This window comes from Parapedobacter brassicae, from assembly GCF_051400755.1.
In the GTDB taxonomy this organism is placed as follows: Bacteria; Bacteroidota; Bacteroidia; order Sphingobacteriales; family Sphingobacteriaceae; genus Parapedobacter.
Genome location: NZ_JBLFFL010000001.1, coordinates 57,672 through 115,342 on the forward strand (window position 1 = coordinate 57,672; position 57,671 = coordinate 115,342).

The 57,671-nt window shown below is 46.1% G+C and carries 51 protein-coding genes and 3 tRNA genes (2 of these 54 cut by a window edge); 14 read left to right on the top strand and 40 right to left on the bottom strand.

Annotation, left to right across the window (positions count from 1 at the left end; translation table 11 throughout):
- Window positions 1–200, bottom strand: partial view of a CDP-diacylglycerol--serine O-phosphatidyltransferase gene (pssA, locus tag ACMGDE_RS00275; RefSeq protein WP_436830739.1) — the 5' portion only. It extends 514 nt beyond the left edge of the window; 200 of the gene's 714 nt are visible here — the first part of the coding sequence; the start codon lies at window positions 198–200; its stop codon lies off the left edge, out of view.
- Window positions 201–206: 6 nt separating this feature from the next.
- Window positions 207–1,715, bottom strand: coding sequence for a transcription termination factor Rho (gene rho / locus ACMGDE_RS00280; protein WP_436830740.1), 1,509 nt, complete (start codon window positions 1,713–1,715; stop codon window positions 207–209).
- Window positions 1,716–2,249: 534 nt separating this feature from the next.
- Here rho and ACMGDE_RS00285 point away from each other — a divergent pair.
- On the top strand, window positions 2,250–3,104 hold the full coding sequence (locus tag ACMGDE_RS00285; protein ID WP_436830741.1) for an N-acetylglucosamine kinase: 855 nt from the start codon (window positions 2,250–2,252) through the stop codon (window positions 3,102–3,104).
- A gap of 44 nt (window positions 3,105–3,148) precedes the next feature.
- On the opposite strand, the gene ACMGDE_RS00290 is transcribed toward ACMGDE_RS00285, so the two are convergent.
- From ACMGDE_RS00290 to ACMGDE_RS00340, 11 genes are all read right to left on the bottom strand, one after another.
- Window positions 3,149–3,832, bottom strand: coding sequence for a metal-dependent hydrolase (locus tag ACMGDE_RS00290; RefSeq protein ID WP_436830742.1), 684 nt, complete (start codon window positions 3,830–3,832; stop codon window positions 3,149–3,151).
- A 27-nt stretch (window positions 3,833–3,859) separates the two neighbouring features.
- Complete coding sequence (locus ACMGDE_RS00295) at window positions 3,860–4,168, bottom strand: YbaB/EbfC family nucleoid-associated protein (RefSeq protein WP_436830743.1); 309 nt, start codon at window positions 4,166–4,168, stop codon at window positions 3,860–3,862.
- A 72-nt stretch (window positions 4,169–4,240) separates the two neighbouring features.
- Window positions 4,241–4,711 (bottom strand): DUF4199 domain-containing protein, encoded by a 471-nt coding sequence (locus ACMGDE_RS00300; protein ID WP_436830744.1) that lies wholly within the window; start codon window positions 4,709–4,711, stop codon window positions 4,241–4,243.
- Between the two features lie 10 nt (window positions 4,712–4,721).
- Window positions 4,722–5,657 carry a hypothetical protein gene (locus ACMGDE_RS00305; RefSeq protein WP_436830745.1) on the bottom strand — a complete coding sequence of 312 codons (936 nt, stop codon included), beginning with the start codon at window positions 5,655–5,657 and terminating at the stop codon, window positions 4,722–4,724.
- Between the two features lie 78 nt (window positions 5,658–5,735).
- Complete coding sequence (locus ACMGDE_RS00310) at window positions 5,736–6,383, bottom strand: O-methyltransferase (protein WP_436830746.1); 648 nt, start codon at window positions 6,381–6,383, stop codon at window positions 5,736–5,738.
- A gap of 130 nt (window positions 6,384–6,513) precedes the next feature.
- The gene (locus ACMGDE_RS00315; protein ID WP_436830747.1) at window positions 6,514–7,149 is read right to left on the bottom strand and encodes a YceI family protein; all 636 of its coding nucleotides are present in this window, start codon (window positions 7,147–7,149) and stop codon (window positions 6,514–6,516) included.
- Window positions 7,142–7,771, bottom strand: a complete 630-nt coding sequence (locus tag ACMGDE_RS00320; protein ID WP_436830748.1) for a dioxygenase family protein — start codon at window positions 7,769–7,771, stop codon at window positions 7,142–7,144. The genes ACMGDE_RS00315 and ACMGDE_RS00320 overlap by 8 nt, the downstream gene beginning before the upstream one ends.
- Window positions 7,772–7,984: 213 nt before the next feature.
- Window positions 7,985–8,058, bottom strand: a tRNA-Pro gene (locus tag ACMGDE_RS00325).
- Window positions 8,059–8,125: 67 nt separating this feature from the next.
- Entirely contained in the window at window positions 8,126–8,773 is a 648-nt protein-coding gene (trhA, locus tag ACMGDE_RS00330; RefSeq protein WP_436830749.1) for a PAQR family membrane homeostasis protein TrhA, read from the bottom strand.
- Window positions 8,774–8,786: 13 nt separating this feature from the next.
- Window positions 8,787–9,902: a fatty acid desaturase family protein gene (locus ACMGDE_RS00335; RefSeq protein ID WP_436830750.1), complete on the bottom strand. Its 1,116-nt coding sequence runs from the start codon at window positions 9,900–9,902 to the stop codon at window positions 8,787–8,789.
- Window positions 9,903–10,051: 149 nt separating this feature from the next.
- Window positions 10,052–11,653 (bottom strand): tetratricopeptide repeat protein, encoded by a 1,602-nt coding sequence (locus ACMGDE_RS00340; protein WP_436830751.1) that lies wholly within the window; start codon window positions 11,651–11,653, stop codon window positions 10,052–10,054.
- A gap of 315 nt (window positions 11,654–11,968) precedes the next feature.
- On the opposite strand from ACMGDE_RS00340, the gene ACMGDE_RS00345 reads away from it, so the two are divergent.
- Window positions 11,969–14,410, top strand: coding sequence for an ABC transporter permease (locus ACMGDE_RS00345; RefSeq protein ID WP_436830752.1), 2,442 nt, complete (start codon window positions 11,969–11,971; stop codon window positions 14,408–14,410).
- A gap of 8 nt (window positions 14,411–14,418) precedes the next feature.
- Here the strand turns inward: ACMGDE_RS00345 and ACMGDE_RS00350 are convergent, their stop codons facing one another.
- The 4 genes from ACMGDE_RS00350 to ACMGDE_RS00365 form a co-directional block, all read right to left on the bottom strand.
- On the bottom strand, window positions 14,419–15,783 hold the full coding sequence (locus tag ACMGDE_RS00350) for a DUF2927 domain-containing protein (RefSeq protein WP_436830753.1): 1,365 nt from the start codon (window positions 15,781–15,783) through the stop codon (window positions 14,419–14,421).
- Window positions 15,784–15,994: 211 nt separating this feature from the next.
- Window positions 15,995–16,068: transfer RNA gene (locus ACMGDE_RS00355), tRNA-Pro, on the bottom strand.
- A gap of 70 nt (window positions 16,069–16,138) precedes the next feature.
- Window positions 16,139–16,855 carry a LytR/AlgR family response regulator transcription factor gene (locus tag ACMGDE_RS00360; protein ID WP_436830754.1) on the bottom strand — a complete coding sequence of 239 codons (717 nt, stop codon included), beginning with the start codon at window positions 16,853–16,855 and terminating at the stop codon, window positions 16,139–16,141.
- A gap of 18 nt (window positions 16,856–16,873) precedes the next feature.
- Window positions 16,874–17,890, bottom strand: coding sequence for a sensor histidine kinase (locus ACMGDE_RS00365; RefSeq protein WP_436830755.1), 1,017 nt, complete (start codon window positions 17,888–17,890; stop codon window positions 16,874–16,876).
- Between the two features lie 221 nt (window positions 17,891–18,111).
- Between ACMGDE_RS00365 and ACMGDE_RS00370 the strand changes: the two genes are divergently transcribed.
- Both ACMGDE_RS00370 and ACMGDE_RS00375 read left to right on the top strand, forming a co-directional pair.
- Window positions 18,112–18,288: a hypothetical protein gene (locus ACMGDE_RS00370; protein ID WP_436830756.1), complete on the top strand. Its 177-nt coding sequence runs from the start codon at window positions 18,112–18,114 to the stop codon at window positions 18,286–18,288.
- A 30-nt stretch (window positions 18,289–18,318) separates the two neighbouring features.
- Window positions 18,319–18,960, top strand: coding sequence for an ABC transporter substrate-binding protein (locus tag ACMGDE_RS00375; RefSeq protein WP_436830757.1), 642 nt, complete (start codon window positions 18,319–18,321; stop codon window positions 18,958–18,960).
- 3 nt (window positions 18,961–18,963) lie between these two features.
- Here the strand turns inward: ACMGDE_RS00375 and thrC are convergent, their stop codons facing one another.
- From thrC to thrA, 3 genes are all read right to left on the bottom strand, one after another.
- Window positions 18,964–20,271, bottom strand: coding sequence for a threonine synthase (thrC, locus tag ACMGDE_RS00380; RefSeq protein WP_436830758.1), 1,308 nt, complete (start codon window positions 20,269–20,271; stop codon window positions 18,964–18,966).
- Window positions 20,272–20,323: 52 nt separating this feature from the next.
- Window positions 20,324–21,310, bottom strand: coding sequence for a homoserine kinase (locus ACMGDE_RS00385; protein ID WP_436830759.1), 987 nt, complete (start codon window positions 21,308–21,310; stop codon window positions 20,324–20,326).
- Window positions 21,311–21,374: 64 nt separating this feature from the next.
- A complete protein-coding gene (gene thrA / locus ACMGDE_RS00390) occupies window positions 21,375–23,822 on the bottom strand; it encodes a bifunctional aspartate kinase/homoserine dehydrogenase I (RefSeq protein ID WP_436830760.1) in 2,448 nt (815 codons plus the stop codon).
- A 422-nt stretch (window positions 23,823–24,244) separates the two neighbouring features.
- Between thrA and ACMGDE_RS00395 the strand changes: the two genes are divergently transcribed.
- Both ACMGDE_RS00395 and ACMGDE_RS00400 read left to right on the top strand, forming a co-directional pair.
- Complete coding sequence (locus tag ACMGDE_RS00395; RefSeq protein ID WP_436830761.1) at window positions 24,245–24,838, top strand: C40 family peptidase; 594 nt, start codon at window positions 24,245–24,247, stop codon at window positions 24,836–24,838.
- A 100-nt stretch (window positions 24,839–24,938) separates the two neighbouring features.
- Window positions 24,939–25,451: a phosphoribosyltransferase family protein gene (locus ACMGDE_RS00400; RefSeq protein ID WP_436830762.1), complete on the top strand. Its 513-nt coding sequence runs from the start codon at window positions 24,939–24,941 to the stop codon at window positions 25,449–25,451.
- Window positions 25,452–25,464: 13 nt separating this feature from the next.
- On the opposite strand, the gene ACMGDE_RS00405 is transcribed toward ACMGDE_RS00400, so the two are convergent.
- The 5 genes from ACMGDE_RS00405 to ACMGDE_RS00425 form a co-directional block, all read right to left on the bottom strand.
- Complete coding sequence (locus tag ACMGDE_RS00405; protein WP_436830763.1) at window positions 25,465–26,916, bottom strand: lytic transglycosylase domain-containing protein; 1,452 nt, start codon at window positions 26,914–26,916, stop codon at window positions 25,465–25,467.
- Window positions 26,917–27,163: 247 nt separating this feature from the next.
- A complete protein-coding gene (gene tatA / locus ACMGDE_RS00410) occupies window positions 27,164–27,358 on the bottom strand; it encodes a twin-arginine translocase TatA/TatE family subunit (RefSeq protein ID WP_436830764.1) in 195 nt (64 codons plus the stop codon).
- A 93-nt stretch (window positions 27,359–27,451) separates the two neighbouring features.
- Complete coding sequence (locus ACMGDE_RS00415) at window positions 27,452–28,738, bottom strand: murein hydrolase activator EnvC family protein (protein ID WP_436830765.1); 1,287 nt, start codon at window positions 28,736–28,738, stop codon at window positions 27,452–27,454.
- 89 nt (window positions 28,739–28,827) lie between these two features.
- Entirely contained in the window at window positions 28,828–29,613 is a 786-nt protein-coding gene (gene lolB1 / locus ACMGDE_RS00420; protein WP_436830766.1) for a lipoprotein insertase outer membrane protein LolB1, read from the bottom strand.
- The gene (locus ACMGDE_RS00425; RefSeq protein WP_436830767.1) at window positions 29,591–31,306 is read right to left on the bottom strand and encodes a tetratricopeptide repeat protein; all 1,716 of its coding nucleotides are present in this window, start codon (window positions 31,304–31,306) and stop codon (window positions 29,591–29,593) included. The genes lolB1 and ACMGDE_RS00425 overlap by 23 nt, the downstream gene beginning before the upstream one ends.
- 127 nt (window positions 31,307–31,433) lie before the next feature.
- Here ACMGDE_RS00425 and rplM point away from each other — a divergent pair, with 127 nt between their 5' ends.
- The 5 genes from rplM to ACMGDE_RS00450 all read left to right on the top strand — a co-directional run bounded on the left by rplM (window position 31,434) and on the right by ACMGDE_RS00450 (window position 34,882).
- Window positions 31,434–31,877: a 50S ribosomal protein L13 gene (gene rplM / locus ACMGDE_RS00430; RefSeq protein WP_436830768.1), complete on the top strand. Its 444-nt coding sequence runs from the start codon at window positions 31,434–31,436 to the stop codon at window positions 31,875–31,877.
- An 11-nt stretch (window positions 31,878–31,888) separates the two neighbouring features.
- On the top strand, window positions 31,889–32,275 hold the full coding sequence (gene rpsI / locus ACMGDE_RS00435; protein ID WP_436830769.1) for a 30S ribosomal protein S9: 387 nt from the start codon (window positions 31,889–31,891) through the stop codon (window positions 32,273–32,275).
- A 21-nt stretch (window positions 32,276–32,296) separates the two neighbouring features.
- Window positions 32,297–33,166: a 30S ribosomal protein S2 gene (rpsB, locus tag ACMGDE_RS00440; RefSeq protein WP_436830770.1), complete on the top strand. Its 870-nt coding sequence runs from the start codon at window positions 32,297–32,299 to the stop codon at window positions 33,164–33,166.
- A 140-nt stretch (window positions 33,167–33,306) separates the two neighbouring features.
- Window positions 33,307–34,146, top strand: a complete 840-nt coding sequence (tsf, locus tag ACMGDE_RS00445) for a translation elongation factor Ts (RefSeq protein ID WP_436830771.1) — start codon at window positions 33,307–33,309, stop codon at window positions 34,144–34,146.
- Window positions 34,147–34,420: 274 nt separating this feature from the next.
- Window positions 34,421–34,882, top strand: a complete 462-nt coding sequence (locus ACMGDE_RS00450; protein WP_436830772.1) for a response regulator — start codon at window positions 34,421–34,423, stop codon at window positions 34,880–34,882.
- A 32-nt stretch (window positions 34,883–34,914) separates the two neighbouring features.
- On the opposite strand, the gene ACMGDE_RS00455 is transcribed toward ACMGDE_RS00450, so the two are convergent.
- The 5 genes from ACMGDE_RS00455 to ACMGDE_RS00475 all read right to left on the bottom strand — a co-directional run bounded on the left by ACMGDE_RS00455 (window position 34,915) and on the right by ACMGDE_RS00475 (window position 41,567).
- Window positions 34,915–36,000 carry a hybrid sensor histidine kinase/response regulator gene (locus ACMGDE_RS00455; protein ID WP_436830773.1) on the bottom strand — a complete coding sequence of 362 codons (1,086 nt, stop codon included), beginning with the start codon at window positions 35,998–36,000 and terminating at the stop codon, window positions 34,915–34,917.
- A 72-nt stretch (window positions 36,001–36,072) separates the two neighbouring features.
- Window positions 36,073–38,202, bottom strand: a complete 2,130-nt coding sequence (locus ACMGDE_RS00460; protein ID WP_436830774.1) for a sensor histidine kinase — start codon at window positions 38,200–38,202, stop codon at window positions 36,073–36,075.
- A gap of 43 nt (window positions 38,203–38,245) precedes the next feature.
- Window positions 38,246–38,953 (bottom strand): hypothetical protein, encoded by a 708-nt coding sequence (locus ACMGDE_RS00465; RefSeq protein ID WP_436830775.1) that lies wholly within the window; start codon window positions 38,951–38,953, stop codon window positions 38,246–38,248.
- On the bottom strand, window positions 38,950–41,274 hold the full coding sequence (locus ACMGDE_RS00470) for an Rv1355c family protein (protein WP_436830776.1): 2,325 nt from the start codon (window positions 41,272–41,274) through the stop codon (window positions 38,950–38,952). Before ACMGDE_RS00470 ends, ACMGDE_RS00465 begins: the two co-directional genes overlap by 4 nt.
- Window positions 41,275–41,493: 219 nt before the next feature.
- Window positions 41,494–41,567: transfer RNA gene (locus ACMGDE_RS00475), tRNA-Met, on the bottom strand.
- Between the two features lie 99 nt (window positions 41,568–41,666).
- On the opposite strand from ACMGDE_RS00475, the gene ACMGDE_RS00480 reads away from it, so the two are divergent.
- Genes ACMGDE_RS00480 through ACMGDE_RS00490 form a run of 3 tightly spaced genes read left to right on the top strand, consistent with a single transcriptional unit; the run spans window position 41,667 to window position 44,851 of the window.
- Complete coding sequence (locus tag ACMGDE_RS00480) at window positions 41,667–42,044, top strand: START-like domain-containing protein (RefSeq protein ID WP_436830777.1); 378 nt, start codon at window positions 41,667–41,669, stop codon at window positions 42,042–42,044.
- 39 nt (window positions 42,045–42,083) lie between these two features.
- Window positions 42,084–43,595, top strand: coding sequence for an LptF/LptG family permease (locus ACMGDE_RS00485; protein WP_436830778.1), 1,512 nt, complete (start codon window positions 42,084–42,086; stop codon window positions 43,593–43,595).
- 35 nt (window positions 43,596–43,630) lie between these two features.
- Window positions 43,631–44,851, top strand: coding sequence for a bifunctional 3,4-dihydroxy-2-butanone-4-phosphate synthase/GTP cyclohydrolase II (locus ACMGDE_RS00490; RefSeq protein WP_436830779.1), 1,221 nt, complete (start codon window positions 43,631–43,633; stop codon window positions 44,849–44,851).
- On the opposite strand, the gene ACMGDE_RS00495 is transcribed toward ACMGDE_RS00490, so the two are convergent.
- The 10 genes from ACMGDE_RS00495 to wecB form a co-directional block, all read right to left on the bottom strand.
- The gene (locus ACMGDE_RS00495; protein ID WP_436830780.1) at window positions 44,829–45,917 is read right to left on the bottom strand and encodes a Wzz/FepE/Etk N-terminal domain-containing protein; all 1,089 of its coding nucleotides are present in this window, start codon (window positions 45,915–45,917) and stop codon (window positions 44,829–44,831) included. The two genes, ACMGDE_RS00490 and ACMGDE_RS00495, sit on opposite strands and share 23 nt — an antisense overlap.
- A gap of 24 nt (window positions 45,918–45,941) precedes the next feature.
- Window positions 45,942–48,452 (bottom strand): SLBB domain-containing protein, encoded by a 2,511-nt coding sequence (locus ACMGDE_RS00500; protein WP_436830781.1) that lies wholly within the window; start codon window positions 48,450–48,452, stop codon window positions 45,942–45,944.
- A gap of 195 nt (window positions 48,453–48,647) precedes the next feature.
- Complete coding sequence (locus ACMGDE_RS00505) at window positions 48,648–50,381, bottom strand: capsule assembly Wzi family protein (RefSeq protein ID WP_436830782.1); 1,734 nt, start codon at window positions 50,379–50,381, stop codon at window positions 48,648–48,650.
- 59 nt (window positions 50,382–50,440) lie between these two features.
- A complete protein-coding gene (locus ACMGDE_RS00510; protein WP_436830783.1) occupies window positions 50,441–51,595 on the bottom strand; it encodes a glycosyltransferase family 4 protein in 1,155 nt (384 codons plus the stop codon).
- Complete coding sequence (locus tag ACMGDE_RS00515; protein WP_436830784.1) at window positions 51,585–52,691, bottom strand: glycosyltransferase family 4 protein; 1,107 nt, start codon at window positions 52,689–52,691, stop codon at window positions 51,585–51,587. Before ACMGDE_RS00515 ends, ACMGDE_RS00510 begins: the two co-directional genes overlap by 11 nt.
- Window positions 52,692–52,726: 35 nt before the next feature.
- On the bottom strand, window positions 52,727–53,800 hold the full coding sequence (locus tag ACMGDE_RS00520) for an EpsG family protein (RefSeq protein WP_436830785.1): 1,074 nt from the start codon (window positions 53,798–53,800) through the stop codon (window positions 52,727–52,729).
- A gap of 5 nt (window positions 53,801–53,805) precedes the next feature.
- A complete protein-coding gene (locus ACMGDE_RS00525) occupies window positions 53,806–54,714 on the bottom strand; it encodes a glycosyltransferase family A protein (RefSeq protein WP_436830786.1) in 909 nt (302 codons plus the stop codon).
- Between the two features lie 16 nt (window positions 54,715–54,730).
- Window positions 54,731–55,645 carry a glycosyltransferase gene (locus ACMGDE_RS00530; protein ID WP_436830787.1) on the bottom strand — a complete coding sequence of 305 codons (915 nt, stop codon included), beginning with the start codon at window positions 55,643–55,645 and terminating at the stop codon, window positions 54,731–54,733.
- Window positions 55,642–56,694, bottom strand: coding sequence for a glycosyltransferase (locus ACMGDE_RS00535; RefSeq protein WP_436830788.1), 1,053 nt, complete (start codon window positions 56,692–56,694; stop codon window positions 55,642–55,644). The genes ACMGDE_RS00530 and ACMGDE_RS00535 overlap by 4 nt, the downstream gene beginning before the upstream one ends.
- Window positions 56,695–56,696: 2 nt before the next feature.
- Window positions 56,697–57,671, bottom strand: partial view of a non-hydrolyzing UDP-N-acetylglucosamine 2-epimerase gene (gene wecB, locus ACMGDE_RS00540; protein ID WP_436830789.1) — the 3' portion only. The gene runs 141 nt beyond the window's last position; only the last 975 of its 1,116 coding nucleotides appear in the window; the start codon falls outside the window, past its right edge; the stop codon is at window positions 56,697–56,699.

The following is a 57,671-nucleotide window of genomic DNA, read 5'->3' on the forward strand; positions in this document are numbered from 1 at the left end:
ACGTGCAATGCCCGAGCTACCAGTCCATCGAAAAAATCAAAAATCCCCGACACGACCACGCAATATGCGGCCGCCTCAAGCTGGCCGGCTAGTGCAAACGTGACCCCAATACAACCACTGAAAAGATTCAGGCAGGTGATGAAATTGGGTACATGCTTTTTCATAATGGATGGCTGTAGCGGGAAGAATGCTACAGCCATGATGCATTAGCCGTTCATACTGACGAGGAACTCCTCGTTGGATTTGGTGCCCCGCATTTGGGACAGCAAGAATTCCATCGCTTCTGTTGAGTTCATGTCCGCAAGGTGATTGCGCAATACCCATATCCGTTGAAGGGTTTCACGGTCATTGAGCAAGTCGTCACGACGGGTGCTGGAAGCAATAAGATCAATCGCCGGGAATATCCGTTTATTGGACAGCTTACGATCCAGCTGCAGCTCCATGTTACCGGTACCTTTAAATTCTTCAAAGATCACCTCATCCATCTTGGAGCCGGTATCAATAAGCGCGGTGGCCAATATGGTCAATGAACCGCCATGTTCGATGTTACGTGCCGCACCGAAGAAGCGCTTCGGTTTGTGGAGCGCATTGGCATCCACACCGCCTGAAAGGATCTTTCCTGAAGCCGGAGCCACCGTGTTATAGGCACGTGCCAAACGCGTGATCGAATCCAGCAGGATGACCACGTCATGCCCGCATTCCACCATGCGTTTTGCTTTTTCGAGTACGATATTGGCGATCTTGACGTGCCTTTCCGCAGGCTCGTCAAAGGTAGAAGACACGACTTCTGCCCGTACACTCCGTGCCATATCGGTGACCTCTTCAGGCCGCTCGTCGATCAACAGGATAATCAGGTATACTTCAGGATGATTTTTGGCAATGGCATTCGCCACATCCTTCAGCAACATGGTCTTACCTGTCTTGGGCTGCGCGACGATCAACCCGCGCTGTCCCTTGCCGATGGGCGTAAACAGGTCCATGATCCGCGTGGAGTAATTGCCTGTACCCGTAAACAGTTTCAGCCGCTCGGTCGGGAACAGCGGCGTAAGGAAATCAAACGGCACGCGATCGCGCACGTCTGCCGGGTTCTGCCCGTTAATGGCCTCCACACGTACCAACGGGAAATACTTCTCGCCTTCTTTCGGGGGGCGGATACTTCCGCGCACCGTGTCGCCTGTTTTCAATCCAAAAAGCTTGATCTGAGACTGCGAAACATAGATATCATCTGGTGAGGTCAAGTAGTTGTAATCGGACGACCGCAGAAAACCATAACCATCAGGCATGATTTCCAACACACCTTCGTTGACGATCACATTATCAAAGTCGAGACTGGTGGCGGGTCCTTCGACCTTACTGCCATTAGAAGGCCGTTGCACAGGGTAGGGTTGCTCTGCACGGGGTTCGCGCGGCTCGCTTTCCATCCCGGCACTTTCTCGCCCTTCGCCTATATACTCATCCTTCGTGCTTCTGACACTGATCGGCTCGGCGGCTTTCACCGTACGGATACGCTTGCGCGGCCTATCGTCATCTGTATTGGCATCACCGATCACGGCGACTTCCTCTTGTTCTGCTCGCCTGGCTTCTTCTTCGCCTGTTTCAACTATCTTCGTGACTAATTCGTGTTTTCGAAGTTTGTCTACATCTGGGATGCCGATCAACCTTGCTATCTCACGCAACTCGGATACGAGCTTCGCGTTTAATTCATTAATGTTCATCAATTGTAATATAAATTATATAAGGATTTTGCTGTTACACACAGAAATTTATCCACCCCCGCTCAGCTGCATATCTTTATATAAAGATGATTCAGCATTTGGTCTTCAGAAATCAAAGATTTTCGATGAAGTGTTAGGATAAATTTTGAGAATACTGCGCAAAGTAAAGGATTACATTTGGAATTTCAAAAAAATTTTGAAAAAAATAAAAATTCATTTTGCTGGCAACCTCAATACCGCTCCGACACTCCATGTTCTTCATACTACTACTGCAAGTAATAAGCTGTTTGTCAAGGGTAAACTGATTTCGACATATTATTGACAACACAAAAATCTCGAAAAAGTTTGCGTTATCGCCATCGAAGCCCTATGTTAGGCCCGATTTTGCCGAATCGCTTTTGGCATATTGTTGTAAGATTTTTTGAAATAAGCATACCGATTGTGTGATTTTTTCAGGGAAAACTGTATTTTCGGCGCATATAATCGAATGAACATCATTTTAACTAAAAATACCAACAAACTAAGACCCAACAGATGATTATTATTGCAGACGGAGGATCAACCAAAACCAACTGGTGCTTGCTGGATAACGCTGGTAAAAAAGTGTATTTCAACACGGAGGGCTACAACCCTTATTTTGTGAATAGCGAATACATTGTAAACTCCCTCCGAAAAGGGCTGCCGAAAGACTTACCGTTTGACCAAATAACGGAAGTCAATTACTATGGCGCAGGTGTACATAACGAGGAAAAGGCGAACATTGTCGTAGAGGCGCTCAATCAGGTATTTATCAATTCACGTGTATTCGTTGGCCATGACCTGTTGGCTGCCGCCAGGGCATTACTTGGCGATGAAGCGGGATTTGCGGCCATCTTGGGTACCGGAACCAACACGTGTATCTATGATGGAAATGATATCGCACACAACATCGATTCTGCGGCCTATATCTTGGGTGATGAAGGCAGCGGATGTTATATCGGCAAAAAATTGCTGACCGATTATATTCGGGGATTTATGCCCGAAGATGTGCGCGAAGTCTTTTGGGATACCTTTAAATTGACTCCCGATGATGTAATGGACGCCGTGTATACGAAGCCGTTGGCCAATCGTTTCTGTGCGAGCTTCAGCAAGTTCGTGTACGACGTCATGGTGAACATCAACTACTCGCGTGGCCTCGTACACACCTCTTTCGACGATTTCTTCCGGAATTTGGTCTCCCGCTACCCGGACTACCAAAGCTATACCTTCAATTGTATCGGCTCTGTCGGATATAACTTCCGCAATGTGCTGGAGGAAATTGCACTCCACTATGGCATGAAGGTGGGGCGGATCGTTCGTTCGCCTATAGACGACCTGGTGCAATATCACATCACTAAATCGGCTAAGTAATAACGCGGCCATTAGCGGTGCTAAAAGCCAGGGAGGGAGGCTTGCTATAAAATCAACTCGTCGCCGATGGCCAGCAAATAAAGATTGAGCCCTGCATCGGCAAACTTCTCTTTGGCCACCGCGGTGTCGATAGCGATGGGTGGAAACGTATTATAGTGGATACCGATGATGTTCTTGCAATTGATGAACTGACTTGCGACGATCGCATCATCTACGTCCATCGTGAAATGCCCCCCGATGGGCAAAAATGCCCAATCGAGTCCCACGTGCTCCAACAGCTTCATTTCCAGCGTCAGCGCCGTATCTCCCGCAAAATATATTTTCCTGCCCCCACATTGGAGCACGTACCCCGCCGGGGCACCGGCATACTGGCCGTCCGGCGCAGCGTTGGTATGCAGTGCGTATACCATTTTGATGCTGCCAAAATCAGTCGCCACCGTGCCGCCGAAATTAAAGGGAATGATGTCGGACTCGGGGATGTCCTGGCGGTTGACCCACATAGCCGTCTCCACAATGGCCATCACCTTCGCTCCGCTATTCCGTTGTATTGCCACCACATCAGCCACATGATCATCGTGCGCATGGCTCAAGATGATGTAATCGGGTTTAAGGCTATTGATGTCGATAGCTGTCGCTTGGGGATTCGGACTGATAAAGGGGTCGAACAGCACACTTGCTCCATCCAGTTGCAGCGCTACGCTGGAATGTCCGTAATAGATTGCTTTCATGATGATAGTTGATTTGCTTAATATGCATTATGACTGGCCAAACAAACCGCCCAATCCTCCCAGCATATCTTTGGTGGCCGCCTGCATTTCAGTCTGGCTGATGTTATCTGCCTGCCTCATGGCATGATTGACGGCCACGGCTAGGAGCTCTTCCAGCTCATCCTTACTTGCATTGGAAAGGAATACCTGATCGATGTGCACATCGGTTACCTCCTTATTGGCCGTGGCGGTCACCTTAATGACCCCTCCCTCCGCTTCGCCTCTCACGGTGATATTGTCTAGCCGCTTCTTGATCTCCTCGGCCTTTTGCCGGGCCTCAAACAATTTATCAAACATGTGAACCTCCTTTTATCGCCTCTAAAATACGGAATATGGCGCAAATGTCAAGATGGTCGTTTATGTTTTGTTTTAACCGCTTCGCCTTGCGACGATGATGGCGACAACCAATGACGTGACAGTGCCGACGACCGCCATGGAAAGCGTAGACAGCAACAGGTGGTTTGGCAGCGAAAAAAGCTGTGCCGCCAGCTGCGCATCCATGCCCTTGACATCGATCGAAAAGCGGGTCATATTCGCTAAGAAAGCGGGGTTTATCCCTACGCAGAAGACATACCACACCAGCGGACAGAGCAAAGTCGCCACCAATGTAATCCCAAGCCCCTCCATAAACGCCTTTCGGAAATCCATGTGCCCGCCAAGGCGGTTAGCCGCACTGCGGATACCCCCATATAGGATGGCGACCGAAGGCACCGCGAAGAAGTACGACAGGTACTCGTGGTATCGGATGTATGGGCCGTGAAGCCCTACCAGCCACTCGGCCACGGCCCACAGCAGCATGGCCAATGCCAAGAATACGCCATATCGGATCACATTCATCATATCGCTGCATTTACCCGGTCTTGCCCCGCACCTTTAAGTAGACCACACTATTGTGCGGCATACCCAGCGTAGCGGCCGGCGTGATCGTCAACAGGTTTTGCAGGTATACATCGATAATGCCGGATAATACCCTCCGTCGCGATTCTTCAAATTCAGGCATGACAAAAAATTTGCCCAGGCGCAGCGTTCCGTCCGGCCCCACCAACACCGAGAACGTATGGCTGAAATCCTTATATGCCTTATGGATCACGATGTCGTATTCGGGATACAGGTATTCGTATGCCGATGATTGGCTCAACATGTCGAGGCTATCATGCTGTCGGCGCTTGACCTCCAATATCGGGCTTTTGCTGACCAATTGCGGATAATGCTTGGACGAGAAGGAACTATCCATGCTGTCGAGATTCCGGTTGGCCCGTTGCACCATTTGCTGCACAAACAGCGTGTCAGGCCGACGCGGCTTGCGCAATTCCGCCAGCGGAGTTCCCAATCGGCTCAAGTAATCCTTCGAATAGAACCGCATATATACATTGGAGCGTATCTTATTGACCGTCAGGCCATCGAGGCTCAGGCGCTGGAGCATCATGCTGTCGGGATGCAGGTCGATTACCTTCCAGCTTTCCCGCGCGAAATGGAAAAACGAATCGTGGTCATGCGTGATCTCGAAATTGAAGGAAGAATCGCTCCCCGGCACATAGATCTGCAAGGCATCTCCGCGTGTGAACTTGATATGCCACTCCGGTTCTTGCACAAAACCAATGGAATCATAAGCCAGCCCATTGTCAAACGAGCGCCTCACTTCATAGAAATCAATGCCGACGATCGGTGCAAAAGAAGGCCTTCTCGGATCGTCATCAACGTCGCCTTCTGCTCCGCTTGAACAGCTCCAAAAACAGTAAGATAGCAGCAAAAAGAGGATACCAGTTGGCAACAAACTATTCGTCATTCGCATGGGACGCTAACCTACTACAAATACCAATAATATCCAATAAATTTTGCGATTACGTCGGTGATGGTAGAAGACCTATTTTTTCCGGCTGATCGCGATACCCGATTGGCTGGACTTTTCCACCGTCGTCTCATAGTCGGGGTGATTGTTGACCATATCCATGTATTCACCGATACCGCTGATGCTTTGAAGCACATTGTGCGCGGTAAAGCTCCCGCCTTTGCTGAGTTTCGGATCGACATCCTTAAAATATTGCACATACCAGTCTTTATCCGCATCCGAAAAGACGAAATCGAACGGACCGTCGACCGTTTTGACGATTTGGTGCGCATCGCCCAACTTGAAATCCACCACATCAGATAGGCCTGCTGCTTTGATGTTTTCCATGGCTTGCTTTTGCCTATTCTCGTCAATTTCGATGGTCGTGAGCTTACCGCCGGTTTTGCTCAATGCCCAGGCAATCCAAACGGTGGAATGGCCGGTGGAGGTACCGATCTCCAATGCCGACCGGTAGTTATTCGCCACGATAAGGTCGTGCAGTACCTGGCCGTCTTCGTACGGCACGTTGAGGTCGTGCCACTGCTGCCGGTTTGCTTCCAAAAACGCACGCACCCCTTTGTCCCGCGCGCGCTGGTCGGTCGTGTTTTGGGCCACGCATCCGGCAACTAAACCGAAATACAGCGCACTGCATAACAGGGATTTTAGATGAACAGCAATATTCATGGCGACAGTTAGCTTTTTCGGAGTAATAACACCTCGATCCAAAATTTGTTTGAAGGGAGGGCATTTATATTAATGGTTACCCGCTGCCGGTGTCCGATTAAGTAAAACATCCCTTACTGATTGGTCGCTTTTATTTTATTTCCAAATCAATTGACAGCTCTACATTTCTGTCAACCAATGTCCTTTCGGCCAAATTTCCTTTGTAAGTAATATTCCATTTAAAACGGTCAAAAGTGAACTTGGTTGAGAACGTTTTACCTTTATTTAACGCGCTGAATTCAATGCTTCTGGTGACATCTTTAATACTCAGGTTCCCTATAATTTTCAAGCTGTCAGTGGTTAGATATGCTACGTCTGTAATTTCAAATGTGGCATCCGGATATTTTTCCACATCGAAAAAATCAGTACTCCTGAGGTGATTGATCAGGTTTCTTCTAGGTTCGTTTTCATGCGCAGGGATATCCGTTACCCTCAGGGTTTTCATACTTACCACAAAGTGCCCGCCTATCATTTCTCCACCTTTGGTCAACAAATAGGCCTTCCGAAGTTGTACATCTCCTTCGTGCTTGCGGGTGCCGTACGGCTTTGTGCCTTTCCAACGGACTTTTGATGCTGCCAGATCAATCTTCAGCGTGTCACCGCTTTTATTATTGCTGATTGAAGTGGCCGCTTCGTGAACAGTTACGGCCGACGCATCTGGGCTGTGTTTCCCAACACAGGAGGGCAATAAGAAAGAGACCAGCATTGCTAACAAAAGGTTATTCATAATGCGGGATATTCAAACCCAATATAATATCCCGCCTGATCGTCGGCATGCCGTTTTCAGGAATGGGTTTTACAATTCCCGAACCGCCGCGGTTTTCAAGCTCGTTCCGTTCTTTTTCATTCAGCAAGGGGTCGTCGTCGAATACATACTCGTCAATGTGATATTCATTCCTACTGGATTCTTTTACCAATATATGGATATGTTCAGGTTCTACTCCATTGGGATATGCGCCTGGTCTGAACGTGTAAAATGTATACTTCCCGTCTCTGCCTGTCTTTATCCATCCGCGAATGAATCCGTGCCGTCTATCCCATCCGCGTTCATCCCCTTTAGTAGGATAAATTCCGTTTCTATCAGTATGATAAATGTATACAATAACGTTTTCTGCGGGAGTCTTCCCGTCCTTCTTAAAAACAGTTCCTGTTATTCTGATTTTTGGCTCGTTTTCCTGGAATGCCGGCAAGGTATCGGTAGGAGTCAGTTTTCTTTGCCCGTATTCATAAATTGCTTCGCAACCTTCACAAGGTCCGCCGACCCTTTTATCGGTTCCGGTTTTCTTATTCTGTGCCTGGCAGGATGTGCATGACACCAAAAATGCCAGTATGAAAAGGTATCTGTTCATATATTTCGCTTGATATCATTACAATGATAAAAGAAGCGCGACTAATATGAAAAGATAGTAGACCAACTACCGGTATTATAGATTAAAAGCAACTAATTTCGGAATCTGGGGGTGACGTTGCCTGCGGCTTTTACTGTTTTCCACTCGCTCAAACGAGTTTGGCTCGCTTTAAAACAGCAAAAGCCCTTGCTGACGCAAGAGCTTTTTGGTCGGTCGGGGTGGCGGGATTCGAACCCACGGCCTCTTCGTCCCGAACGAAGCGCGCTACCGGGCTGCGCTACACCCCGTTTCCGGTATTGCGAGCAAAAATATTATTTATCTTGGAATAGACCAATTATTTCAGAAAAGTTGTATTCACATGGCCAGCAAAATCCCTACATAATGACAAATGGCTGCTGCCAGCACCAACGCGTGCCATATGGCATGAGCATTCATGTTTTTTTTATAGCTGTAAAAGGCAATACCCAAGGAATACAATCCGGCCCCTACGAAAATCAATATCAGCACCGCGGCGGGAAGGTAGCTGAAAAACCTGCTTCCGCCAACGACCATGATCCACCCCATTAGAAAGTAGATGAGCGTAGAGATGATGTTGAACCGACCGGTAAACCAGATCTTGAAAAAGACGCCTATGATCGTCAGTCCCCACAGGACAGCCAATAGCGTAATGCCGAAGGCATCATTGAAATATACCAACAGGAATGGCGTATAGGTACCAACGATCAGGAAATAAATACTGATGTGATCAAAAATCTCGAAAGCGTCTTTGGTGACGGCATCTTTTGACAGATGGAATACTGTGGAACAAGTGAAAAGTAGCAAAAAGCAAAAGCCATAAATACCTGATCCGATCACACCGGGCGTATTGCCATGTGCCGTGGCGATCCCCGTTAGCACGGGCAGGCCGCTAATCCCAAAAAGGATGCCGGCCCCGTGTATAAGGCCGCACATTAAATCTTGCTTACGCGTATAAATGGGTAGGGGCTGTCGTTTCCTCTTCATCGTTTTACGCAGGTTAAAAGTCTTCCTCACCGAGTTTCTTCAGCATTTTGGCGTGTTGCAGCAACGCTTTCAAGAAGGTAGGTTGTTCGTGATAAGGCAGCCCAAAAGCGATGGCGGTTGATTTGACGATAGGCGCAATCTTCGGATAATGCACATGGCATATCTTGGTAAATAGGTGGTGTTCGATCTGGTAGTTGAGCCCTCCGATAAACCAGGAGAGAATTCGGCTATTGGGGGAGAAATTGGTGGTATTGCCCAACTCGTGCACCGCCCAGGAATCGGCCATGTGCCGGGTATCTGCCGTTGTCAAAGGGGCAGCAAATGCAGATTCTTCCATAATGTGGGAAGGCTGGAAGATGCAGGAAAGGAAAAGCCCGGCGATAAAATGCATTATGACAAACCCCGCCAGCACCGTATACCACGGCATGCCAGAAAATAACAAAGGCAGCACCAAAATGTAACCGTAGTAAAACAATTTGTACAACGTGATTCGGAAGAGGGCCTGTCTCAGCGATACCTTGTGCTTGACCAGCAGCTCATGTTGTTTATAGCGGACCACTTGCAGGTAGTCCTTTGCCGTCATCCAATACAGGGTCATCATCATGTAAAAGAACCAGGCATACAGGTATTGGTAACGGTGAAACCAGTAGCGAGGCTGCCGTGGTGAGAAGCGCAGCAAAACGATGCTGTCAATGTCATCGTCAAGGCCGGCAATATTAGTATAGGTATGGTGTAAAAGGTTATGCTGGATTTTCCAGGTGACCGTATATCCGCCTACAATCTCCAGGATGTAACCGATGGTATTGTTCACCTTTTTATTCGGAGAATAAGTGCCGTGATTGGCATCGTGCATGACCGAGGTGCCTATACCAATCATACCTAACCCCATTACAAACCAGCACCCAAGGAACAGCCAACTATTATCGCCGGCCGCACCGGTGACCATCGCGATATAGGGAACAAAATACAACAGGAGCATCGTGAATGTCTTTACCCACATGGCTGTATTGGCAAACGGTGAAATATCATTCCCTTCAAAGTAATCTTTCACCTTGGAAACCACGCTGTCATAAAAACTATCATTCCCCTTTGGGGCAAAGCGGACGATATCTAATTTTTCCACTTTCATCGTGTCATGGGTTTGAGCGCGAACGTGAATCAATCATACCTCTACTGAATAACAACAACCAAGGTATAGATTGTTTTATTTTTTTGCTCATGACAAACCCAAAAGTTCTGATTTGTGAAGCGCAATTTCCCAGGATCGCGCCTAATTATCTAAAACCTATCCAATTCCTCCGGCAACACTTTTCCAAGGCTCCTTGCCTTTTCCAAATACAACCTGGCATTTAATTCATCCTTTAGCCCAGCATAGGACATAGCAAGCATAAAATTCAACTCTCCCAGGCTTGCGGGAGTAAGCTTTCCGTAAATACCTTGTCTTTCGCCCTTCTTTCCCGCTTCGATCGCAACCTCTTCCTCCCTCAGGGTCTGCTCGAACAACATCTTGCTTTTCTCAAATGCTGAATTAGTATTCAAAAACTTGGCATAAGCCAACCTTACCCTGAATAGGTCATTGATATTGAACATACGGTGACTCTCCTTCCGCAAGGATTTTTCTCCTTCGATCTTAAAGATGTTTATCGCTCGATTAAAATTTAGATCCGCAGCGTCATTATCCCCCTTCAGCGTGGAAATGAACGCCAGTTCGATAAAACTTTTGTAATGCAGGGAATCCTTTTCCCTTAAAATCTTTTCAAAGGTTTTTGTAGCACTGTCCAATTCGTTATATTTTTTCTCTACCAAGCCTTTTAAAAACCAGGTTTCGTTGTTCTTCGGATCTTTCTCCATCAATTTATTCCAATATCGCCAGGAGTCATTCCTGTTGTTTTCGTCCATGGACATCAACAACAAGTGTCGATAAGTAATCACATTGTTAGAGTCGATCTTCAATACCTCAAAAAAATTTTCCTTTGCTTGATCAAACTGTTTTGATTGTGCCAAACGGACGGCTTCCGTGGCCAACGAATTTGCCTTACTTTTCAGCTTTCGTTGCTCATACTGTTCATTCTCCCTTTTTACCTGTTCTGGATTGTTCAAAAATGAAAATTTACCGAAGTATAGATCGGGCTCTTCCCGTGGAGGAATCCAACCGTCGTAATTAGGATGTGTAAATTCCCTGTCTGGTTTGAACTGTATTATCCCCCAGGTATTATTAATTTCCGAAAGTGCCATTTCCCGGTTATCCAATGGATAATAATACCTGAGACTTACGTATCCGAGATCAAACTTGACAAGGTGCACCACCAAAGAACCATAATTATCAACCGTGTCCTTAAATCTATATTTTTGTTTAGTATCGTAGATAAAAACCGTATCTGCATTGACCAGCTTTCTGGAAGTACTTTTTACATCTTCTAAAAGTTTAAAATTTGGACTATATCCGATCATATTTGTGCCCAACATATTTTGATTCGCCTTTTTCCTATACGCTTCTACCGAACTACTATCATTGTTGTATTTATAATAGGAACTTAGCCTGATCCATGATGTTGAAAAACCGACAAGAATGTCCCCATTCTTTAGTTCAACGGGGTTACCAAAAACCAAATAAGGATTAAAACGAAAACGTTTTTTATGCATTTCCACGAGTTCATCTTTAGAAAGCATCATCAAGCTGCTCAATGAATCAGGTAATTTCGGGTTCATAACCGTATCATATCCATCAGGCTTGAACACGAGGGCATTTACCTCATCCAAATTTTTGATGGCTGCCCTATCCAATTCTCCAAGCTTTTTGGAACGAATAATCTCTTGAGCATTTACTCCAATGGAAAAGGAGATAGAAACAATGATTAGTAAGACTCTTTTATAATTCATAATTTTAAGGTAAGACAACCTGTTAGTCAAACGAATATACCAATCTACCAGATTCTTTGGAAGTTAGTTTTGGACTGATGCAACTTTTCTTGATATTCCACACAAGGAATAAAAATAATCTCCAAACACCCCATAAATTTCCTGCCGCTTAATTAAAAATCCATTGTCCGGATACGAACAACAGGTGTTCGAATACGAACACATTACGGGAATATCGATATATAATCGCCTGAATATAACTAATTTAATTATTTGGTGTCTTTATTGTAAATCGTTGACCATTAAACAATAGTTGATGGACTAACGACAAACGCCATGATAAAGAACTATTTCAAAACCGCATTCAGGAGTTTGACCCGCAACAGGAGTTACACGATGATCAACATCGCAGGATTAGCTGTTGGCATTGCCGTTTGTATGCTCATCTTTATCATTATACAGTTTCAAACGAGTTTCGATAGTTTTCACGCAAAGAAGGACCGCATCTATCGTGTGTTAACCGAATATCATCATGCAGATGCAGCAACTATTTCTTACGGGAAAGACGTTCCTGTTCCCCTGCCGACAGGATTGAAAACGGCTTTTCCTCAAATAGAACAAGTGGCTCCGATTTGGGCAAGCCACAATGACCAATTACGATTACCTGACGGTAATGGAAAAACGACAAAGACATTTAAAGAAGATAAAGGTGTATTTTTTACAACGCCTTCATTCTTTAACATGTTTGATTATCCGCTGCTTGCAGGTTCGTATGAATCGTTAAAAGATCCAAACAATGTATTGCTTACAAAAGAGATTGCAGAAAAATATTTTGGTGACTGGAAAACAGCAATGGGTAAAACCATTCACCTGGAAGCAGGCGGCAATATATTCAGTCACAGCGTTGATGTTTTGAACGTGTCAGGTATTCTTGCTACCATACCTGCAAATACAGACTTTCAGCTAAAACTTGTTGTGGCTTTTGGAACAGGTATTACCGACTATATGACAAAAAACTCCGATTGGAGGGATGGAACGAATGCTGATTTTGGTTGCTATATTTTATTGCCTCCGAATAGTTCTGTTGACAATTTCAATCAACAACTAAGAGCGTACTCGCGAAAGATGGAATCTGCCGACTATAAGAATAGTCACATTATACAACCATTAACTGCAGTGCATTATGACACACTAGCAGGTAACTACAGCAACAAAACAATCAGTCATGAACTACTCAAGGTATTATGGTTGATTGCAGCATTCATCTTATTAATCGCTTGCGTTAACTTCGTCAACCTCTCCACTGCCCAAGCTGTTAATCGTGCAAAAGAGATTGGCGTAAGAAAAGTTTTGGGGAGTAATAAATCGCAATTACAACTCCAATTCATCACAGAAACATTTTTGATCGTGTTGAGTGCAGTACTGCTTGCCGCAGCTATTACCATGCTTGCAATGCGTCCTGTAAATCAACTTTTAGCGCTTTCGCTTTCATTCAACCTATTGGACAATCCTGCCATTATTTTATTTCTTTTGATGGTCACCATTGTGGTGACCGCACTCGCCGGTTTTTATCCTTCGCTAGTTTTATCACGTTTCAATCCTGTTGATGCGTTAAAGTGCAAACTCACAGCAAACACTGCGGGAATTTCATTAAGAAGAGGGTTGGTCGTGTTTCAATTCATCATTGCACAGGCACTCATCATCGGGACACTCATCATCGTAAAGCAAATGAATTATTTTATGGATCAACCGTTGGGTTTCGATAAAGATGCAATTGTAAATGTTCCTTTTCGTGTAGATAGTCTTCGCATAAGCAGGATGGCTTCTTTGAAAGACCAGTTGTTATCCGTAAGCGGCGTGCAAGCAGTGAGTTTCAGTTCCAATACACCCGTTGAAGATGGCATTGATTTGTGGAGCACATTCAAATTTGACCATGCAATAAAAGAAGCAGATTTTAAAGCGATCACCAAATTCGCTGACGACGAATACGTGCCGACGTATAAATTACAACTGATAGCCGGAAGAAATTTGCGACCTTCCGGGATGACACGAGAATTTTTAGTGAATGAATCGTTCGTGAAAAGTTTAGGACTTAAAAATCCGGAAGATATACTGACCAAAGAAATAAGCATCTGGGAAGATCGAATAAAATGTCCTGTTGTTGGCGTGCTGAAAGATTTTAACGACAGGTCTTTTCGCCATGATCTTGCACCATTACTGATTACCACAAACGGCACCATGTACAACCAGGCCGGAATAAAACTTGAAACGGCAAACGTTTCTTCTACATTGCTGGCTGTCAAAAAAATATTTGAAGAAACATTTCCTGATTTTGTTTATGAATACAAGTTTCTTGATGATAAAATTGAAAGCTTTTACAAAAAGGAAAATCAGCTAGCGCAGTTGTATAAAATTTTTGCAGGCGTCGCGATCTTCCTTAGCTGTCTCGGGTTGTATGGCTTGGCCTCATTCATGGCCGTGCAGCGGATAAAAGAAGTTGGTATTCGTAAAGTATTTGGGGCTACTGCGGGCAATATCGTTTATTTGTTTTCAAAAGAATTTATCATACTCATTGCAATTGCCTTTGCGATTGCTACACCCATTGCGTGGTATTACATGCACCAATGGTTGCAAGATTATGCTTATCGCATCGACATCAGTTGGTGGTTATTTGTTGCCGGCGGACTTGTTGCCATAATCATTGCACTTGCAACGATAAGTTTCCAGATCATAAAAGCAGCGATAGCAAACCCGGTGAAGAGTTTGAGGACGGAATGATAAAATGTTCATTTGGCCATGTTCAATTTAATTTCCATAAAATCGCTCAGTCTCAGGCCATCTATAAATTCGTTGGAATAAACCAGTTTCAATAAGTTGGCATAACGCGGGGCAAATTCTATTTCACGCCCATTAGCCTTAAACAACTCATTAGTACGGGACGGCTCTTGCGGCATCTGGATTAAACTGAAATAGATTGCATCAATTATGCTCCGCTGCCTTAATTCCTCAGCACTTTCACTGGTGTTGAAAGAAAGCAGTACTTTATTTTTAATAAGCTTCGGAAACATACAGGTTCTCCCTGCGATTTTTTCGTTGCTGCCCTTTATCGATTCCTTTTGCTGTTCCGATTGTCGGAAATCAAAAACAATTCCGTGACTGGGTTCAATAACGGTCGATCGGGCTAGTTTGAGGTTTATATTGGGAGATATCTTATTGAGGGCTAAAATGGCACGCGCTATGGTGAGGGAGTCTTCCTGTTGTATCGGTCCATACAGGTATAGGTTTATTTCTTTTGGGTGCTTTAGGAAGACGCCATCGAAAAAACATTCTTCTATATCTTCATACGAAGTTTGCGGGTATCTTTCCAGTAAATTTTCAATCTTTTGGCGCGTATTAACCGCGCAGAGCTCATCAGCAAAGTCCTTTTCAAATGACTCCCTCGTGTAGTTTGCAGGAATTACAGGTTCGTAGAGTAACGATAGTACGTCAACGTCTAATGGTGTTAACGATTTAGCTGGATTGTAATTTTCGAAAAAAAGACTGCTCGGATAGTTATAACTGTCACCTATCACACCAAGCGATTGTAAGATTTCCTCTAGCACGATCTTGTACCTAGTTGAGTAGGCCAGGTCCTTTTTAGTGTAATAAATGCCAACGGTAGCCGCATCTATAATACCATCATAAGCGATTGATCTCCCCATTCCGAAATGTTCATCGGAATCATTATCGCTTATGGAAACGCTGTCTAACCTTAAAAAAGCATGAACTTCTTTTAAAGCCCCAAAAAACAGCTTAATTGACGCGGAATCACTAGTTTTGGCAAGCGAACACTTGATGGGAAGATTCAACTCACTTATTTCCGAAATCGCTCTTTCTACATATCCGATCTCATCTTCAGTCGCATGGCCTAAAATTGCAATCGTAGGGTTAGAATTCCATTTTGTAATGATATTTCTTTTTCCGTTGCCATCCTCATGAAAAACCGTTTCATAAAAGTAATTCAAGGTTTCGGCACTGTATTTATCTTTTAAGTAGTTCAAATTTTTAGAACTGATTGTTGATTCATCCGTAGAAACGCAGCTGGGGAACATAGCCAAGAAATAAATCCCTAGCATCCAATAAACGAATGGACTTTTTTTAGGCGACATCATCATAAAGTGATATTAAGCATGGTGACAAGCAATGACAAAAATGGGTTCAACGAGGATTAATTTGTCGGGAGTGACTGTGTCCCACTATGCCCCCACTCTTGGCCACATCCATCTCGTGCCTCTGGCTTCTTATTATTTTGTCACTCACTCAAGCTCAATTGGTTCGCTTCAAGCAAAAAAACCCCTGCTTTCGCAGGGGCCATTTTGGTTGTCGGGATGGCGGGATTCGAACCCACGACCTCCAGCACCCCATGCTGGCGCGATACCTGGCTACGCTACATCCCGATTGGGGGTGCAAATATAAACATTCAATCCAGTTACAACAAAAATCTTTTCCGATTGGGCGTGGATGGTATCAGCTGTTTTTATCACCTATGTATTTATAGAACGCATCGCGGTAGGTATCCCCCACGGGGATCACTTTATCTTCGATGAAGATGCGCCCGCGCTCGATGCTTGCAATCTTATCCAATGCAACGATATACGAGCGGTGTACGCGTACGAAACGATTAGCGGGGAGGATGTCCTCCATTTTTTTCATGCCTTGGAGGGTAACGATGCGCTCGAGGGGCGTATAGATGGAGATGTAATCTTTCAGTCCTTCGATGTAGCGAATATCATCCAGATCCACGCGTTGGATCTTATGTTCGGTCTTGACGAAAATAAAATCAACCGCATCGTTTTGCGGGACGGGGGTCGCGAGTTGGTGTATCCGTTGTGTCTTATTGGTGAGCACTTTCTGCACAGACCGATAAAAGCGGTCGAAGGCGATGGGTTTTAGCAGGTAATCCAGCACATTAAGTTCATAACCATCCAATGCGTATTGGGGATAGGCGGTGGTCAGGATGACATCGCATTTGCCGTTAATGATTTTGACAAATTGTATTCCCGTCAATTCCGGCATCTGCACATCCAAAAACACCAGATCTACCTCGCCATTCTGCACCATCGCAAGTGCCTCAATGGCATTGGTCGTACTGGCGACCAGCGTCAACTCGGGCACCTTGGCTACATAATCAGCAATGATGTCCAATGCCAGCGGTTCGTCGTCTACGGCTATACATCTTACCATGGGCACATTGTTTTGGGCTTATAAATATATGAAAAGTTCGCTACTGTAATAATGTTCTGACTCAACAATATCAATGGTGTGTTTGCCGGGATATCCCAATTGGAGTCTTCGTTTCAAATTGGTAAGTCCCACCCCCTTGGTTTGGTCTTTATTGAACTGGCTCTTGGCGTTTTCGGCTTTGAAGTGCAAACGCCCGCCATGCACGTCGATATTGATACGAATGGGCTTGCTCATATCGGTAGACACCCCATGCTTGAAGGCATTTTCGAGAAACGAAATCAGCAATAACGGCATGATCCGGTGCTCCTCTCCTTCTACATCCACGCGGAGGTCTACGTAAACATGCTCTTTGAAACGCAACTTCTGCAATTCGATGTAATTTTTCAGGTAATTGATCTCTTCTTCTAACAATACAGTTTCTTCATTGCTTTCATATAGCATGTACCGCATGATCTCCGAGAGTTTGAGGATGGCCTCTGGCGTTTTATCTGATTTTTGATAAGCCAGCGAATAGATGTTGTTCAATGAATTGAACAGGAAATGCGGATTAATCTGCGATTTCAAGAACGCCAGTTCTGCATTGAGCTTTTCGTTTTCCAGGCTCTTTCGTTGCTCATGGTTCTTGAAATTGGATGAAATAACATATACGGCTGTACTCAGCAGCATAAAGAACAAACCCGTCATCAATGAGACCACGGTATACTGTACAGGGGTAATTACTTTTTCGGCATTCTCGTTATCACGGTATTGCAACACCACGTCTTTATAGTGCAGGGCAACAGCATACTTAACGGCGATGGATACCACCAGAATGATCGCGATGTAATAGATTGCCTTCCAGTACTGGTTGCTGCCGATAAGAAGTGGGTTGACCAAAAAATAGTGCACGTAAAAAATAACAATGTTCAAGGTGCCATAAAGCAGTATGATAATGGCCGCGTCTTCCGGCATCTCCCTTGCATTCACAAAATACAAAATGGCCAACAGGACTCCCCAAATAAGGGCGTGAATCAAAACAGCTTTGTTTTTGAACATAATCGCAAATATAATGTTAGCCGAGGAATATCACGCTACCGATAGACGAACGCCCCGCAGCCATCGGCCAACATTCGTTTGCGATAGATGAATGCCCCGTGTCCGTTGGTCTACAAAATCTGACGGTTGGTCTAAAAGTTTTTTCCCGAAGATTTGGAATCGGTTTCTTTGTATTGTGCATTGGGGTCAGTGTGATGGTATCATCTTACAAGCATAAAGCAATGAAAAAGTTTAGCAGCAGCATTTCACCCTTTTTGTTACTCATCATCCCCTTTTTGGTGGCGTTGGTGTTGGTGGCCGGAAATGCAGGGAGTGAAGTCATCGAAGAACGCATTCAGTTAAACGCCTCGTTCATCTCGTTGCCCGATCTGGATCTTTTTAACGTGCTCCTATGGTGATAATGGGACGACTTGCTTACCTTTGCATCCATGCAAAGCCCGCATTTATCCCTGATCAGCATATTGGAAGCGCTCAATCTCGACAGGACCTACCTACCTCTGCTCGAACAGGCTTCCGTATTGGATGAGGGCACCCATTCCGGCACCCCGCAGGCGGTCTTTGCGGCTATCCGCACGATTGGGAGTCTGCTGAACGTGCAGCAACAAGCCGATGAATTAGCTGAAAACCTGGAAGAACGCATTGACCTCATTATTCACAAACTAAAATTCATCGCTGCCGAAAGCAAGCCGACGGTACTCGTCCTGCACGAAATGGTGCCTGTACGGATCGTACAGAATGAATACCTCACATCTCTCATCCACATCGCCGGGGGTGTCAATTACGCCGATACAGCGGTGGACCCGTTCAATCCGGACATTATCATCATCATCAATGATAAGCCCATACCGCAATTATTGGATGAACTGCCGGGTATTTTTTCGATGCCTGAGTGGTCACAGGTCGCGGCGGCGACGAACAACAATGTACACATCATCCATCATAGCGGGTACCTACGCCAACCGGGCGCCCTCATCGCCGAAGATGCCGAAATACTGGCGGAGATCATCCATCCGAAACAGTTTATTTTCGGCCGTGATCAAGATGTATGGATGAAGTTTGAATGGCGATAATTTTTACGGGTTTGCCAGCAGATATCTTTTGAATTCCGGAAAACCAGCGGGCAGCTCCGCCACCTTCTTTTCACGCCCCTCCAATACGTTTACCTGCTGAGGGGTGGCCATCCGTGTCGCGATGTCGGGCGGGAATACCTCGGGAAATTTACAGGGATGGGCAGTAGACAAAAACAGGGTAACATATCCACCCGGATGCTGCTGACGATAGGCTTCGGCGGCTAACCAAGCAATGGCTGTATGCGGACATGCGATATAGTGGTAACGGTCAAAAATGGTGCGAATCGCCGCTCGGGTATCCGCATCGGTGAGCGCGTAGGGGGTGACGACCTGGCGCAACGCCTCCCTGTTATATTCGAATAAATCCATGATGCGCACCCAGTTGCTCGGATTGCCCACATCCATGGCATTCGCCAATGTCTGTATGGATGGCCGGGGTTCGTAGTTGCCGCTTTCGAGGAAACGCGGAACGGTATCGTTCACATTAGTCGCTGCAATGAACTGCTTGGCGGGTAGCCCCATTTTGTAAGCCAATAAGCCCGCGCCGATATTGCCGAAATTGCCGCTGGGAACCGAAAATACGACCTCGGTCATGCCTTGTGCCCGCAATTGGGCATATGCATGGAAATAATAAAATGTCTGCGGAATAAGCCGGGCAATATTAATGGAGTTTGCCGATGTCAACCGAAACGTCGATTTTAAGTCGCGGTCGTTGAATGCTTGCTTCACCAGTGCCTGGCAGTCGTCAAACGTACCGTCTACCTCAATGGCCCGTATGTTTTGTCCGTTGGTGGTCAATTGCAGCTCCTGCACGGGACTTACCTTGCCTTTGGGATATAGGATGGTGACCCGTGTGCCGGGCACGCCCAGGAATCCCAGGGCTACGGCTCCGCCGGTATCACCCGATGTGGCCACCAGTACATCCAGCACGCGCTCGTCACCACCCGACAGATAGCCCATCACGCGGCTCATGAAACGGGCACCGAAGTCTTTGAATGCCAGTGAGGGGCCGTGAAACAGCTCCAGTACCGCCAAACCACTATCCAACGGCCGCACCGGTGCTTCGAAGTCAATCGCATCATCAATGAGCTGGCGCAAATCCGCTGCGGGCACCTCCTCTCCGATCAGTGTTTTTGCCACCGTAAAGGCGATCTCCTGCAAGGAATACTGTGGAAGGTTTTTGATAAAATAGGCATCCAGCGGGGGAATGATTTCGGGCATGTATAACCCCCCATCTGCCGGCAAACTGTTGAAAACCGCCTCTTTAAAGGACACGCGTAGGTCCTTATTATTTGTGCTATATAATTCCATCTGGAATTGCTAATCAAATATGGTTAACATCGTACTGTTCATCTCGCTTTTTTTATCCACCGACCTCCCTCGGTCCCAGGGTGTTTATTGCGGAGACATACCCGTTGCTACCGATCCCGTGGTTGGTAAGGTGGGCTTGGATCTCCGCGGTGATCTCCGCAGCTTTTTCAGGGTTTTGCGCAAATGCGAACACGGACGGGCCCGATCCGGAGATGCCAAAGCTCATCGCACCGCACGCCATGGCCAATTGACGCATCTCATGAAATTCGGGGATGAGGATCGCACGCGTTGGTTCGATGAGCACATCGTGCATGCTTCGCCCGATCAGCTCATAGTCATTGGTGAAGAGTCCGGCTACTAATCCGGCGATATTGCCCCATTGGGTGACGGCATCTTTGAGTGCCACCTTGGCCCGGATCATCTGGCGTGCGTCACGTGTGGGCACATCCACATGCGGAAACACCACCGAAGCATACAACGCCGGGGGCGCAGGCAGTGCCACGACATCCAGCGGGTGGTATCCCCGGATGAGCGTGATGCCGCCCAATAATGCGGGGGCGACATTGTCTGCGTGGCCATGGCCACAGGCTAATTCTTCGCCCTGCACGGCAAAGGGTAAGAGCTCCTGTCGGGAAAGCGGACTGCCCAGCAGGGCATTGATCGCGAACAACCCACCAACGGTGCTGGCCGCACTTGAGCCCAAGCCGCTACCGATGGGCATATGCTTATGCAATTCGATCTCCACGCCGATGTCGGCGCGACCGATATGCTCGAGGTAATTCAGCACGCTGGCGCTTACCGTATTCTTAGTCACCTCGCGGGGCAGTCGCCCATCATCGCCCGTGATGCTCGTCAAGTACACGCCAGGCCGGTCCACCTTCCGGATGATGACTTCATCCCCCGGTTCGTCTAACGCGAAGCCCAAGATATCAAATCCGCAGATCATGTTGGCTACCGTAGCCGGTGCAAATACATGCACCATATCCCGTTCTGTGGGAGTTATGCTCGCTGCCGAAATTTCATGTTGTATTGTTTTCATCTATTTACGTTCATCTTTAATCGCCAAGACGCATTGTTACCTTTGCCTAGTCTCGCACTCGGCACTACGCGCCTACATTGACCAGGTCTGCAAATACACCAGCCGCGGTGACTTCCGCCCCTGCCCCGGGGCCTTTGACCACGAGTGGCCGATCCTTGTACCGTTCGGTGGTAAACGAAATAATGTTGTCGCTGCCCGACAATGTGAAAAAAGGATGGGTCTCATCTACCCATTCCAATGCGATGGAAACCTGTCCGGCCTCCAGTTTGCCGATGTAACGAAGTACCTTATTATTCTGCATGGCCTTCGTCTTCAACTCATTGAAATAGGCATCGGCGGCTTTCAGCGCTCGGTAAAAATCGTCCACCGACGCGGCACGGAGGCAGGATTCAGGTAAAATAGCGCTCAGCTGTATATCTTCGGGTTCGAGCGCATAACCCGCATCCCTAGCCAATATCAGCATTTTGCGCATAAAATCCCTGCCGCTCAGGTCATCCCGCGGATCCGGCTCCGTGTACCCGAGCTGTTGAGCTGTCTTCACCACGTCATGGAAGGATGCTGTCCCGATAAAGTGGTTGAAGATATAGGAAATCGTACCGGAGAGAATGGCCTCGATACGGATGATCCGGTCGCCACTCATCATGAGGTCGCGAAGTACCCGGACAATGGGCAGCCCCGCCCCTACGTTGGTCTCATAATAGAAATCTACCCCATGTTTGCGGGCCGTGTTCTTTAGGGCCTTATACTGGCTGTACCTGCCGGAATTGGCGATCTTATTGCAGGTTACAATGGAGATGTTGGATTGGAATATCGCTTCGTAATAACCGATCGGTTGCTCACTTGCTGTATTGTCTATAAACACGCAGTTGGGCAGGTTCTTCGTTTTCATTTGGGCTACGAACGTTTCTAAATCCGCCTGCTCGCCGGATCGCTGTAGCTGCTCTTCCCATTCATCCAGGTTTATCCCGATATCGCTGAACAGCATCTTACGCGAATTGGTGATGCCCATCACCTTTATTTCAATGTCGTTATGATCCAGCAAAAATCCGTACTGATCCTGTATTTGCCTGAACAAGGTAGACCCAATATTACCTGTGCCGACGTTGAAGATGTGCAATGTTTTGTTCAGTTGTGCAAAAAAGGCATCGTGCACGGCATTCAGCGCCTTGGAAAGATCAGACTGCGCGATGATCACGGAAATGTTATATTCTGACGAGCCCTGGGCGATGGCGCGGACGTTGATGCCATTACGCCCGAGCGCCTGGAATAGCTTGCCGGACATGCCGGGTGTCTGTTTCATGTTTTCGCCCACGATGGCGACTACCGCTAAGTCGTCCTCGATTTCGGGTGCCAGTAGTTTGTTGACCTGCAACTCCAATTCGAATTCGCTTTCGATCAAGGTTTTGGCGCGCCGCGCATCAGACGGGGCAACGGCAAACGTAATGCTGTGCTCGGACGACGACTGGGTAATCAGCACGACATTGATCTGCTCACGGGCCAGCAGGGTAAACAGGCGTCCGCTGAAGCCCGCCTTACCCACCATGCCACTACCGACAAGGTTGATGACGCTGATGGCTGAAATGGAGGATATGCCCTTAATAGGCAGGGTGGCTTTTCCGCTTTCATATTGAATGGTCGTGCCCGCGAAACCGGGGTTGAATGTATTGCGGATAACAATCGGAATTTTTTTGAGAAAAGCGGGAATCATCGTGGGTGGATAGATGACCTTAGCCCCGAAATAAGATAGCTCCATGGCCTCTGTGTAAGAAAGTACCGGCAGCGAGAACGCTTTTTTCACGATGCGCGGATCCGCGGTGAGCATACCGTCGACATCGGTCCAGATTTCGATCGCCTCCGCATCAAGTGCCGCCCCGATAATGGCTGCGGTGTAATCACTTCCGCCCCTACCCAGGGTGGTGATCCTGCCCTCGTCGTTAGCCGCGATGAATCCGGTAACGAACAACAGCTTATCCGGATTTCCGGCCACAAATGCCCGGATAAGCTGCTCAGATAGGATTTGATGTACATGGGCGCTTCCGAAATGGCTATCCGTTTGGATGAGCCGTGTGGCATCTACGAATAACGCTTGAGGGAAATATTGCTCGGCGATTTTACTGACCACAAATGTTGAACACTTTTCGCCATAACTCAGTATCAGATCTTTGCTTTGCAGGCTCAGTTCGCGTAGGTTGAAGATGCCTTGCAACAGATCTTCCAATTCATTGAAATAAATTTTGAGCTTCGTGAACACCGGGTTTTGGTATTTCACCGCGATCAATTGCTTGACCACCGTAAAATGGCGAGCTTCCATCTCCTGCAATCCCTCGATGAAGGGCTGCCCGTCTGCCGCTTCCTTCGCAAGCCGCGCCAATAGGTTAGTGATGCCGCCCATTGCCGAAAGGACCACCAATGGATCTTCGCCTGATTCGGACGATTTACGGATGATTTCGAGCACCATGCGGATGCTATCAACGGTACCTACGGATGTACCGCCAAATTTGAGTATCTTCATTTTTTTGTAGCTGACTACCCCTGTTTTATATCACCGCCAACATCACGTCAAACGTCATTAAACCAAAAACGCCTCCCCGTATTCGAGGAAGGCGCTTCGTGGATTTATCGTTTGATTACCACATATCATCACCTCCTCCGAGCGGTATTCCCGGTGGTAGTGGATGTCGTAATCGTTGTGTGTAATTTCACGGTTTTTTCAATCTATGCGACAAAGGAAAATCTTTATTTTGAGTTTAGCAAGAAAAAAGTTGTTTTTTTAACAAAACCGTATTTTTTAAAAAAATTAAAACAAAATATAATTATGTCAATTTTTGCTTGCATTGTCAAATTTTTTAATATAGATTTGCGAACCAACGGCAGGGAGGTAACGAATCTCCGATAGACAATCAACGTCAGCATGTTTTATAAAATGACCGTTTAATGAAGAGAAAAACATTAATAGCATCGATGCTACTAGCTTGCCTATTCACCGTATCGCAAGCGCAGACAACAACCGATCAGCCGACCGTAAACCCATCTGACCCCGATAATTTAGCAAAAGATTACTTCTCCCAAATCATGGGTGTGGCTGCAACGGCAACCACCAATACCAAATTATATCAGTTTATCTACGAATGGATAGGCACGCCATACCGCCTCGGAGGTAAGACAAAAAATGGCGTGGACTGCTCCAAGTTTGCCTATGAACTTTATGAAAAGGTGTTCAACACCACATTGGGTCACAATAGCCGTAACATCTATACGCAGGTAGATCCGATCCGTAAAGACGAACTCAAGCCCGGTGATCTGGTTTTTTTCAAAATACGGAGCCGCAGCATTACGCACGTAGGGGTTTACATCGGTGATGACAAGTTTGCTCATGCGTCATCGAGCCGAGGGGTCATGATCAGCGACCTGAATGAAGCCTATTGGAAGCGCTATTATTACAATGGAGGCCGCATGCTGACCGCTACGCTGCGTACGTTGGAGAATCCCGGCGTCAATGTAAGTGATCAGCAGCTGTCTGTAAATTAACCCACGCATCACATACCGTACTGATATGCTTTAATCCGCCCAACCTGATGTGCGGATTTTTTTCTTATTTTTACCAGACCATTTTCACTGCAAAGCTAGTATGTCCACGAAAAAAGTTTTAATCCTTGACCAGGAGCAGATAAAAAAGAAGACGATCCGTATTGCCTATCAGCTACTTGAGGATAATTTTGAAGAAAAATCGCTTGTATTGGTAGGTATAGCCGACCGTGGGTATGTATTTGCTCAGCGATTAAAAATCGTGCTCGAAGAAATTTCATCGCTTGACATCCAACTCATCAAAGTATCGTTGGATAAAACCAGCAGCACATTGGATGCACAAACCGATATACCGATCGAACAGGCAAAAAATAAGGTGGTCATCTTAGTGGATGATGTGTTGAATAGCGGACGCACACTGGCTTATGGAATGGGCGTGTTTTTTAATGTACCCCTTAAAAAGATGCGTACGGCAGTGCTAATAGACCGCAGCCACCATAAGTATCCGATCTTTAGCGACTTCTCGGGCTTGAAATTGTCTACCATTCTCAAGGAACATGTGGCTGTCAATCTTCATGAGTGTGACGGCGGTGAGGACGCCGCCTGGCTGCAATAGGTCCTTAAATCCGCTAATCAACGTTTATCTTCAATGTCATACCGGGTTTGATCGTGCTGCCTTTCAACCCGTTTTCAGCCTTGATGGCGGAGATGTTTGCGCCGCGATGGCGATTCGCGATACTCGACAAGGTATCTCCGCGCTTGACCCGATAGCTGATATAGGAGCCGGATGCCGCACGGGCAGCTTCATCCGAACTGCCTTCATCCGAAGCGCCGACACTCAGGCGTTGACCGGGGACGATGACGTTTTGCTTGATGTTGTTCCACGCACGCAAATCCTGTACCGTGACACGGTAGCGCTGTGCGATTTCACCCAATGTCTCCCCGCGGAGCACTCGGTGGATAGCAGTAGCGGTACGGGCTGCAGGGCCTGTTACGGCTGATGCATGCTGCACCACAGGCACCTCATTGGTACTATTCAAGACGGTATATAACGCCGAATATGCTTCAGGACGGACTTCTGGCAGGATCAGTCTTTTTGGAGACGTGGGATCGCCGTTCACTACGCCTCGCTTGTAAGCCGGATTCAACGCACTGACTACATCCTCGTCAATGCCAAGCGCTCTGGCCACATGGCTGAACGGCACAAACTTTTGCACCCAAACGGTCTCGGTATTTAACAGCAATTCGGTATCTGCCGGTACGATGCCGTGCTCTTCGTGATACCCCAACATATACGTGATCGCAATAAATGCAGGCACGTAATGGCGTGTTTCACGCGGCAGATAATTGCTGATGGCCCAATAGTCCGGATTGCGCAATCCCGACCGTTGAATTGCGCGCAATACATTGCCTTTGCCGCAATTATAGGACGCGATGGCCAGCAACCAATCGCCGAATTCGTTATAAGCATCTAATAGGTAGGATGCTGCGGCGTAGCTGGAGGCAACGGGATCCTTCCGCTCGTCGACATAGCTATCCATTGCTAAATCGTATGCGCTAGCGGTGGCGAACATGAATTGCCATGGACCGGTTGCCCCTACCCGGGATTTCGCATGTGGATTCAATGCGGATTCGACGATTGACAAATATTTGATCTCATCCGGAATGCCGGTTTTGGCAAACACGCGCTCATAAATTGGAAAATAATAGCGCGCCAACCCCATCATACTGGAAAGGTGCATCCGATAACCTGCTGTACTGTACCGGTCGATATACGATTGCACCTGTGAATTGTAGGTGAGCGGAACCGTTTTTTGCAAATAGGCCAAACGACCCTGGATAGTAGCCGTTGCATATTCAAAAATCGGGGGGGCATGGAGCACCGCCTTAAGGTGCGCGAAATTTGCGCTATCTGCGGTCAGATTATGCTGCAGATCTAACTGCTTTACCGCCCTTTTGGCGAGCGTGTCGACTTTGGTGGTCGTATCGGATAGCGAATCTAGGAATGTGGCTTTTGAAAATGCCGGGTATGTACACAATAAGCTACTTACAGCTATTGCCGAAATACTTTTTAATTTCATCTTCTAGTCAGCTAGGTGCATTGCCATAAAGTCCCTTCAAGGCTGCTTCTATAGCCTGTCGGTTTAACGATTAACGATCATTGGTTAAGTAATTCTACAGTGAAAAACGCACGCATGGATGGTTTTATTGTGCGATGCAGAATAATATAGATGACGCTATATCTATTTGGGCCCTAAAATAAAAAGACCCTATGCCAAATCAATGTTATTTAGCATAAAGTCCCGTCCGTTATTTTGGGTATAAATTTTATTGCTTATTCTCTTCAAGCTCCTCCTTGGGATTGGGAGTTTCTTTTTGACCTTCTTTGAATTCGCGGATACCGCGTCCCATACCCCTCATCAGCTCGGGAATCTTCCGTCCTCCAAACAACAAAAGAAGTGCCAGCACAATCAATATAATCTCCTGCGCACCAAGAAATAACAACACTGAATCTAATAACATAATCGTTGTTTTTAAGTTATCACCCCACTCCTTAAACTAAAGTGGATTTTACAAATATACGGAGAATATTTTATTCACTACAAATAATACCACCTATTTCGCCAACCACGGTTCGGGATTGATCGGTGCAGCACCCTCCCAAAGCTCAAAATGCACCTCGGATGTCCCATCACTGGGGTCAACCAATGCCGTTCCAAGGGTTTGCCCCCGTTGGATCGCTTGTCCGCGTTTCACCGATAAACCGCTCAGATTCTGATATACCGAAAAATACTTGCCATGCTGGATCAAGACAAAATAGACACCTGTCATGCTCCCTACCGTGTGCACGGTGCCATCAAAGATGGCCTGCACCGGAGCATTGTTATTTGTCCGGATTTTGATCCCTGTGCTGTTCACCGTGACACCACGCGCCACGGTATGCCTCCCGAACCGCTCGGTAATGATTCCCTGCTGCACCGGCCACGGCAACCGACCGCGATTGCCCGCGAAATCGGCGGATAGCTTGGCCGCCGCCGGGGTGTTCGCCAGCACCTCCGTATCACTCTTACGGACCGCCGGGTTCTCGGCCTCAACCTCTTTTACCGTTTTTCCGGTCCGCTCGGCTTCCACAGCCAGTGCGGCGAGGCGTGCTTCTTCTTCCAACCTGCGCTGTTCTTCGATCTCGCGCTGAATGGCCGTCCGTATCGCCCTTGCCAGCCGCTCATCCTCTTGCTGTTTTTTTTGCAGCTCCTGCTTAAATTGCGTTTCCTGCTGGGTGAGTGCGCGCAGCACCTTGGATTCCGCACCCTGTTCTTGGGCGATGACTTTTCGCTCTCCCTGCTGCTCGCCGAGCAAGGCTGCCTGTTCTTTCTTGCTGGCTTCCAGTTGTGCCACTTTTAACGCGATGGCCTTTTGTGTGTCTTCGATTTCCTTTGCCCGCTCCTTGCGCGATTCGTTGAACTGCTGCAAGTACTTTACCCTTTTGAACGCTTGGTTAAAATCCTTGGAAGCAAATATAAACATCATTTTATTGTGGGCATTCCGATTGCGGAAAGCGAACAACACCATGCTTTCGTAGTCTTTACGCAACTTGGTTAATTGGTCACGCAGGTTTTGGATGGTTTTATTATGGGATGCGATTTGATTACTGATCAGTTTGATCTCGCTGCTAATGGTACTGATCTTCTGCTCACGGAGGCGCAGTTGGGCGTTGAGCGCATTCACCTGTTTAAGCGATAGTGTTCGATCACTCGACGTACTCTTGAGGCTCTGATTGAGTTGTTCAATCTCGCGGTTCAGGCGTTCGCGCTGCTTCTTTAACTCGGCACTGCTCTGCGCATGGCAGATAGCCGACGCCAAAAAGAATACAACTACACTTAAAATTCCCCTGATAACATTCATCAATTGCTACTTTGTCGATCTCCTCTACTTAATCCGTTATTGTTTGCGAAAGTAATAAAAGTACCTCGATAATCATACATCGTTTTGCATTATTGGATTTCCCTGTACCGCGAAGGGATGCTGAAGGGCATGTCCACCGGTTCATCATACACCACCGTACTGTATTGCATGGCAGACTGCAGATTGAAGCGGTCTGCCGTGATGGAAATGCGCACCTGATACGGGAACGATCGTCCGTCGGCATCCCGGTAGTCTGCATAAGAGGCCTCCATCCGCTGATGGCGCCCCGCCTCATCCAATAGCGTACGCACCGTGTGAAACCCGGTATCCAGCTGTACCGTATACAGCAACTCCTCGACCAGCAACTTCAGCTGATACCCTCCAGGGTTCGCCCATACCTCACCGTCGCGGGTGGTTACCTGCGTGAATACATCGCCCACCAATAATTGCTGTAAGGCGGAAAAATCAAGCGCTGTGGCGGTAAACTGATGGATATAGTCAAAGGGTTTACGGATATAGCCCGATTGCAGACGATTGATGATTTGGACACTGTCGGGCGTAATCAATACCCTGCCCGCTTCGATGCCCATGAGCGCGGTAATGGAAATCCAAATGGCCTTATCCCGCTTTATGCGCACATTGGCGGTGACATCATACCGATCATTATTAATGCTTACGGTACTTTTGGCTCGTCCGCTGAACGTGGCGAATGTCGATTGGCGCTGGGCGATAGCTTCCAGCACATGCCTGCTTTCGGTACGAGACATGCGCCGCTCACTTCCTTCCCCCACTGCCAGCCGCTTTTTGGGTGCGCACGAAAACATAGCAGCCAGCGCAACGCAAGCGATCGCTTTAGTCAATATATTGCTTTGCATTGATTTTTTTGGATAGCTTATCAATATCCTTGCCAACAGACTCCGATAGGACCCGCGCCTTTTTCCATTGGATAATCGCTTCATTGATGTTCCCTAATTTGGCAAGAATATCGCCGTAATGTTCCAACAATGTATCCGTAGGGTCTTCTGCGTGCTTAATGGACTTTTCAATCCACACCAATGCCTCGTGATATTTTTCCTGTTGGAAGAGGATCCAAGCGTAGGTATCTTCATAAGAGGCATAATCAGGCATGATTTGATTTGACTTTTTTGACATTTCGGCGGCGAGCGGCAATTTTTCCCGGCGCAATGCTAAGTAATACGCGTAATTATTGAGCGCATACGCATTGGTACTATCCAACGCGATGGCTTCTTCGTATGCTACGTCAGATTCGGCATACCGGGCTAACGCATGGTAGATATCACCAAGTGTGCTATATACCTGCGTCAATAGCGGCGTATTCGTTTCATCAGCATTATTCAACGCGGTTTCCAGATGTGTGCGGGCTTCCTCATAGTTCTTATTGCCAAGAAAACCGTGCCCGGTAAAAAACATGATCAACGGATGGTTCGGAAACAGCACGAGTGCTTCTTTCCCGTGGGTTTGCACGTCATCATAGCGCGCCATTTGGAGCTCCACTTGCAACAGCTGCTGCCAAACGCCATCGATATACTGATTGATCTTCAATGCTGCCAAATAAGCTTGACGCGCCTCCTCCAGCTGCAGCAACTGCGTGTAAATATCACCTTTTACGGCATAAGCTTTTGCCTCTTGCGGATATAATTCCACCAATAAGTCGGCTAAACCCGTTATAGACGTTGTAGCCAAGGGATGCTCTTGTTGCCCAACAGCGGTATATAATATTCCCGCTTTGGCGTCAATATCCAGGCCCTTACTGACGAACGCTTGCCGTAAGAATTCATAAGCTTGCCGTTGCTTGCCCGTTGCGCGGTAGACATCTGATTTACCAAGTAAAACCAACGGCTCATTAGGAAACAGCGCTGCCGCCTCGTCCAGGATGGCCATCGCCTTTTTGGTCTCCTTTGCGTCGGTGTAGCGTTCGGCGAGCAGGATATAGCCTCTGCTTTCTTTAGGTTTGGTCGCAATAAGCGCTTCCAACTGTGCCGTTGCTGATTTTACGTTGCCCTGCGCCATGTAAATTTGGTGCTTGGTCAGGTATTGGTCGTCTGTCTCTCCGAATCGCCCGGCGATCGTATCATAAACAGCGAGCGCTGCGGCATATTGTTTATCCAAATACAGGGCATATGCCTTGTCGTGGTAGTGGGATGCCTTATCCGGGTCCAACCGGATGAGCTCATCGAATATCGGCGCCATTTTTTTCACATTCGCGGTTTTGCGGTAAATGTCCAACAGCGTGGTCCAATACCATTCATTGTCCGGATTGAGGCTTGCGGCGCGCGCGGCGGCGCGCGCGGCCGCGGTGTAGTCTTGTCTTTCAACATAGATCCGGGCGAGCTCGAAATGGGCTGCATCATTAGTTGGCTGCAAATCGACCACGCTGTCAAACGTTTTTTCGGCGGCAGCCAACTGTCCGGCCGATTTTTGCTGCACCCCCTTGAAATAAAGCTCTTTAATGACTAAACTGTCTTGCGCGTTCAGAACCTTCGGTACGTCAACCTCCTGGGCAAAGGCGCAAACAGCAGCGATCAGGAACCAACCAACCATCATCATCCGCCTCCGAAAACACATCTTTATCATTACTTGCCCCATAACTTTGAAAAATCAATTTTATTATCGTACCTTTGCAGTCCCTTAAAAGGGGCTAAATATATTTATTAATTATTTCAAAACAAAGCAAGTGAATACGTTAAGTTACAAAACTGTCTCTGCCAACAAAAGCACCGTCAACAAAGAGTGGATTGTTGTTGACGCTGAGGGCGAGATCTTGGGGCGTTTGTCATCCCAGATTGCCATGGTAATCCGGGGAAAACACAAGCCATCGTACACCCCACACGTAGACTGCGGCGACAACGTGATCGTCATCAATGCAGACAAAGTTAGGTTGACTGGCAACAAGCTCAATGACAAAGTGTATAGCCGTTATACCGGCTATCCGGGCGGCCAGCGTTTCAGTTCTCCAAAGGAGTTATTGGCCAAGCATCCCGAGCGCTTGGTAGAAAAAGCCGTACGCGGTATGCTACCCAAAAACCGATTGGGGCGTGCATTGTCTAAAAACCTGCATGTATATGCGGGTAATGAACATCCCCATGCGGCACAAAATCCAAAAACTGTTAAATTTTAAGGAGCAAAGAAATGTCAACGACTAACACTTCAGGAAGAAGAAAAACAGCAGTTGCCCGCATTTATCTATCTGCTGGCAGCGGCAACATTACCGTAAACGGTAAGGATTATAAAGTCTATTTTCCAACATTGCCATTGCAATACATCGTTACCCAAAGCACAGAAGTAGCTGGCGCTGCTGGTAATTACGATGTAAAAGTTAACGTAGCCGGAGGAGGCATCAAAGGACAAGCAGAAGCCGTTCGTTTGGCGATAGCCAAAGCGCTCATCGAGCTAAACCCCGAGGTGAAACCTGCACTGCGTGCCAAAGGCTTGGTGACCCGCGACGACCGTATGGTGGAGCGTAAGAAACCAGGACGCCGCAAAGCACGCCGGAAATTCCAATTCAGTAAACGTTAATCTTTAAAGGAGAACAGAAAAATGGCAAGAACAACATATCAAGAATTATTGGATGCAGGTGTACACTTCGGTCACCTTACCCGCAAATGGGATCCGAAAATGGCCAAGTACATTTTCATGGAGCGCAATGGCATCCACATTATCGATTTAAATAAGACCCTTATCAAGCTGGAAGAAGCCGCTTCGGCGATCAAACAGGTTGTTAAATCGGGCCGCAAGGTACTGTTCGTGGCAACGAAAAAACAAGCCAAAGATATCGTTGCTGCACAGGCGAAAGCCGTAAACATGCCGTTCGTGACCGAACGCTGGCTCGGTGGCATGCTAACTAACTTTGCCACGGTACGCAAGTCCATCAAAAAGATGTCAAACATCGATAAGATGACCAAAGACGGCACATACGACGTACTATCTAAGAAAGAAAAGCTGATGATCCAACGCGAGCGCATCAAATTGGAAAGCTTGCTGGGTGGTATAGCAGACCTCAACCGGTTACCCGCTGCGCTGTTTATCATCGATGTCAAAAAGGAGCATATCGCCGTGAGCGAAGCCCTGAAATTGAATATCCCTACATTTGCCATGGTCGATACCAACTCGGATCCGACCAATATCGACTTCCCCATCCCTTCTAATGATGATGCGACCAAGTCCATCAGCCTCATTACGGAGATCATCGGGAAAGCGATCCAAGAAGGGCTCGAAGAACGCAAGCGCGACAAAGAGGAGGAAGCAGAGAAGGAAGCTGCTGCTGCTAAAGCCAAAATTGACAGCGGAGAGGAACCTGAAGCAGAAGCAAAAGAAGCGAAAGCTGATGCCGACACTTCAGGAAAGCGTCCACGTAAGACGAAAGTGGAAGCCGCAGCCGAGGCAGACGATACCCAAGACGGAGAATAATCCCTATAGAAACCGGATGGTAAACAGGAGGTTTCGGAAGCATTATCTTTCCGTTAACCGATTGCCATCCGGTTTTTTTATACGTAAATTGGAAGAGTCAAAAGAACATACATTCGTAAATAACAAATAAGGAAAATAAAATGTCCACAGTACAAATTTCAGCATCAGACGTAAACAAGCTGCGCCAACAGACCGGTGCAGGTATGATGGATTGCAAAAAGGCCCTGATTGAAGCCAATGGTGATTTTGAGGCCGCGATCGACTATTTGCGCAAAAAAGGTGCTAAAGTAGCCGCAAGCCGGCAAGACCGCGATTCAAACGAAGGTGTAGTCATCGCAAAGACGACGGCAGACGGGAAGAAAGGTGTTGTCATCGAATTGAACTGCGAAACAGACTTTGTGGCTAAAAACGCCGACTTCATCGCGTTTGCAGAAGGTGTCGCTGATGTCGCCGTCAACCAATCACCTGCATCGCTCGATGCGTTGAAGCAATTGGAGATCAATGGTGTAAAAATTGCTGATTTATTGCTCGATCAAACCGGCAAAATCGGCGAAAAAATAGATGTTTCCAAATACGAAACGGCCGAAGCCGAAAAAGTAGTGGCCTATATACACGGCAACTACCGCTTAGGTGTGTTGGTGGGACTTAGTCAAGTTGCTGAAGGTGCCGACGAGGCTGGCAAAGATGTCGCCATGCAGATTGCAGCAATGAACCCCGTAGCCATTGACAAAGGTGATGTAGACTCCCGTACCATCGAACGCGAACTGGAAATTGCAAAAGAGCAAATCCGCGCCGAAGGCAAACCTGAGGAGATGGTCGAAAAGATTGCACAGGGCAAACTCAACAAATTCTACAAAGAGTCTACCTTGCTCAACCAAGAATTTGTAAAGGATTCGTCCAAAAACATTGCTCAATTCTTGGATAGTGTCTCGAAAGGGTTGACTGTGACCGTATTCAAAAGGGTACAACTGGGTGCTTAATCATCCCGGTTTATACCGTATTGCGCCGCGACCTCAGAATAAAGTCATCAAAACTCATACATAAACCACCTCCGTAAAATCCCATATTTTAAGGAGGTGGTTTAAGTTTTGTGTAATTTATTTCATCATTATTACGTCTTTGACAGTAAGTTTTGCTAACTTGTAGCTAGATTTGCATTATACTAAAATTAACAAGCGGTTAATATAGTCAAAGGTTAAGAAATTTATGCCAACATCCATTCAACATTTCGCCGCAACGGTTAATTAATTAAACATGGAAAATAAAATTTCCGTTTTATATGTTGATGACGAAGAGAACAACTTAATCTCTTTTAAGGCCACATTTCGTTTAAAATATAAGATTTATACGGCATTGGGTGGCGAAGAGGCCGTTCGGATCGTCAGGGAACACCCTGTTGATGTCATTATCACCGATCAACGGATGCCCCATATGACGGGTGTTGAGTTTTTAGAGGAAGTCATCCATCTTAACCCCGACCCCATGCGGATCCTCCTTACGGGATATGCCGACATGAGTGCAGTGGTAGACGCCGTAAACAAGGGAAAGATATTTCATTATTTGAGTAAACCCTGGAGTGAGGAGGAGTTGGATGAGACCATTCAAAGAGCATATGAAATCTACGCTGAACGGAAAAAAATAAAGGAATCCTATTCTAAGCTCGAAGTGACCAACGAGCAGCTCGAATTTTTACTCAGGCAAAAACTATTGTCCTGAATACCCCAAAAGTCACGCTCCGCTTCAAGCGCCTATTTGCTAGGTATGATCACTGTAAACGTCGTTCCTTCTCCCTCGACAGAGTTGACGGCAATTTCGCCCTGAAGTTTAGCCAGTGCACTTTTTACATTATATAATCCGAAACCCGTACCCTCCACCTGATCGCTTGCCCGGAAAAACAGCTTGAATATCTCTCCGATATCGTTTGCCGCGATACCGATCCCGCTGTCGCTTACCCGTATCGTGGCTTTGCCATTGGATACGATGGCCGACAGTTCCACCGATTTATGGGTCCCGTCCCGCTTTTGATATTTAAAAGCGTTGGATAATAGATTATGCAATATGAGTTTCAACGAGGTTTCATCACTTTTAAATTCTTCCTCCTGCTTCCAGTCGACCTTGAAGCTAACATGATTGTTGTGTGAATAAATGCTATAGAAACCATCCAAGTACTCGAATAATGTTCCAAATTTAATTTCAGAAATGGTGAGTTCACCGCGTTTCAATAGGTAATAGTCGTGCAGGCTATTGATATACGCGTTCAGTTTCAATACGGAACTTTCCATCAATCCCAAAATCTCATGAATCCGTTCTACCGAATCAAACTCCAGCGCCAACTTAATGGCCGACAGCACTCCGGTTAAGGGGTCGCGGAGATCATGACTGACACTATATGCAAATTTGTCGAGTTCGTCATATGCTTTTTGGAGTTCCTCGTTCCTAATGTCCAACATGGAGTTGGCGATATAGAATTTATTGGCCTCTTCGATGGAAGAAATAATCTCTTCCTCCATCCAAGGCTTACGCACAAACCTGAAGATATGACCTTTATTCACGGCATCTACCACCGTCTCCATATCGGCATAGGCTGTCAGCAAAATCCGGACCGGCCGCGGAAAGTCACGTCTTACCTTATACAAAAAATCGATCCCCATCTCATCCGGCATGCGCTGATCACAAAAGATTATGCGTATATTGGGATTTGAACGCAATATTTCGCGGGCTTCATTGGTATTAACAGCGGTATGTATGGGATAGCGATACCTAAACGTAGCTTTAAAACTGATCAGGTTGTTGGCCTCGTCATCGATATAAAGTATTTCGGGAGATATGAGCATAAAGCAAAGGGAAGTTATTGGCCTATATGAAGCGAATGTAGCAAAATTAAATAATTGTTTTTATAAAGAACATCACTGCACTGGTTGTTTTAAGGGAATAATCAGTGTGAACGTGGTGCCCACCCCTATTTCCGAGTCAATCTTAATCTCACCTTGGTGTTTCTTCACGGTGTTATATGCGATGGACATTCCCAACCCCGTTCCTTCTCCGACCTCCTTGGTCGTAAAAAAAGGTTCGAATATTTTTTCGCGTACGGAGGCCGGCATTCCGGTACCGTTGTCGCTGATGGAGATATAGGCGTTTATAGCATCCGTCTTCGTCTTGATTTCCAATAGACCCCCATGCTTCCCATTGAATTTTTTGTTGATCGCATACAATGCATTTGTGATAATATTGAGGAATACCTGATTCAGTTTTCCCGGATAGCATTCGATCAACGGCAATTGCCCATACTGTTTATCGACCACCGCCTCCTTGATCACGCTATTCAGAATCACCAATGTCGATTCTAAGCCCTCATTGATGTCCGCAAATTTCAATGAATCCTCGTCAACTCTCGAAAAAACACGTAGGCTTTTTACAATTTCTGCCGTCCGGCTTGCGCCCTCGTGCATTCCTTTCAGCAAAAAATCAATCTCTGTTTTTAGGTAGTCAATGTCCAATGCCTCCTTATATGCGTGGATGCGTTCCTGTTTAACCATCATGGACAGGTCGGACAGGGCTATTTTTTCAATCTCGTCCATCGCATCCCAGATCATGGCCACATCCCGCTTCAACGGGGTAACGTTGGATGTTACAAAATTAATGGGATTGTTAATTTCGTGTGCAACGCCGGCGGTGAGTTGACCGAGAGAGGCCATTTTTTCCGCCTCCACCAATTGCGCTTGCGCCTCTTTCAAATACGTTAGTGTTTTTTGCAGTGATTCATTCGACTCCTTCAACGCATGCGTACGCTCTTCTACACGCTGCTCCAACACGATATTTTGCTCCCGGATGAGTTTTTCGTTTTCTTTCGCAATTTCGATGGTCCGCAATTGCGATTCCTCATTTTCCCTTTTGTAAATACTTATTTTATCCGCTAAAGCAAAGGATAATAATGCCGCTTCCAATCCCGAGCCGATCAAAATCGAATTGCTGGTAAAATTGTTAAACGGCAAAATTCCGGCATCTTTCAATATATACACAACGACCCCACTTAAAAAAAAGGACCATGCAACCCAAAAAAATAATGCCGGCTTATATCCCTTTTTATAAATTGTTATCGCGCTGGACAAGATTAGCAAAGAAACGATGGTCGTATTAAACTGCAGCAGTGTCTGACCGAATATAAAATGACCGCTTATATACGCGACAATACAGAGGACATAAATCACCAAATTGCAGCAAAGGATCTTATATATCGCGCTTAGATAACGCTTCACATGTAAGAAGCTAAATGCAAAAAATATAGAAAAGACACCCGAACCAGCGGTTATGACGTGGGTGGCATTTTCGATGAGCCACGTATTTCCATCCCAGAAAAATTTAGCGGAGAAACCCTTCAAACTAGCCTGCGTAACGCCCACTACCAATATGTAGAGGACATAGTATAGGTATTGGCTGTCCCTGACGGTCAAGTAGATAAAAAAGTTATAAAAGAACATCACCAATATGATCCCCGCGTATAAGCCGAAATATAACTGGTCGTTATTAATTTGCGCTACAATAAAGCTGTCTTTTTTTATTGTCATGGGCAACTCCATAACGTTGCGGCTTTGCACCCTTAAAAAATATATTGATGTCGCCTTAGCAGGCTGATTTATTTTAAAAATAGGATAGTGACTACTTAACGGTCTCGATTTGATTGGAGTGGTTTGATTGATCGTTTGCGCTTCAAATACACCCATTTCTTCTTCATAAAAATCAAGGTTGGTTATGCTTGGATTTTGGACGCTCAACCAGAAAGAACTGTCAGGCGTATGGTTTATCACCTCAATTTTAAACCAAAATGTGTACGTGGTCAGTCCAAAATTTGGAATGTGCGTATCCAATTCGACAAACGGCATCCGTACAACGTCATTGATACGGTATTTACCTTGTTGGTCTTCCAAATAGGAAATGGTATAATTTAGTTCGTCATCGGCTATGGCGGGCGCAGCGCTTGCGTAAGCGTAAGCTGTAATTAAACATAAAAAAAGCGGATAGAAAAATGAATTGCCCATCAAATGACTATTATGAATACATTAAATCCTAATAAGAATGGAGTCACAGCAGAACACCAGAAAGGGCTAAATCATAAGCCACATCGATCTCTCCTTTAGGCCCTTTTTCAATTCTATTTTGAATAGGTTGAGCGACAAACTCATCAACAAATTTCTGATTATCCTCGGTGGCAGTAAGAATAACGTCTACATCTTTGATGATCATAGCCGTTGCAATCAGGTCCAATTTTGGGTAATTGAAAAATCCATCGTTTCCGAGGGATCTTTCGATGATAAAACCGGCCTGGGAACACATTTTGACGGTTGCCGGTGCACATAAAGCAAATAGTGTTTTCACCTTAAGGGCAGCCTTCGACAACGCAATTGCCGCCCGAGTCAGGAAAAAACTACCAATTCCATATCCGGCGATTTCGCGCGAATTCCACAGACCACATAATTCCGCAGTACGATTGACTCCATATTGTTTAATAATTTCGTGGATTTTACCGTCGACTTTCCCAACCGCGTCTTCAATAGGCAACATCAACTTATCGTCTGCGATCTGGAGGCGAGCCCCGCCTAAAGGTCGGCCGTCATCCTTAGATTCGACTATTATTACATACGTGTTTTCATGAGTTGTCCATAATGCCTTATTCGAAGTTATCATGGTAATGCCATAGATTTCAAGCACTTTTCGATGCCCTTCTATAAAGCGCAAGCAGGTGTCCGGCTCGTCAACGGCCCTAAATGCTCGAAAACTGACTGAAATCATCCTCTTTTTGCTAAGTTTAAAAAAACATTTTCCAGCGCCATTCGCGTTGCCTTTGCTGTAGGTTGTTTCGCATAGAACATCCTGAACAAAAACATGGGCTCTTTCTTGTTTCCATCCAATTCAACGAGTTCGTTAAATTCGCGGTTCAATTGCCTAAATTCATTTTCGATGCTGGAATCCATCGTATGCCCCCCTCCGTGATTCACTCGCGCAAAATGGAGAATAGGAGCCAGTATCGGCTGAACAGAAATATCATACTGGTTGGCCGTCAACCACAGCCTTTGCATCGCAGATCCCACCAAAAGACAATCCGAAGGATCTAGCGAGTCGGCTGTTATTAAGCCAACGGCAGCAGAAGTGGAAACCAGGTTTGCTGTCATGTTTTCTAATGCTTTTCCTTTACCCCATTCCGCAACAAGTCTCATCGCCGCAGGATCCCGTGACACCCGAAACCCGATGTTGTCCTTGGGACTGAGTTCCAGTAAACGCAGATCCAAACCATCCTTACTCGCCTCAACTTCCTCAATACTCCACCGCAGCTCCTTTTCAAATAACTCATAGTGACCTTGAGGTATGAAAAGTCTAAGTTTCTCCGATTGACCCGCAATGGCGGCCAACCGCGCTATTTTGGCCTTATCGTCGACGATTTTTAGGTCAACGCCATGAACATTTCGTGCAGCATCGTGCAACGCCGCCAATTGCTCCCGACCGATCGGTTGTCCACTTCCCAGATGGCGGTTAGTAAAACGTATACCGATAAAATCCACCAAGTCATCTTTAGCCAGCTTTGCCTTCCTGAATCCGAACGCCGCGATATGTAACTGCTGATCTTGCGTGGGGAAATATCGTTCAATAATTTCAAAACCCAGTTCCCTGGCCTTTAACCTGAGGTTTTCTATCGCAGTACCGAAGGTCATATAAGAGGCCATATGCTCAAAATCGCCAAACGACTCCGACCGTTCGATATCATGAAATAGATGAAGCCATCGCCCGTCAAAACACCACTTCCATGGTTGGTTATTTCCGGGTGAAGGCGCCTTCCTTGCAGCATCAACCAATTCCGTTATCACCGCGACGTCCATTGCATCTTCGACACCTTCGGCTACGGTATGCGTTTTGCCAACTATCTTAATGATATCACGATCGGTTAATGACTTCTTTTCGTATACGAAACTTGGATTCGGGGATTTTGGATCCCCTATCAATTCGTCAAGGTCTATAAAATATCTGCCGGATTGATGGAACTGATTCAAAAGCACTCTTCGGCAAACATCTGCGGTAATACCGCCTCCCATTGTAACCGCACTGGCCAATTGCGGCCAGGTAGAGATAGTCTGCCCGATCTCTATTGCTGAGGCTTTTAGTCTGGTCGACATCGTCTCAACACCAACAATCGGCAATATATAAGGTAATTTTTCCTCCATCGTTTTCGCCTGGCCTACGTTTGATAGATCCAAATGTTCCACAAAACCATGGAGGATAGGGCGTTCAGGTTCCAGATCAAATCGCTCGACATCAACAGTTCCCCGGTCACTGGCTTCCATTAAAACAGGTATCCGGTGCTTTTTTGCTGCTACTCTGCTGTTGATTTTGACATCCACTCCGTCACACTCCTCGATCAGTAAATCTAATTTGCCGCCGTGTAATAAGAAGTTCTCCAAATTAACGGTCGTTATACCTTCGTGATAGCAGGTTACTTTCAAAAACGGATCAATTTCAGCGATTTCTCGGGCTACTATGACGGTTTTTTTTAACCCCATGTTATGCAGCCCGCTTCTAAGCCTGTTTAAATTGGTGATTTCAAGTTCATCAAAATCTGCAATTCTGAGTTCACCAAATCCGCGTTCCATACAAAGTGTGAGCGAAACCGATTGGCCTACCGACAGACCAATAACACCGATCCGTTTGGTCATTAAATGTGCCTGTTCCTCTTCAGTGATTTTATAACGATTACGGCTGGTTCGCATACGTATGAACTCATCTTCATCAAGGATGTGCACCAGCGTTTCATTCCAGGGATAATAAACCCAAACTCCATATGCGATCTTAGGTGTCTCTCCTAAGTGTGTTGCGATTAAGGATGTGATATCATCTTTACCCAATGTCCTTTTCGGAAAAAATGACTTGACCAGCTCTGTCAATTGCTGATCAATCGTGTCGAAAATTCGGATATAAGGCTTTTTTTGCAAAAGCTCGTGTAATGCTGTGCCGTCTGCATTACTGCTCAGCCTGAAAAATGAAGGTCTTATGACATCGCCATCCTTTTGCTGATCTGCTAAGGTTTGTGCTAAGATACCATGCTGTAAATACCCTGTCGTCATATCAGCTTCATGAAATTATTGAAAATTTTGTCTATATAATGTGATGCAAGGTCAACCCCGGCGCTGTTTAATGCATAAAGTTAACGAAATAATCATTCAGTTCAAATTCAATGTATTGATGTAGCGAACCTGAATTAATGAAAAGAATCACAGCGGGATCGCGGGTTAAGCCGAGCGAACAAAAAAACCTGTACAGAAAACTGGACAGGTCCTATGCCGTAGCGGGGAGCAGGATCGAACTGCCGACCTTAGGGTTATGAATCCTACGCTCTAACCATCTGAGCTACCCCGCCTAAAAATTAGTTTGCAAATATAGTTTATTTTCCTTTTCTTTAGAAAAAAAGTTAACAAAGAACAATACACAAATCACACGCAAAATTATCATCCTTGGCATGGCAGAAAAAATCAAATTCCAGCTGGAATACGAGATCAAATCTTCACCCAAAATCTTATTTTCCTTCTTGCATGAACCCAACGCATTGGCCCAATGGTTTGCGGATGACGTGACATACAAGGATGGCGTCTATGAGTTTAGCTGGGATGATGAACAGCATGTTGCCAAGCTGATTGCCCTCAAGGAAAACAAACTAGTTAAATATAAATGGCTTGACGATGAGCCGTATCATTTCGAGATGGAAATCGTTCAGGATGAGCTCACCAACGACGTAGCGCTTGCCATTACCGACTTCGCGCGGGAAGAAAATCTCAATGACCGCAGATTGATCTGGAACAACCAAATCGAATACCTCCAAAGTGTAATAGGTGCCTAAAAATTGCTACCTTTGTACTGGGTTTGCATTGAGGGACTTATGAAAAAAATCCATCTTCTTATCCTCAAGTCGTTTATTCGGCCGTTCATCGTTACGTTTTTCATCGTGATGTTTGTGCTGCTGATGCTATTCCTCTTTAAATACATCGATGATTTAATCGGAAAAGGATTCGAATGGTACGTAATCCTGGAGTTATTGGCCTACCAGTCGGCCGTGCAGATTTCCATGGCCATGCCCCTGTCCATGCTGCTATCCTCCATCATGACCTTTGGTAATCTTGGAGAAAGCTATGAACTGGTCGCCATCAAAGCCGCGGGTATCTCGCTCCGGAAAGCCATGACACCGCTGTTTATCCTCGTAGGCCTGTTCAGCGGTGGCGCATTCCTCTTCAGTGATTACATTTTGCCTGTCGTCAACCTCAAAATGGGTTCTTTGCTGTATGACGTGCGGATAAAACAGGCCGATTTTCTCATTAAACCCGGCATTTTCAACAACACCATTCCCGGATATTCCATTCGTGCAAAAGGGAAAAGCACAGACGGAAAGATCCTGTATGACCTGATGATCTATGATCATAAAAACAACAATAACGCTGGCATTGTATTATTGGCCAAAGAGGGGTACATCTACAATTCTCCGGATAATAACACCATGATCCTCAAGCTCAAAGACGGCGTGCGCTATGAGGACCAAAGAAGCAGGAATGCCAAGGTATACAATCCACGGCAACAGTTCACACGGTTTTATTTCGACGAGACGGAACAGAAGTTTGATATGTCTGCTTTCCAGATGAAACGCACGGACGAAAACCTATTCAAGAGCCATCACATGATGCTCAACCTGAAGCAGCTTAAGCAATATACCGATTCCAATGCCGTGCAGCTAGACAGTGTCAGCAACACGGTATTTAGGGAAATACGATCATACTATTACTATTTCAACGACTATTATAAACCTACGGACACGACATCGGTCACCAATACACCCGCCCGGTACGAACAAGCATTTATCGAAACCATCCCCAGCGACAAGCGTAGTATGGCGATAAACAGCGCCTTGAATCAGGTACGATACATCAAAGACGTGCTCAACATTAAAGCCAACGAGGACACCTTCTATCGCAATAAAGACATTCTTTATAACGTAGAATTCCAACGCAAATTCACGTTGGCCGTTTCCTGCCTCTTGTTGTTTTGCATAGGCGCACCCTTAGGTGCAATTATCCGAAAGGGCGGTTTGGGACTTCCCGTCGTGGTAGCCATCATTTTCTTCCTCATTTATCACATCATCTCTACCGTCAGCGAAAAATCCGCAAAGGAAGGGAATATCGACACCTTTTGGGGTATGTGGATGGCCATTTTTGTATTATCGCCATTGGCTATTTTCCTTACCTATAAGGCCGCTACCGATTCAGCGCTGTTCGATATCGAACAATATCGGTTGAAAGCCGAGAAGATACTGGCTTGGATAAAAACCAAAATCGGTATTCGTCAGTCCGAGAAACCGCTACCCCGTAAAACTTTACATGACGATTATACATTAACGCCGTAAGTAATGTACCTTTGTGTGCTTTACAAGGAGGCCAAATGAACATCAGGTTAGACACGATTGAAGAGGCAATCGCCGATATAAAAGCCGGAAAAGTAGTGATCGTTGTAGACGATGAGGACCGCGAAAACGAAGGAGACTTCATCACGGCTGCACGGAATGCTTCACCTGAAGTAATTAATTTTATGGCCACGCATGGTCGTGGCTTAGTGTGTGCACCGCTTACCGAGGAACGCTGTAAAGAGCTGCACCTAAACCTCATGGTGGGCAATAACACCGCTGTGTATGAGACCAACTTCACCGTGTCGGTAGACCTTCAAGGGTACGGTTGTACGACTGGAATCTCCGCTTCAGACCGGTCGAAGACCATCAAAGCCTTGATCAATCCGGATATTAAGCCAGAGGAATTTGGGCGACCGGGCCACGTGTTTCCGCTCATTGCAAAAGACGGAGGGGTGCTCCGTCGCGCGGGCCATACCGAGGCTGCAATCGATCTAGCCCGGCTTGCAGGCTTAGAACCCGCAGGCGTATTGGTCGAAATCCTCAAAGATGATGGTGAAATGGCCAGGCTGCCTGACCTGATCCGGGTCGCCAAGCATTTTGATTTAAAGATCATTTCCATCAAGGATCTGATCGAATACCGGTTGGCTAAAGACACCCTCATAACCCGGGAAGTCTCCGTCAATCTCCCCACCCAATGGGGGCAATTCAACCTGATGGCCTATACACAGAAAAACACCGGTGAGCAGCACATCGCCATCTACAAAGGCGAGTGGGCTCCTGAGGAACCCATATTGGTACGCGTACACAGTTCGTGCGTCACGGGAGACATCTTCGGGTCCTGCCGCTGCGATTGCGGTCCGCAGCTACACCGTGCCATGCAAATGATTGAAGAAGAAGGCAGAGGCGTCGTGGTGTATATGAACCAAGAAGGCAGAGGCATCGGCTTAATCAACAAGTTACATGCATATAACTTGCAGGAAAATGGCTTAGATACCGTGGATGCCAATCTCGAATTAGGGTTCAAACCCGATCATCGCGACTACGGTATCGGCGCCCAAATCTTGCGGGATCTCGGCGTCACCAAAATGCGCCTGATGAGCAATAACCCCACCAAACGTGCGGGACTTATCGGTTACGGTTTGGAAATCGTTGAGAATGTGCCCATCGAAATCGAAGCGAACCCGCATAACGAACGGTACCTGCTCGCCAAACGGGACCGCATGGGTCATAGCATCATGAAGGATCCGCTTCCATAATTTGGCGGTAAATTCGTCTGATTAATAAGACTAAGCAAACGAGGAACCCACCAAGGAAGCCGCCGATGACGATGGCTTTGGCTTTGCCGAGTTTATCATTCTCCAATGGGAGTATTGGTTTGTCTAACACCTGGATAACAGGTTTTTCATTTCGGAGTGTTATCTTCGCCAGCTCCTGATTTTTTACCAATTCGGTCAATATTGCCGTATTGGCCTGCACATCTACCGTACGCCGCTGCGAGCCTACCCGCAGGCTTTGGAAGGCCCTGTTCGGATTCGGGTTGGCATCAGTGGCTGCCGCCACACCGCCAATCGCTTCATTTAATTCCCTGCGTACAGAATCCACTTGGCGGGTGAGAATGGCTAAATTCTCCTCCGCCTTCTGCGTCCTCGTCCGAATATAAAATTGTGAGGCATTCTCGATCAAGGTTTCAACAAATACCTTAGAAAACACCTCATCCGATGTCTCCATTTTTATCGCGATGATGTTCAGCTTTTTATCCGGTTTGTCAATGACCAGATTATTATTCAAAATGGATTTATAAAACCCGGCCATTAAACTGTCTTGTAAAAAAATCCCGGTGGTATCCTTAAACTGAAAATCAGCTAATAGCCCTTTCTCCGCCCATTTTTCTCTGAATCCGTTATATTCCACGTAACGGTTGACCAATATATTCCGCTTTCCATCAATCTCGACTTCCGTTAGCAATGTTTTGTCAATCATCGAACGAGATTTCAGAAATTCGATGATGTTATCTCCCTGAAAAAAGCCACCCGAACTACCGAGCCCCCCCAAATTCAATCCAAATTGTGCAGCAATACCGGCCGCTGAACCTAAACTGTTTCTAGACGATCCCTGCTCCTCCATGACGAAATTCAGCGTCGCAGTATAACTGGTTTTCTTGGTAATGGCATAGAGGAGGCCGGCGGCGCCCCCCAACAATCCAATAATGACAATGACCAGCCATCTACTCAGGAAATACCGTATCCATTCCTGTATTTTCACAATCAACTCTTTCAAGCTGATTTCGTCGTCTTGGCCTGTATTAATATTCTTTTCTACCATGTTTGTTTGCAAGCAAGATAACTATTATCGAAGCATCGTCAATATAATTGCCGCGAGCGAGGCCACCCCTGTTCCGATACCCAACCATTGTTGGGGGCTCATCGGTTCTTTCACCTCCTTTTGAGGCACGAAAATTTCCGCACCCGGCTTGATTGGCGGATAATTGTTCACGAACAAAAAGCGGCTGGTACTCTTCACGGAGCCGTTTGCGTACAACACATACGCACTCTTACGTAATGCTTTGGACGAGAACCCTCCCGCCTGCGATATGTACTGCTTAAATCCTTTAGAGGGCGAGTACACCGCAGTGGACGGCGCCAATACCTCACCGGAAATTTTCACCGTTTGCAATTCCTTAGGTACACGGATGACATCACCATCCTCCAAAATAAGGTCCCCCCTTCTGCCTGGCTTTTTAATGATCCGTTCCAGGTTGATCCCGACAAAGTCATTATTAATATTCCTGCTAATACTTACTTCGTCAACAGTGTTGGCATCGCTTTGCAATTGCTTCAATGCCAGCATGCGATCATATTCATCTTGTTTCTGAAGTTCCCTTTCCGCTTTATCGGCGCTTGTTTCCGCCGCCTTAGCTGTATCCAGCGTGCCCCCTCGTTTTAAGGATGCTCCTGTTACGTAAGCATATGGCGTAAAACCGCCTGCGCGCTTGATGATGTCAGAAATGCGTTCATCTTTACGTGTAACGGTATAAGGTCCTGGAAATAGAACCTCTCCCTCTATCCTCACTGTCTTTTGGGTCTCGTAACCTGTGGCCGTGCGCACCACCACCTTATCAAACGGCATAAGGACAAAATCTTGGTCCGCTTTACGCAGATCTTTGTCAGCAAATACCTGAAAAACTTCAGCTGTTTGAGCAGATTGCGAACGTGCGTCTGCATTCTTTACGCGCCTGGATATTTCAATGCGGCGACCGGTGGCGCTCTCCCTGAAACCTCCTGCCTGCATAATAAGATCCTGCAACGTCATGCCTTCAGCATAGGCAAATTGCCCCGGTGACCGGATTTCGCCATCGATGTCTACCGTGTATACTTCACGCAAATCAAATATTGAAGCAATCGTTACCACATCCTCCCGTTTCAATTCGATATCTGGGGTTGTCCCGGCCATTATTCCCGACACATCGAACGACAATTGCTCCGTTTGCATATCATCTTTCAGGCGAAGCACATACCCTCGATTTAAAAACGCATCCTCCTTCAACCCGTCTGCTTTTTTAAGCAGCATGGACAATGTCAATCCCGGACTCAGCTCATAGTCTCCCGGACGGAACACCGCCCCTTCAATGGTAACTCGATTTTCGAACCGCTCCAAAATTCGATTCACCGTATATTTATCCCCTGATTGAGGAGTGTACTGGGCAAATTGGCTGCTTAACAAGTCTTCTATTCGTTGCTCTCTGTCCGTCCGCTTGATCACCCTTATCCTGGCTTTATAGGCGTCCTCTGTAAAACCACCAGCATAGGTCAACAGTCTTTCAAACGTTTCGCCTCCTTTCAATTCGAATATTGCCGGCCGCTTCACCTCCCCGTCAACCTCTATTCTGCTTTCATAAGGCGGCACCATAAGAACATCCTGATCTTCCAAACGAATATTTTCCGGAAAGAAACCATTCACTAAAACGTCATAGATGTCCAATGTCCCGATTACTTTTCCATTCCTGATGATGTTAATATTTCTGAACGAGCCATTTTCGGTCGGTCCGCCCGAAAAATACAATGCATTAAACGCAGTGGCAACAGAAGGCAATGTATACGAACCCGGCTTGACGACCTCTCCCACAACCGTGATTCGAATGCTTCGAATATTACCCAATGTCACACGCACCTTCGTTGCACCTGTTCGGATCGCCGAATACACCGTTGACAACTGGGAAGTGATACGTGCCGTTGCCTGTTCGATGGTCATTCCAGACACGGAAACAACGCCGACATAGGGAATGTTTATCGTGCCTTCAGGCGATACTGTCAACGTATGATCTTCTTCTGATTGCCCATAAATATCAATCAAAATTTGATCCCCGGATCCCACCACATAGTTTTGTGGTGTAGCAATGCGCAAATTGGGTTCAAACACAGGCGTAACCCCCTGAAATAACCAGGCTCCAAATATCTTCGAGCGAAGACTGTCTTTTTTACTCAGCGAGTCAGAAAGCAGCGTATCTCCGCCCAGAGGCTGCGATGGATCCGCTAATTGTCGCTCGTTATCCCTTATCGAAATAGAAGCCCCCCCCTTTGCAGATGGGATGCTTTCCAAACGTTCTATCCGCTGTCTTAATTTCTCCACTTCGGTGGCCGGCATGCCCCGCTCCAATGCCAGCTGTTCCATTTGGCTCTCACTCAACCCCGAAGACTCGGCTTGCGCAAGGTACGCCTTGATCTGCTCGTCTGACAAATCATCAACACGAACATTAGACAAATCCGAAGAATTAATCGTCTGACTGAAACTCTGACCTCCGAACAAGCCTAGGCAAATCAATAAAAGAATACTGATAGAATAAAAAATACGATACTTCATCTACCTTTTCTGCTTACTAGTTAACTCAAAAACCCACTACTCCTAATTTACCGCAAATAAAATGTTTTTTTTTTACTTTGCCTATACCATCCGTCCGATTCTGTAGTCGCCATCAGTTTACCCCGATTGGGTTGCCCAAATGCGTAATTTGGCGGCGGATACCTTATCGTGTTCGCTGACTACGATTTTAAGCATTCAAAACCGATACGACACCCCAATTTGAACCGTCATGTTTGTTTTATCCTGCGGGTTAAATTCCCAAAAAGTATTTCCCGGCGGCATATCAAACTCAAATCGATAATTATATGCATGGGTATATTGTATTCCCAAAGAGGCAATCAGGTGGTCGAAATCCCAATCGGCATATGCTTGCATACCTAAATCGACCCATTGTCTTCTTAAGTCATTTATATGCCCGATACTATAGAAGAAATCATCCTTCTGTGCTATGCGCTCAAATTGAAGCCCAACCTGCTTCAAGCCCCGTATCCAAGACACTTGTGCTGACTGAATATTACTACCTGGTCCAATGCCAGCCCCTAACATTTGGCCACGATGTGTATAGCCGTCCCTCACCACATGATGGGTATACCACGTTGGGCTCGGGCTATCATTTAGGAAATAACTAGAATTAAACGAAAGTTGGGTCACCTCGGCTCCGAATTGGAATAAATCACCTTCTTGTATCCAATTTGATGGTAACAACTTCCTGAACCCGAGTACATATCCCCGAGAATGTGCCGCCTGAACTATTCTGTCACGACCGTCGTGTGGCCTAAGGCTTCTACCATATTCGCCGTATAATTCCAATTTACCTGCAGGCATAGCCCATCTAAAAAATATTGAACTATACCGGATACGGGTATCTTCACTTGTTTTCTCCGTGCCATTTCCGGCATCCAAATACGTGACCTCACTGATGGTGGGTTTTAGGAAGGGCAAAAAATCCCGCAGGTTGTTACCCCTGTCTGGCCGGTTAACGGCCATAGTGGTAATCCAACCCAAAGACAGCCCTTTTATCCAACGCGGTTGATAGCTCGCTACCAGTCCCGAAAAATACCGATTGACATCGGGTTTTTCCACATAGAATAGCTCATGATGTTTACTCTCCTCCGTATAAGAAGGAGGATAGCCCGACGATTTAAGTGTTCCCGCTACAAACTGGCCTTCGAAAGTTCCGACAGCCGTTGCAACAGGCCTTGTCGTGTTAATCGTTACATGGGGAAACCCCGGGGCTGTATTGCTCATAAGCAATGAATTTCGGATTCCTGGTCCCCACCAAAGATTTTCTGTCGATATTCCGAAAGAAACCGGATCAAAATTAACGCGGATGCTGCTCTGTCCCATGAACGCGCCAGAATAACCCCCTTTACCGAAATACTCAGGCATGTCGATACGATTACCAAACGTATAATACCAATGCCATCCATAGCCTGGCAATGCCGCGAGTTCTTCATATTTTCTATTGGACGCCGTCACTATTTCCGGTTGGAATTGGACCGTCAAGAAGCGGTATTTGGCCAATATGCCGATCGACAGCTTAGTTTGCCCACCCCGTGCAGGTATCATGCTTCCGTCGTTCCAGCCGTTGGGATACACGGAGTTATTCCGATATTGAAGGCTGGCCGGTAAGATTTGCAGGTATCCGAGTGCATCCGGAGTAGTGTAAACAATGCTGCTTTTCCCCAACACACCATCTGGATCAAACACATCATCACGCCCCAATGCAGAAGCGGTCAGTGGTCTGATGGTAAAAGAAATGGTCGAATCAACAAGCCCCAGCAACTGATCACGCCGATATTTATCTTCGAGTACCTGTGTACCTACCGGCAATACTTGTGCTTTCAGAAAAAAAGGGCCTGTCACGAATACGATAATAAAAATAGAAAGACGAAGAGATTTAGTGATGAACCACCCGTAACTTTGCATAATAGGCTATTTATAACAGACCACGTTTACACTTTGTGTAGCTTTGCACGCAAAAGTAATCAAAAAACATGCCTATCATAGTTTTTTTTATTTAACAATTCGTTGATCGCCGCGTAATAAAAAACAATAATATTATCGACAGAAAATTCTTTAATCATCTTGTCCCGGCCTTTCAGACCCATTATTTTTCGTTCGGAGGGAGAGAGATTCAGCATCCGTTCCATACACGACATGAGGCTGTTAACGTCTTTAACTTTACATAGATAGCCGGTTACGGTATCATCCACCAATTCCCTACAGCCGGAGATATCACTGGCTATTAGGGGCTTAGCCATTGCCGCGCTTTCCTGCAACGTAGTAGACATACCTTCACGGTAAGAGGGTAACACGACACAGTCGCAACTTGCCAGTAGCGGCCTTACATCATCGACGGAACCAAAGTAACTGATCCATCCCTGTTCAACCCATTCGCTCAGTTGAGAAGCATCTACAGCTGCAGGGTTTTCTACATGGAGATACCCTAAAACCCAGAAAAGCGTATCAGGATACTTTTGTTTAATCAATTTAGCCGCTGTGACAAATTCTGCCACACCTTTGTCATAAAGCAGCCTGCCAACAAATAAAAACTTAAAAAAAGCAACATCGCCCGCAACAGGTATCAGTTCCGGATTAAAGGTATCGAAACAGTTAACACCCTCACCCGGTATGCGCCTGGCCTTACCACGGTCAATTAACTTGTAGCGGACAAAGAGATCGAAATCATCTTGATTAAGAAACCAGACCTGCTTAGCCGATTTCAACGCGAATCGATACAGCCATTTGGCAATTGTTGTAATGATACTTCGATTAATAAATGCATACCCCAATCCCGTGATGACTGCGACAACGGGAATGTTGCGCTGCCTTGCCGCCAGCGTACTATAAATATTAGGTTTTATGGTGTATTGAATAATTAGATCGGGCCCCTCCTGTCGATAAATACGTTTAAACTCCCGATAAAGCATAAGGTCTTTCATGGGATTAAGCCCCTTTGCAGATAACGACTTTAGCGTAATAACTTTCGCCCCCAAGGATGCCAGTTGTTCAACAAATTCGTCAGCGGGCATCAATAACAACACCTCATGCCCTGCTTTTAATAACGATTTGATGAGATCTATCCGAAATCGCACAAAGCTCCATGCCGTATTAGATACCAAGCATATTTTAGTCGACATTTAGTTGCTTTTGATGGTTATTGATAGCTGTAACAAGCGAATCGGCAAACACCGGCATGTTTTTGAATACCTGATGCGCTTCGTTCGAAATGGCTTCACATTGCTGGCGGTCGCCCAACACCTCGAGTAATTTACGTAGTGAGCGTTCCCACGACTGCTCGTCTGCTGTCTCTGCAAATACAGCGGAACATCCATCGACCGCATACTGAGCAATACCGCCTACCGGGGTTACAAAACACACTATTCCTTGTTGCATGGCCTCTGCCACACTCATAGCCATGCCTTCCTGTGCACTGAGCTGAATGTAATAATCGCAGGTTGCATATAAGTGTCGCTTCTTCTCTTGGCCAATTTCTCCTTCAACGGAAATGACTCCTTCCAAACCGTAAAAGTTAATTGCTTTTTCCACAGTACGTTGATCACCATCGTCCCTGCCAAATATGCGCAACGTGGCATCTACGCCGTTTTTACGAAGCCAGGCAATTGCTCGGACAGCAAGCGGAACCTGTTTTATCGGATTGAGTCTGCCGACAAAAAAAAAGTTCTTTCTCCCTGTAAAATCACGCTTATGCTGGTCGCTCGGTGTAGGTGTCGTCAGGTAAGAAAGCACTTTAATCCCAGCGGATCTGCCCAAAATACCCGCAGCCAATGCTGCCGTAGCATCGGAGTCTACAAAAACAGCATCACTTGTCCGCATCCCAATTTTACTAAAAAAGCGGTCGGCCCAGTGAAAGAAGTTGCTGCTATGCAGCAATATAAAGTAGCTGGGCCTTCTATCGAAAAGTTTATAAACAGTTGCAACAACGGCTGACTTCCACAAGGAACTGATAATGACATCAGGTTTAAACCTGCGGATACTGATACAGAGTTTAGGCAGATAAAAAGGCAATAGGTAAACCGAAACACCTTGTATCCGAAGTTTTTCCTGAATCGATACATCTACCCCATTTAACAAGGTACGATCCGCACCTTCCAATACGTAAACACGCAAGTCGAAATAATAATTCAGTTTCGGCAACGCTGACAATAACGCCGCTTCCGCCCCACCTAACGCGATTTCGTGCATGATATAGACCAATTTTTGCTTATCTGACATTAGAAAGTCAACTTTATTTACGTATGTGTTCAATCTTACATTATCGAATAGGGCTGCATAAGGGAAGGACTCACCATCTTTAATCCATAATACAAAATGTATAGCATGAAAACGAACCGCAGAAATAACGCCAGAAACCTATCTGATTTACGTGTTTCCAATACTTTGCTCACGTATGGCATACTAAATAATATCGCCCCAAACAATAACAGTGCTAACCGTTGCATAATGGCAAAGGAGATGAACAGCAAATTGATAAATGAAGCGATCGACAGCGCAACAAATAAGTAGTCAACAACCTTCTTAGGATAACACTTCAGTAATCGACTTTTAAAAATCAACATACCGGTCATGAAGACCTGCGCAATAATGGAAATGACGTACCCTCCTCTACCGAATTCCTCTAATTCTACATATTGGGCCAGCGTCGGCGGCAGCCCACCCAAGCTAAAAAGGAACATAACCGGATCAAAAAACGCTCCAACGGCACCGATAAGAGGTAAAATAAAATAAAACCAGTAATTCTTGGTCAGCATATATACCAGTCCAATAAACGGTACCACCAATATCGCACTGTGGAAGCTCGCTCCAATCAATACCAATAGCGCAAATTTTATGTAATCACGTTCGGTTAATAAGAACAATGCCCATAACCCCAGTCCAGCTGACAAAGCAAATCGAATCTGTGTAAAATCGCGATAAAAGTAAAAAAAACAGACATATAGCAAAAGAGACGCAAAGGGAAACGGGCTTTTTCTATAAATCAGCGTATAGTTGACCAATCCGGTCACCACGGCCATCAACAAAAATACCGTTCGGATTCCTCCGCCCAAAGCATAAACAGCCTTATTAAGAAGAAGGTATCCACGTTCCATCGTCTCCTCATAATTTCCGGTGATCAGATCTGGCCAAGACATGCCACCTGCCAAGTTGAATGCTTCTTCGTAATTTACGCTATCATTGTCTACCCCTACGGTACGCAAACCAACAAATAAAATCAAGACGGTGCAGTATACCACATAAACCAACAACCGAATAACATTACTTTTCACTAAGTCAAATACACTCAGCAAAAAGGTAGTCAATACGATTAGGTAATATGGAGCCATTCAATCTATTCCGATTTAGCTTTTAACCAATCAACGATACACAAAAAATAAGCGAGCGGGATAAAAAATAATGTCCACTGCTGTTTCACCAATTTACGTTTTTGCTTAAAGGTATGCTTTTGATCATAAATCGCAAACCGCCAAAAGTTCATTGCGCCTTTAATCCTCTGGCTCCACGTAATTTGCTTGATGTTTAAAAATTCCGCATAATACAGCGATGCGTATTGTGGGCTCGATTTACGAAGGTTGAATGATCTTGAGCTTAAACCTTCAGGCAGGTATTGGCATACGTAGATACCTTTATTGAAAAACCGTAACTTGTAGGATGCCGCAATTCGATTCCAAACAAGGGCTTCTGTGCAGAATTTCTCCTCTTCAATATCCGGGAATGGATGCGTGCGGAGCACATCCGTCCGATATACCTCCGCTTTATCTCCTCGGTAACCTCGCCGATATCGGTAGTCGATCGTCGTCGTATCTATTTCGTCGTAATCAACCTCTCCTCCGATCACGAGGCCGTCCCCATCGATACGCAAGCCACAAAGACCGGCATACCCATCGCTATCGGGGTTCTTCAATACAGACGACCACCTTCGGCAGATCTCCTCCAACGCATCAGGTGTTAAATAATCATCGCTATCGACAATGAAGAATAGCTCCCCCTTAGCTAATTGTACACCTTGGTTAATTGCCCTATGTTTGCCCGCATTGGCTTGGCGATAGTACGATATCGGCAATACACCTTCCGATACGAAGTTTTCAACAACAGCCGCGGTATTGTCGGTACTTCCATCATCGATGATAAGCCACTCCGAGACAAACCGCGATTGCAATTGTAAACTGGCATACAACCTTTTTAAGTATTCCCCTCGATTATATGAAGGTGTAAAAACGGTGATGGATATGGCTGCCATAACTATAAGTTACTCGTCAATCGGATATCGCTTTTCTCACCAATGTTTTCACCAGCAGAAGTCCCTTTCTATTTCCCAACTGAAATCCATTCTTCCATACAAGTTTCAGTCGGCCCATGACGGTCGGGGTTTCGGTGTACTCAAAATAAGCCCGAAAAAGCCGCTTATCTCGTTCGGGAAGCCGCGCGGCGAAATATGCATAAAATGCGTAATTGGCTTCAAAATGCCGCCGGTCAACCACAGCATTTTTCCCAAATAAAAAAGAATGCAACCGGTCAAGCCAATTAACCTGATGATTATCGGTCGTGTTCTGCTCATGCTGACGGTATAACATTAATACCTTATCAAGGTATATCAGCTTTCCAAAAGTAATCGCCGCGAGTGTAAGCAAGTGATCATGCATCACAATCTTTCCGTCGAACGGTTTCACCAGGTTCATCAGCTGCCGGTTGACAATTAATGAACAGCCTTGTATCCCCGAATTCATAAACAGCGTGTTGTTCAAACGCGATGGATGGATATCCGTTGTCTTGCGATAGGTATTTCCCTGCTTGTAAAAAAAAGCATTAGCGTAGGCAGCTGCGGGCTGTCGCTCGTCTTTAATGACAGCTACCAACTTATTCACTTTGTCTTCAAACCAGATATCATCTTGGTCGCAAAACATGCACAAATCCGCGGTAGCGTGCTTCATCAAATGCATGTAATTTCCCGCGGCACCCAACCCACGCACACCGTCGTCCAAAAGTTGTATCCTCTTATCCCGCTTTTGGAAATGCCTAATTAGCTCCAACGTGTCATCCAACGACCCATCGTCGTGGATCAACAGCCGCCAATGTGAATACGTCTGCCGCAAAACCGATTCGACCTGCATGGTGAGGTACTCACTGCCGTTGTACGTGGCCATCAGAATGTCAACAGCTGGTTCGTTCATCCACTAATTATGTTTTCAAAATCCAACACATGGTTTTTCAATTGCAATTGCTCGACGATGAAGTGATTTTTAACGCTTTTTTTTGCTTCCACTGTTGATGAAAATAAGTCGTACTTCAGGTATTCGTAACCCATTTCCATAAAATCGCCTATATATGGCGATATTACAATAGGCGTAATTCCATAGTAAAGATACTCCACCAACTTAGTCGGACATGCCACCCGATTGATCACGATATCATCACGTAAGACAAAACCATAATGTGCACGCGCGTAGTAAGCACTAAGCTCCTGTGGTGATACTTTGGCAACGGATATGCTCTTTTCGTTATCCAAACCGGCATTGCGTAGGTAGGCGTTCATCTGTTTTAAATCACCTGTCAGAATATCATATTGTATACGTTCCGAAAGGTTCTTTTTAATGATGGATATCATTAACTCGATATTTTGCCACTTTTGGGCATTACCACTGTACACTACTCGGATGACGTCAAGTTGCTGTTCAGCTGGTGTGTAACCATCCTGAATAACATGGATCGGCAAGATATAATGGGTGATATACCTAGCAGGTGACCGGGGATATTTTTCACGAAAATGCCGTTCCATAGCTTTGGAAACGACAACTGCGACATCTACGCGGTTGAACAATATCCGTTCGCTCAGGTCATACGCTTTGCTCTTCCATGATATACCCGCAAGCAGGTGCTCTTCGGGCACCACGCCATGGGCATCCAAGATGATATGGGCGTGCTTACGAACAATTAACCATGCCGGGAGCAGTGGCAATAAATGGATAACGGAATGAATATATATCGCATCCGCTTCGCGTAACAAACTCCGTATAAAAAAAAAGTGCCTAAACAGGTTACAGCGGTATTGTATCACACCCGGTTTTATTTCAACGGACTCCATTTTCCAGAATAACCGGTGTGACACAAACAGATATGTCCGTTCATGGCGCTGTGCCTGCTCATCGATAGCAATCATGCGTTGAGACATCCCCTCGGATATCGTTGCTTCCTCAGGAAAATTTGCCAAAAACAACACCATGGCTAGTGGTTTAGTAAAATATTAGCTATCCGCTTCCCGCTGTGGCCATCACCATAAGGACTGCTTCCGGCAGTCATTTTATTGAATTCATCCGCATTATCCAGCAGTGCGGTCACTTCATTAAAAATGTTATCCGGATTCGTACCTACTAGCCGTGCGACGCCGGCGGCAATCGCTTCTGGGCGTTCGGAAATCTCACGCATCACCAACACCGGTTTTCCCAGGCTTGGCCCCTCTTCCTGAATGCCTCCGCTATCGGTCATAATCACATGCGACTGCAACATCAGCCAGGTAAAAGCAGGGTACCCAAGCGGTTCTAACAAGACCACATTCGACAGATTGCCAAGCAAATCATATACCGGCACGCGCACTTCGGGATTTAAGTGCACCGGAAAAACGATGGTCACATCTTTGCGCCGCGCAATCTGGCTCAGCGCTTTACAAATATCGATAATCCCGTTACCGTGATTCTCCCTACGATGCGCTGTCACCAGCATTATTTTACCCGCATCACGAATGGTTTTACGGAGCGTTTCGATTTCTTTATCGTAATAACTGCCGAGCCGTTCTTTTGCCCAATTCAAGGCATCGATTACCGTATTGCCAGTAACGTGAATTTGTGATTCAGCTACTCCTTCGTTCATTAGGTTTTGTTTGGCCCGCGTTGTCGGGGCAAAGTGTAAACTGGCAATTCGCCCCGTCAATTGCCTGTTTATTTCTTCCGGAAAAGGAGCATAGCGATCGTACGTCCGAAGACCAGCTTCCACATGACCAACCGGGATCTGCATATAATATGCAGCCAAGGATGCCGCCATGGAAGTGGTGGTGTCACCATGTACCAACACGTAATCCGGCTTACTCGTTTCAAGCACCTCTTTCATTTTGACCAACGCACCTGCCGTAAGTCCAAATAGATCGGGCTTAGTACGCATCAGGTCCAAATCATAATCGGGAGAGATTTCAAAGAATGAAAGCAC

What these genes read in the sequence shown, in the direction of transcription:
- ACMGDE_RS00305 (WP_436830745.1), bottom strand. Translation starts at nt 5,657, where the DNA reads ATGACGAATAGTTTGTTGCCAACTGGTATCCTCTTTTTGCTGCTATCT.
- ACMGDE_RS00405 (WP_436830763.1), bottom strand. Translation starts at nt 26,916, where the DNA reads ATGAAATTAAAAAGTATTTCGGCAATAGCTGTAAGTAGCTTATTGTGT.
- ACMGDE_RS00500 (WP_436830781.1), bottom strand. Translation starts at nt 48,452, where the DNA reads ATGAAGTATCGTATTTTTTATTCTATCAGTATTCTTTTATTGATTTGC.
- ACMGDE_RS00490 (WP_436830779.1), top strand. Translation starts at nt 43,631, where the DNA reads ATGAACATCAGGTTAGACACGATTGAAGAGGCAATCGCCGATATAAAA.
- ACMGDE_RS00535 (WP_436830788.1), bottom strand. Translation starts at nt 56,694, where the DNA reads ATGGTGTTGTTTTTGGCAAATTTTCCTGAGGAAGCAACGATATCCGAG.
- ACMGDE_RS00350 (WP_436830753.1), bottom strand. Translation starts at nt 15,783, where the DNA reads ATGATGTCGCCTAAAAAAAGTCCATTCGTTTATTGGATGCTAGGGATT.
- ACMGDE_RS00400 (WP_436830762.1), top strand. Translation starts at nt 24,939, where the DNA reads ATGTCCACGAAAAAAGTTTTAATCCTTGACCAGGAGCAGATAAAAAAG.
- ACMGDE_RS00360 (WP_436830754.1), bottom strand. Translation starts at nt 16,855, where the DNA reads ATGGTAAGATGTATAGCCGTAGACGACGAACCGCTGGCATTGGACATC.
- ACMGDE_RS00385 (WP_436830759.1), bottom strand. Translation starts at nt 21,310, where the DNA reads ATGAAAACAATACAACATGAAATTTCGGCAGCGAGCATAACTCCCACA.
- ACMGDE_RS00295 (WP_436830743.1), bottom strand. Translation starts at nt 4,168, where the DNA reads ATGTTTGATAAATTGTTTGAGGCCCGGCAAAAGGCCGAGGAGATCAAG.
- ACMGDE_RS00455 (WP_436830773.1), bottom strand. Translation starts at nt 36,000, where the DNA reads ATGCTCATATCTCCCGAAATACTTTATATCGATGACGAGGCCAACAAC.
- ACMGDE_RS00285 (WP_436830741.1), top strand. Translation starts at nt 2,250, where the DNA reads ATGATTATTATTGCAGACGGAGGATCAACCAAAACCAACTGGTGCTTG.
- ACMGDE_RS00320 (WP_436830748.1), bottom strand. Translation starts at nt 7,771, where the DNA reads ATGAACAGATACCTTTTCATACTGGCATTTTTGGTGTCATGCACATCC.
- thrC (WP_436830758.1), bottom strand. Translation starts at nt 20,271, where the DNA reads ATGGAATTATATAGCACAAATAATAAGGACCTACGCGTGTCCTTTAAA.
- tsf (WP_436830771.1), top strand. Translation starts at nt 33,307, where the DNA reads ATGTCCACAGTACAAATTTCAGCATCAGACGTAAACAAGCTGCGCCAA.
- ACMGDE_RS00510 (WP_436830783.1), bottom strand. Translation starts at nt 51,595, where the DNA reads ATGTCGACTAAAATATGCTTGGTATCTAATACGGCATGGAGCTTTGTG.
- ACMGDE_RS00315 (WP_436830747.1), bottom strand. Translation starts at nt 7,149, where the DNA reads ATGAATAACCTTTTGTTAGCAATGCTGGTCTCTTTCTTATTGCCCTCC.
- ACMGDE_RS00515 (WP_436830784.1), bottom strand. Translation starts at nt 52,691, where the DNA reads ATGTCAGATAAGCAAAAATTGGTCTATATCATGCACGAAATCGCGTTA.
- ACMGDE_RS00370 (WP_436830756.1), top strand. Translation starts at nt 18,112, where the DNA reads ATGAAAAAGTTTAGCAGCAGCATTTCACCCTTTTTGTTACTCATCATC.
- ACMGDE_RS00465 (WP_436830775.1), bottom strand. Translation starts at nt 38,953, where the DNA reads ATGATTTCAGTCAGTTTTCGAGCATTTAGGGCCGTTGACGAGCCGGAC.
- ACMGDE_RS00505 (WP_436830782.1), bottom strand. Translation starts at nt 50,381, where the DNA reads ATGCAAAGTTACGGGTGGTTCATCACTAAATCTCTTCGTCTTTCTATT.
- rpsB (WP_436830770.1), top strand. Translation starts at nt 32,297, where the DNA reads ATGGCAAGAACAACATATCAAGAATTATTGGATGCAGGTGTACACTTC.
- thrA (WP_436830760.1), bottom strand. Translation starts at nt 23,822, where the DNA reads ATGAAGATACTCAAATTTGGCGGTACATCCGTAGGTACCGTTGATAGC.
- ACMGDE_RS00310 (WP_436830746.1), bottom strand. Translation starts at nt 6,383, where the DNA reads ATGAATATTGCTGTTCATCTAAAATCCCTGTTATGCAGTGCGCTGTAT.
- ACMGDE_RS00450 (WP_436830772.1), top strand. Translation starts at nt 34,421, where the DNA reads ATGGAAAATAAAATTTCCGTTTTATATGTTGATGACGAAGAGAACAAC.
- ACMGDE_RS00300 (WP_436830744.1), bottom strand. Translation starts at nt 4,711, where the DNA reads ATGATGAATGTGATCCGATATGGCGTATTCTTGGCATTGGCCATGCTG.
- ACMGDE_RS00365 (WP_436830755.1), bottom strand. Translation starts at nt 17,890, where the DNA reads ATGTTCAAAAACAAAGCTGTTTTGATTCACGCCCTTATTTGGGGAGTC.
- ACMGDE_RS00520 (WP_436830785.1), bottom strand. Translation starts at nt 53,800, where the DNA reads ATGGCTCCATATTACCTAATCGTATTGACTACCTTTTTGCTGAGTGTA.
- ACMGDE_RS00375 (WP_436830757.1), top strand. Translation starts at nt 18,319, where the DNA reads ATGCAAAGCCCGCATTTATCCCTGATCAGCATATTGGAAGCGCTCAAT.
- ACMGDE_RS00480 (WP_436830777.1), top strand. Translation starts at nt 41,667, where the DNA reads ATGGCAGAAAAAATCAAATTCCAGCTGGAATACGAGATCAAATCTTCA.
- ACMGDE_RS00530 (WP_436830787.1), bottom strand. Translation starts at nt 55,645, where the DNA reads ATGAACGAACCAGCTGTTGACATTCTGATGGCCACGTACAACGGCAGT.
- rho (WP_436830740.1), bottom strand. Translation starts at nt 1,715, where the DNA reads ATGAACATTAATGAATTAAACGCGAAGCTCGTATCCGAGTTGCGTGAG.
- ACMGDE_RS00460 (WP_436830774.1), bottom strand. Translation starts at nt 38,202, where the DNA reads ATGGGCAATTCATTTTTCTATCCGCTTTTTTTATGTTTAATTACAGCT.
- ACMGDE_RS00525 (WP_436830786.1), bottom strand. Translation starts at nt 54,714, where the DNA reads ATGGCAGCCATATCCATCACCGTTTTTACACCTTCATATAATCGAGGG.
- ACMGDE_RS00340 (WP_436830751.1), bottom strand. Translation starts at nt 11,653, where the DNA reads ATGAATTATAAAAGAGTCTTACTAATCATTGTTTCTATCTCCTTTTCC.
- rpsI (WP_436830769.1), top strand. Translation starts at nt 31,889, where the DNA reads ATGTCAACGACTAACACTTCAGGAAGAAGAAAAACAGCAGTTGCCCGC.
- ACMGDE_RS00470 (WP_436830776.1), bottom strand. Translation starts at nt 41,274, where the DNA reads ATGACGACAGGGTATTTACAGCATGGTATCTTAGCACAAACCTTAGCA.
- ACMGDE_RS00395 (WP_436830761.1), top strand. Translation starts at nt 24,245, where the DNA reads ATGAAGAGAAAAACATTAATAGCATCGATGCTACTAGCTTGCCTATTC.
- ACMGDE_RS00290 (WP_436830742.1), bottom strand. Translation starts at nt 3,832, where the DNA reads ATGAAAGCAATCTATTACGGACATTCCAGCGTAGCGCTGCAACTGGAT.
- tatA (WP_436830764.1), bottom strand. Translation starts at nt 27,358, where the DNA reads ATGTTATTAGATTCAGTGTTGTTATTTCTTGGTGCGCAGGAGATTATA.
- ACMGDE_RS00345 (WP_436830752.1), top strand. Translation starts at nt 11,969, where the DNA reads ATGATAAAGAACTATTTCAAAACCGCATTCAGGAGTTTGACCCGCAAC.
- ACMGDE_RS00425 (WP_436830767.1), bottom strand. Translation starts at nt 31,306, where the DNA reads ATGATGATGGTTGGTTGGTTCCTGATCGCTGCTGTTTGCGCCTTTGCC.
- ACMGDE_RS00495 (WP_436830780.1), bottom strand. Translation starts at nt 45,917, where the DNA reads ATGGTAGAAAAGAATATTAATACAGGCCAAGACGACGAAATCAGCTTG.
- ACMGDE_RS00485 (WP_436830778.1), top strand. Translation starts at nt 42,084, where the DNA reads ATGAAAAAAATCCATCTTCTTATCCTCAAGTCGTTTATTCGGCCGTTC.
- lolB1 (WP_436830766.1), bottom strand. Translation starts at nt 29,613, where the DNA reads ATGCAAAGCAATATATTGACTAAAGCGATCGCTTGCGTTGCGCTGGCT.
- ACMGDE_RS00415 (WP_436830765.1), bottom strand. Translation starts at nt 28,738, where the DNA reads ATGAATGTTATCAGGGGAATTTTAAGTGTAGTTGTATTCTTTTTGGCG.
- ACMGDE_RS00335 (WP_436830750.1), bottom strand. Translation starts at nt 9,902, where the DNA reads ATGAAAGTGGAAAAATTAGATATCGTCCGCTTTGCCCCAAAGGGGAAT.
- trhA (WP_436830749.1), bottom strand. Translation starts at nt 8,773, where the DNA reads ATGAAGAGGAAACGACAGCCCCTACCCATTTATACGCGTAAGCAAGAT.